Genomic DNA, 54,651 nt, shown 5'->3' with positions numbered 1-54,651 from the left:
GCGGCATGGCGGCGCACGGGGTGGAGTTCCTGACCACGCCGGACGCCTACTACGACGCCCTCGCCGAGCGGGTCGGCCCGACCCGGGTGCCGATCGAGGAGCTGCGGGAGCTGAGCGTGCTGGCCGACCGCGACGAGGACGGCTACCTGCTGCAGATCTTCACCAAGCCGGTGGTCGACCGCCCGACCGTGTTCTTCGAGATCATCGAGCGGCGCGGCTCCAAGGGCTTCGGCAAGGGCAACTTCAAGGCCCTGTTCGAGGCGATCGAGCGCGAGCAGGCCCGCCGGGGCAACCTCTGAGCCTGCCCCCGATCCGCCCATGACCCGCCCACCGCGACCGGAAGAGCAGAGCAAGATGATGGTGTGGTTCATCACCGGGGCGTCCCGCGGCCTCGGCCTGGAGATCGCGCGGGCCGCCCTGGCGGCCGGAGACCGGGTCGTCGCCACGGCCAGGGACGTCGAGGCGGCGCGGCGCGCCCTGCCCCAGGACGGGGACGGCCTGCTGGTACTGCCGCTGGAGGTGACCGACCAGGCCCAGGCCCGGGCGGCCGCGGCCCGTGCCGTCGAGGAGTTCGGCCGGATCGACGTCCTGGTCAACAACGCCGGCTACGGCGTGGCCGGGGCCGTCGAGGAGACCTCGGACGAGGAGGCCAGGGCCCTGTTCGACACCAATGTGTTCGGACTGCTCAACGTCACCCGGGCGGTGCTGCCGACCCTGCGGGCGCAGCGCGCCGGACACATCGTCAACATCGGTTCGGTGGGCGGGTTCAGCCAGGGCGCCGGCTCCGGGATCTACGGCGCCAGCAAGTTCGCGGTGGAGGGCATCACCGAGGCCCTGCACGCCGAGCTGTCCGGCCTGGGCATCGCGGTCACGGTGGTCGAACCGGGCCAGTTCCGGACCGACTTCCTCGACCCGGCCAGCCTGCGCCAGGCCGGCCGGACCATCGCCGACTACGCCGACTCCGCCGGCGCCCGCCGCAGCCAGTTCGCCGAGGTCAACGGCCGCCAGCTCGGTGATCCGGCGAAGGCCGGGCAGGCGGTCGTCGCCCTGGTGCACGCCGAACGCCCGCCGCTGCGGCTGCCGCTGGGCCAGGACAGCCTGGACCGGATCGAGGCCAAACTCGCCCATGTCGCAGGGGAGATCGAGGTCTGGCGCGAGCTGGCCGAGTCGACCGGCCACCAGCCGGCGGCAGCGTCCGCACCGGCGGCGGGCGGCCGGTCATGAGCCTCACCGACCGGCTCAAGGCGGCGATCGCCGAGCCCGCCACCGGCGACGCCTTCGACGTCCATGCCGAACTGGACGGTGTCCTGGGGGACATCGGCATGACCGCCGCCGACACCGGCGGCACCGTCACCTTCCACGGCGCCGACCCGGTGGTGCCCAGCACGCTCCGGCTGGGCGCCGCCGCCGGGATCGCGCTGGTCGCCAAGTCGGCGGCGGTGGCCGGGCTCCGCCGGGTGCGCGGGGGTTCGGGCCAGGACATCGCGGTGGACCTGCGGGTCGCGCCGCACCGGCTCTGCCCGTTCTACGACCGCAAGTGGGAGCTGGTCAACGGCGCCCCGCTGAGCGAGTCCTCCAACCCCAGCAACGCGCTCGGCTGGTCCTTCTACCGCAGCCGCGACGGCCGGTGGATGATGCCGCAGAACATGTACCCCAAGATCAAGGTGGCCGCCCAGAAGCTGCTGGGCACCCCCGACGACTCGGACGCGGTCGCCGCCGCGATCGCCCGCTGGGACGGCCGCGAACTGGAGGAGGCCGGCAACCGGGCCGGGGTCGTGATGGCGATGCTCCGCGACACCGAGGAGTTCCTGGCCGAGCCGCAGTACCGCGACGTGCTGGCGCGGCTGCCGCTGGTCGAGATCGAGAAGATCGGCGACAGCGAGCCCGAGCCCCTGCCGCCGACGCCCGCCGGCCTGGAGAACCCGCTGGACGGCATCCGGGCGCTCGGCATGGGCCACGTCATCGCCGGTGCCGGGGTGGGCCGGGCGCTCGCCCTGCACGGCGCCGACGTCCTCAACCTCTGGCGCCCGGACGAACTGGAGCACGAGCGCAGCTACATCAGCGCCAACGTCGGGGTCCGCTCGACCTTCCTGGACCCGTACCAGGCCGAGGGCCGGACGCTGGTCCGCCGGCTGCTGCGGGACGCCGACGTGTTCTACGCCAACCGGCGCCCCGGCTACCTGGCGAAGATCGGCCTCTCCGCCGAGGAGGCCGCCGCCGTCCGCCCCGGCATCGTGTACGCGACCAACTCGCTGGCCGGCGAGCAGGGGCCGTGGGCCGGGCGGATCGGCTTCGACCAGACCGCGGGCAGCCTGGTCGGCATCATGAACCTCGAAGGGGAGAACGGCGTCCCCGCCCTCCCGCCGGTCATGGTGGTCAACGACTACATCACCTCCTGGCTGACCACGGCCGGGATCGTGGAGGCACTGTCCCGGCGGGCCCGCGAGGGCGGCAGTTACCGGGTGCACGTCTCCCTGGTCCGGGCCGCCCTGTGGATCCTCAGCATGGGCGTCTTCGACCAGGGCTACGCCCGGTCGATCGCCGGGACCGGGGTCGAGCACGCCTACCTCGACCCCGAGACCTTCACGGCCGACACCCCGCTCGGGCACTACCAGGGCGTCACCGACCAGGTCCGGATGTCGGCCACCCCCGGCCGCTACCGCCACATCCTCGTCCCGCGCGGCTCCTCGGCCCCCGTCTGGCTGCCCCCCGTCGGCTGACCCGAGGACACCGGCGGGACCACGACCCCAAGGACATCGCGATGACCGACATGAACCGACGCTCCCTGCTGACCGGCACCGTGGCGCTGGCGGCGGGCGGATCCATACCGGCGCCCGCGGCCGACCAGGCCGCCCCCGAGCAGCCCGGCGCGCCCGAGGCCCCGGCCGGCAGACGCAGCCCGCGTCCGGCCGGCGGTGATGCCGTCACCGTGCTCCCCGGCGACCCCCGCTACGAGGCCCTGGTGGTGGGCAACAACGCGCGCTGGGTGGGCCGTCCCGAGTCCGTCCGGCTGGTGGCCAGCACCGAGCAGGTGGTCCGGGCCGTGCAGGAGGCGGTGGACGGCGGCAAGCGGATCTCGGTGCGCAGCGGCGGCCACTGCTACGCCGACTTCGTCTTCAACTCCGAAGTCCAGCTGGTCATCGACACCACGCCGATGCACGCCGTCCACTTCGACGAGCAGCGGCGAGCCTTCGTCGTCGAGGCCGGGGCGACCCTGCTCCAGGCGTACGAGGAGCTGTACAAGACCTGGGGCGTGACCATCCCGGGCGGCCGCTGCTACTCGGTGGGCGCCGGCGGACACGTCACCGGCGGCGGGTACGGCTTCCTCTCCCGCAAGCACGGCCTCACCTCCGACCACCTGTACGCGCTGGAGGTGGTGGTGGTCGGTGCCGACGGACGGGCGCGCAGCGTGGTGGCCACCCGCGAGCCCGACGACCCGCACCGCGACCTGTGGTGGGCGCACACCGGGGCCGGCGGCGGCAACTTCGGTGTGGTGACCCGGTTCTGGTTCCGCACCCCGGGCGCCGAGGGCGAGGACCCGGCCGAGTTGCTGGTGCGCCCGCCGAAGGAGGTGCTGATCAACGCGGCGGCGCTGCCGTGGGCCTCCCTGGACTCCGCCAACTTCGCCGCCCTGGTGCGCAACTACGGCCGCTGGCACGAGCGCAACAGCTCGCCCGACTCGCCGTACGCCACCCTGTGCAGCTTTCTGACGCTCTGTCACCAGTCCAACGGCACCGTGAGCCTGCTGACCCAGATCGACGGCACCCTGCCCGACGCCGAACGGCTGCTCGCCGACTACCTCGCGGAGCTCACCGGCGGCAGCCGGATCACCCTCCAGCCGCTCACCCGGCCGGCCGGCGAGGACCGTGCGATGCCGCAGCTCTTCACCCCGCGCAGGCTCCCGTGGCTCACCGCCACCAAGTACCTCGGCTCCAACAACGCCGCACTCGCCAACCCCACGCTGCGCGGCGCCCACAAGTCCGTCTACCTGCGGCAGGGCTTCACCGACGAGCAGATCGCGGCGCTCTACCGGAACCTGACCCGCACGGACCACCACAACCCCACCTCGACGGTCTCCCTGCTCTCCTACGGCGGCCGGATCAACTCGGTCCGGCCCGACGAGACCGCGTCGGTCCAGCGCGACTCCACGTTCAAGGCGCTCTTCCAGAGCCTGTGGCCCGACCAGGCCGACGACGACGCCAACATCGCCTGGACCCGCGAGATCTACCGCGACGTCTTCGCCGCCACCGGCGGCTACCCCGTCCCCGGCGACCAGACCGACGGCTGCTACATCAACTACGCCGACACCGACATCACCGACCCGGCCCACAACCGCTCGGGAATCCCCTGGTACACCCTCTACTACGGCGCCAACTACCCACGCCTGCAACGCATCAAGGCCGCCTACGACCCGCGCGGCATCTTCCGCCACCCCCAGTCGATCACCCCGGCCTGATCCGCCCCGGCCGGTGGAGCACCCTGGGCGCTCCACCGGCCTTGGATCAGTTCATGCCGTTGCGCCGGTACGGCACGTACGGGTGCCCGGCCGCCGCCTCCGAGCCCGCGTCACCGGAGTAGTACGGATACGGGATCACGTGCGAGACCGTGCCCTGGGACCCGTTGTCCTCCAGTGCGATGTACTTGGTGTGGGCCGCGTCGGCCCAGCCGCCGAACAGGACCGTGTGGTCGCCGGCTATCAGGGCGTCGCCGGGCTGCAGATCGTCCTTGGTGATCCGGTGCGCCACGCCCGACCCCATCAGGCCCCAGGTGTTGAGCCCCGGGGTCTCCAGCCCCCAGGCGGCCGAGACGAAGCCGGAGCAGTCGTCCCGGTAGCCGTTGGTGAAGGCCGACTGGCTGTAGCCGATGTTGTGGCGGACCCGGTCGAGGGCGCGCTCCAGGGCGTCCTTGCGGTCCTGCGAGAGGCCGTCCGTCTTGGGCTCGGTCTCGACACCGGCGCCTGTGGTGGTGTGGTGCTTGCCCGGGGACCAGGCGTCCCAGTTACCCGTGGTCTTCCAGTCGCCGGTGCCGTGCCCGGAGGGGTAGCTGCCGTTGCCGCCACCACCGCCGCCGCCTTCACCACCGCCACCACCACCGCCGTGACCGTGACCGCCACCGCCGCCACCACCGCCGCCGCCGTGGCTGCCACCGCCGCCGCCACCGCTGCCACCACCGTGGCTGCCACCGCCCCCACCGCCGCCGCTCGGCTTCGGCGCGGGAGGTGCCGGGTCGGACGGGTGCTTGATCTTGCCCAGCCCTTCCTTGATCTTCTGCTCGGCCTGTTCGTACTCCTTGATCACCAGCTGGATGTTCTTCGCGTCGGCGGCCAGCTCCTTGGTGAGCTGCTCCTTGAGCTGCCCCAGCGCCTTGGCCCGCTGCGAGATCTCCTTGGCGTCCTTCACCACGTCGTAGGCGATACCGAACCCGGCGATACCGGCCAGCGGGCTGGCCGCCAGGTCGATCGCCGCAGCCCGCTCGATCTCCGACTGAATGCTCGACAGCTTCGCGTTCAACTCCGCCAGCTTCTGGCTGAGCTGCTGCCAGTCCCGCTGGATCTTCGCCAGGTCCTGTAGCTGCACCCCGAACTGGTCGCTACCCATGTGTTCGACTTCCCTCCGCGCCCGACACCCCGGGATCAGTACACGTTGTTGAGATTCGTGACGGCCTTGCTCAGACCGTCCAGCTGATCGGCGACGTTCGCGAGCTCCCGGACCCGGCCGTGCGCGTGGTCGACGAAGGCGTCGGACGCCGGGCCGTGCCAGGTGAGCTGGCCCAGCGCGGTGTTGATGTCCTTGCCGAGCGTGTCGACCTGCTTGCCGAGATCCGCCAGCTCGGCCGCGATCTTCTCCAGATCGCCCCCGCCGAACATCTCGCCCAGCGCCCAGTGCGCGATCTCGGCGGGCGCCATGATGATGTCCTTGCCCACCTTGGCGACGTCGCCGACCAGGTCCTTGGTGTCGTCCCACGCCTCACTGAAGAAGTTCATTCCCGCTCCCCCGTACACACGTGCGCACTCTGTTGAACCGTCACGAGGCTAGCCGACCGCCCACCCGCTGGGGAGGGCTCCCCCGTCGACTCCTCCCCACCCTCCACCACCCGCTCCGCCGAAGCCAGCAGCGCGGTCACCTCGAACCCGAGCAACCCACCCGGCCCGAGCCGCTCACCCGCCAACCGGTCGTACGCCGCCTTGACCCGGGCCACCGTGTCCGGCGACTGGCTGGTCAGCACACGCCCGACGTTGGCGACCCCGCCCGCCACGCCGGACCACCACTCCTCGGGTGCCGGCCGGTGCGTCCAGCGCACCTCCCGGCACCGCGCCCCCGGCCAGCCGGCCCGGACCAGCAGCCCGGCGAAGCCGTCCGGGTCCCGCTCGAACTCCACCGGGACTCTCGGCGGCTCGGGCCGCTCGGCCCCGCCCTCGGTGAGCGCCCGGTCGAACAGACTCATGCCCGGGTTGGGTCCAGCGGGCCAGATGGTCGCGGCGATCCGCCCTCCCGGCCGGGTGACCCGGCGCAGCTCGGCGAGCGCGGCGATCGGGTCCTCGACGTGGTTGACCACGAAGTTGGCCGTCACGGCGTCGAACTCGCCGTCCGCGAACGGGAGCCGGGGCAGGACGGCGACCCCGACCTCGGCCTCCGGCACGTTGGCTGCCGCCAGCTCGACCATCCCGGGCTCGGCGTCCACCGCGGTGACCCGCGCCCCGCGCTCCCGGGCCGCCGCCGCCACCGTGCCGGGGCCGGTGCCCACGTCCAGCAGCCGTACGCCTTCGGCCACGCCCGCCGCGTCCAGCAGCGCGGGCACCGCGTGCGCACACAGCCGGGCGAAACTGCCCTGGTACGCCACCGCACGCCCGGCCCACAGCTCCCGCTCGTGCGCGTCGAATTCCCCCGCCATGATCATCTCCCCCGGTCGGCGAACCATGATCATCTCCCTTGTCGCCGAAACCGTCGAGCCGACACGCCTTCCTGACGGCGGGCCCCGGCCCCGCATTTGCCCACCCGCCTGCCCGACGGACGGCGTGCCCGCTTGCCGCGCGGCCGTACCGGCGAGCGGTCTGTGACACTGGAGGGGCTCGAAAACCGAGGTGCGCCTGCCTGCGCCTCCTTGCGAACCTAGAGGGATGTCCGCAGTGAGTTCTCCCGTAGCCCAGCCCGCCGATGCGCCCACCATCGGGGGGCTGGCAGCCCGCCTGACCGAGCTCACGATCCGCGATCAGCAGCGGATCGGCCGACGGCTGGACGGTGCGCGGCGGGTCCGCAAGCCGGAGGCCCGGCAGAAGATCGCCGAGGAGCTCGCGGCGGAGGTCGAGAAGGCCGAGCTCCGGATCCGGCAGCGCCGCGAGGCGGTGCCCGCGATCAGCTATCCGGAAGAGCTGCCGGTCAGCCAGAAGAAGGACGAGATCCTCGCCGCGATCCGGGACCACCAGGTGGTGATCGTCGCGGGCGAGACCGGCTCCGGCAAGACCACCCAGATCCCGAAGATCTGTCTGGAGCTGGGCCGCGGCGTCAAGGGCCTGGTCGGCCACACCCAGCCGCGCCGGATCGCCGCCCGCACGGTGGCCGAGCGGGTCGCCGAGGAGCTGAACACCCCGCTGGGCGAGGCGGTCGGCTGGAAGGTCAGGTTCACCGACCAGGTCGGCCAGGACACCCTGGTCAAGCTGATGACGGACGGCATCCTGCTCGCGGAGATCCAGACCGACCGCGAGCTGCGCCAGTACGACACCCTGATCATCGACGAGGCGCACGAGCGCAGCCTCAACATCGACTTCATCCTCGGCTACGTCAAGCAGCTGCTGCCGCGCCGCCCCGACCTCAAGGTCGTGATCACCTCCGCGACCATCGACCCCGAGCGCTTCGCCGCGCACTTCGGCGACGCCCCGATCGTCGAGGTCTCCGGCCGTACCTACCCGGTCGAGGTCCGCTACCGCCCGATCCTGGAGGAGGGCGAGAGCGAGGAGGACATCGACCGGGACCGCGACCAGGTCCAGGCGATCTGCGAGGCGGCCCAGGAGCTCCAGGCCGAGGGGCCGGGCGACATCCTGGTCTTCCTCTCCGGCGAGCGGGAGATCCGCGACACCGCCGACGCGCTGAACAAGCTCAACCTGAAGTTCACCGAGGTCCTGCCGCTCTACGCCCGGCTGAGCTCGGCCGAGCAGCACCGGGTCTTCCAGCGCTCCGGCAGCCGCCGGATCGTGCTGGCGACCAACGTCGCGGAGACCTCGCTCACCGTCCCCGGCATCAAGTACGTGATCGACCCGGGCACCGCCCGGATCTCCCGCTACAGCCACCGCACCAAGGTCCAGCGGCTGCCGATCGAGGCGGTCAGCCAGGCCAGCGCCAACCAGCGCAAGGGCCGCTGCGGCCGGACCTCGGACGGCATCTGCATCCGGCTGTACTCGGAGGAGGACTTCCTCTCCCGCCCGGAGTTCACCGACGCCGAGATCCTGCGCACCAACCTGGCCTCGGTCATCCTCCAGATGACGGCCGCCGGGCTCGGCGACATCTCCGCCTTCCCGTTCCTGGACCCGCCGGACTCCCGCAACATCAAGGACGGCGTCAACCTCCTGCACGAACTCGGCGCCCTCGACCCGGCCGAGAAGGACCCCCGCAAGCGGCTCACCGGCCTCGGCCGCAAGCTGGCCCAGCTCCCGGTGGACCCCAGGATGGCCCGGATGGTGCTGGAGGCCGACCGGCTCGGCTGCGTCCGGGACGTGATGGTGATCGCCGCCGCGCTCTCCATCCAGGACCCGCGCGAACGGCCCGCCGAGAAGCGCCAGGCCGCCGACGAGCGGCACCGCCGCTTCAGCTCCGAGACCTCCGACTTCCTCTCCTTCCTGGCGATGTGGCGGTACGTGAAGGAGCAGCAGCGCGAGCTCTCCTCCTCGGCCTTCCGCCGGATGTGCAAGTCGGAGTTCCTGAACTACCTGCGGATACGCGAGTGGCAGGACATCTGCACCCAACTCCGTACGGTGGCGAAGCAGTTGGGCGTCACCATCGAGGAGGGCCCGCACACCGGCGAGGAGCCGGAGCCGGACGCCGACCGGATCCACCAGGCGCTGCTCTCCGGACTGCTCTCGCACATCGGCCTGTTCGACGTGGAGAAGCGCGAGTACGGCGGTGCGCGCGGTGCCCGGTTCGCCGTCTTCCCGGGGTCGGGGCTGTTCAAGAAGCCGCCGCGCTGGGTGATGTCGGCCGAACTCGTCGAGACCTCCCGGCTCTGGGCCCGGATCAACGCGAAGATCGAGCCGGAGTGGGTCGAGCCGCTGGCCGGCCACCTGGTCAAGCAGACCTACAGCGAGCCGCACTGGGAGAAGAAGTCCGGCGCGGTGCTGGCGTACGAGAAGGTCACCCTCTACGGCGTCCCGATCGTCGCCCAGCGCAAGATCAACTACGGCCGGATCGACCCCGAGCTCTGCCGTGAACTCTTCATCCGCAACGCGCTGGTGGAGGGCGACTGGGAGACCCACCACAAGTTCTTCGGCGAGAACCGCAAGCTGCTCTCCGAGGTGGAGGAGCTGGAGAACCGGGCCCGCCGCCGGGACATCATGGTGGACGACCAGACCCTGTTCGACTTCTACGACTCCCGGCTGCCCGAGGAGATCGTCTCCACCCGGCACTTCGACTCCTGGTGGAAGAAGACCCGGCACGAGCAGCCCGACCTGCTCAACTTCGAGAAGTCGATGCTGATCAACGACGCGGCGGGCGGCGTCACCGAGGATGACTACCCGGACTACTGGCAGCAGGGCAAGCTGCGCTTCAAGCTGACGTACCAGTTCGAGCCTGGCAGCGACGCGGACGGCGTGACCGTCCACGTCCCGCTGCCCGTCCTCAACCAGGTCACCTCGGAGGGCTTCGACTGGCAGATCCCGGGTCTGCGGGCCGAACTGGTCACCGCGTACATCCGCTCGCTGCCCAAGGCGATCCGGCGCAACTTCGTCCCCGCCCCGGACTTCGCGGCGGCGGCGCTGCGGCAGGTGAAGGACCGCCAGGAGCCGCTGCTGCCGACCCTGGAGCGGATCCTGCACCGGATGTCCGCGATCCCCATCCCGCCGGAGGCCTGGGACGACGAGCGGATCCCCGACCACCTGAAGGTGACCTTCCGGGTGGTGGACGGCAAGCGGAAGCTGGCCGAGTCCAAGGACCTGGAGGACCTGCGGCTGCGGCTGAAGCCCAAGCTGAAGGAGACGCTCTCCAGCGCCGCCTCCGGCCAGGGCATCGAGCGCGGCGGCCTGACCGCCTGGCCGGCCGACCTGCCGGTGCTTCAGCGCACCTTCGAGCAGCGCTCGCGCGGGCACGCGCTGCGCGCCTACCCGGCGCTGGTGGACGAGGGCGGGACGGTGGGCATCCGGCTCTTCGACACCCCCGAGGCGCAGGCCCAGGCGATGTGGGCGGGCACCAGGCGGCTGCTGATGCTCACCATCCCCTCGCCCGCCAAGTCGATCCAGGGCCGGCTGGGCAACCAGGCCAAGCTCGCCCTCTCGCACAACCCGCACGGGTCGATCACGGCCCTGTTCGAGGACATCGTGGCGGCGGCCACCGACCGGCTGATGGCCCTGGGCGGCGGTCCGGCCTGGGACGAGGCGGCCTTCACCAAGCTGTACGACAAGGTGCGGACCGACCTCTACGACCTGTCGGCGGACACCACGCTGAAGACGGCCACCGCGCTGATCGCCTTCCACAAGGCGTCCACCCGCCTGAAGTCGGTCTCCAGCCCGGTCCTGCTCTCGGCCGTCAACGACATCCGGCTGCACCTCGCCTCGCTGATCCACCCGCCGGCCAAGGACAGCCCGGGCTTCGTCACCGCCACCGGCTGGCAGCGGCTGCCCGACCTGAAGCGCTATCTGCTCGCGGTGGACCGCCGCCTGGAGGCGCTGCCCAACCACCCCCAGCGCGACCTGCTCCACCTGCACAAGGTCCAGCAGGTGCAGGACGCCTACGGCGAGCTGCTCGCCAAGGTCCCGGCCGGACGGGAGCCCTCGCCGGAGGTACGGGCGATCCGCTGGATGATCGAGGAGCTGCGGGTGAGCTTCTTCGCCCAGGGCCTGGGCACCCCGACCCCGGTCTCGGAGAAGCGCATCCTCAAGGCGATGGAGGCGGCCACCGGGACGCTCTAGAGCCGGTTCGACCTGGGGGCCAGACATGCAGTACGATCTGTCTTGTTCGGAAGCGCCAAGCGGAAGAACACGAGAGATCAGAACACTCTGGTCCCGTGGAGCAGTTGGTTAGCTCGCCACCCTGTCAAGGTGGAGGTCGCGGGTTCAAGTCCCGTCGGGATCGCAGTAGACGAGAGGCCCGGAGCCGAAAGGTTCCGGGCCTCTCGCTTTGTGCTGACCGGGTGTCAGTTTCCTCCACCCCGGCGTAGGTCTAGACCACAAGGTAACGACCCTGTGATGGTCGTCACTTATATTTCCTTGAGACCGGACACTCCAGACACCTCTCGCACACCTCGTAATTTAATATATAAAATTGTACATGTATTTCCCATGAATTCCCTCACCACAACAGCACCAATAGGAATATCAGATTCCGGACACACGGAAGGGGCCGTACCCCAGACCCGGCGGAGTCAGGGATACGGCCCCTTCTGAAATGTGTCAGCGGGCCTCTCAGGCCTCTGTACGCTGCGCCGGAATACCGGCCAGCAGTGCGCGCACCTCCGCCTCGCGGTAACGGCGGTGACCGCCGAGAGTGCGGATGGACGTGAGCTTGCCGGCCTTGGCCCAGCGAGTGACCGTCTTAGGGTCCACGCGGAACATGGTGGCGACCTCTGCCGGTGTCAGCAGGGGCTCAGCGTCAGGGGTACGAGCGGTCATGAGCGGCCTCCTCGGGAGAACCGAACCAGGGCGGTTCTATCCTTCAAATTCTGCACCTTGGCCCGCGATGCCCGAAATGGCACAGACGGGCCGAGTCGGTTATAGGACGAACGGCTTGTCCTGGTGTCTACAACTACACCATTCGTCCAGCCCCATCGGCCAAACCGCCAAAATTGACCCCTCACGGGTTCAAGCACGACGGATGGCCATGGACCACCTCATAGCGGACAGTCACCGTACGGTAACCATCGGTCAGGGGCGGACCAGACCCTTAGTTTCCCCGCAAAGCACGCACCACCGTCAGATCCACCCAAAAGTGGACACACCTGAGTGAACTTGGGCTGGTTGTCCCATTTTTGCATATAGGTGTAAGTTCGCGTCAACGGTGAGTAGTGTCACGTTCGCGGGGTATTGACCCGAACCGGGACCTTGGGCCCCGGGCATCAGGCCCGATGGACCCAACCATCCTTACCCGGACCACTGACACTTCCCCCCTGGCGGCCCGCTGAGGGCCCGTCAGCGGCCTGCCGGCCGCCGGTCGACCTCAACCCCGGTCAGCTGGCGTACCGCAGGGCCTGCACCTGCCGCCAACGCGCCGTCACCGACTCGTATGCCCGCACCGCGCCCGCGCCGTCACCGGAGCGCAGCGCCAGCAGCCCGGACTCGATCTCGGCCACCGAATCCTCCACCGCCAGCCGCTCGGGCCCGAGCAGGTGCACCAGGCCCCCGTAGTCCAGCTCCACCAGCGACCTCGGGTGGAACTCCTCCAGCCAGCGCCCGACCTGCTCCACCCCCTGCACCAGCGGCCCACCCCGGCCCGCGCTCCCGCCCTGCCCGCGCCCCTGCCCCTGCCCCTGCCCCTGCTGCTCGCGCAGCGCCCGGTAGGCACGCGCCACCCGGCGGCGCGCCTGCGCCATCGGCGTCAGATAGAACAGGGCCGCCGGGACCGGCCCCGCCAGCCCGGCGTCGCTGCCGGGGACGAAACAGCGGTCCTCCGCCCCGAACGGCAGGAACCAGCGCACCGGCACCTCCCAACGGCTGGTCAGAATCCACGGCCGGGCGTCCGGGTGGCCCGCCTGCCACCGCTCCTGGTCGGCCAGCGCCGCGGCCCGCGCGGTCGGCGGCAGCACGGTGTCCAGCAGCGCCGCCGGCAGCGCGCCGCGCAGCTCCTCCAGCGCCTGCCAGCAGCGCAGCCGGGTCGCCCACGGGCAGACGTACGCCACCCCGTCCAGCTGCCGCACGAAGGCCCGCTCGCTCTCCCGGTCCGGAAGGTCGCGCGGGGTGCGGCCGACCACCTCGGCGAGCGCCCGGCGCTGCTCGGCGAGCGCGGCCGGTGCCACGGAGTGCTCGGCCGAGGTCGCGTCCGGACCGTGCGCGGCGAGGTACGCCTGCCAGCGGGCCCGCTCGGGCTCCGGGTAGGCGGCGAGCGGCTCGTAGACCCGCAGATGGGCTGCGTACGGCGGGAGAACCGAGGTGCGCACGGTGGTCACGCCTGGCATCGTCGCACGCTGCCCCCACCGGCCGGGAGGGTGTTCCGGGCCTGTTTGCGACGGTGTCCGCGCGTTGCCCGCGGGGCACCTGCCTCGTTGGCGATGCCACCGCCCTTTCCTTGTGCACAAGGGCAGATCCGCCGCTCACCCCAGGGCTACGCTTCCCTCAGTCGCCCACACCACAGCAGTGGGCCACAGATACTGGAGTCACCACAGTGACCGACGTACAGACCTCCGCGACGCACCCCGCACCCGGCGTGCTGAGCAGGATCTTCCGTACCGAGCAGGACGGCGTCCCCGGCGACGGGCACGAGCAGGTCGTCCTCTGCCACGACCGCAGCAGCGGCCTGAAGGCGATCATCGCCATTCACTCCACCGCGCTGGGCCCGGCCCTCGGCGGCACCCGCTTCCACCAGTACGGCTCCGAGGAGGAGGCCCTGGAGGACGCGCTGCGCCTGTCCCGTGGCATGAGCTACAAGAACGCGCTCGCCGGCCTCGACCTCGGCGGTGGCAAGGCCGTCATCATCGGCGACCCCGACAAGGCGAAGAACGAGGCGATGCTCCGCGCCTACGGCCGCTTCGTGCAGTCCCTGCGCGGCCGCTACATCACCGCCTGCGACGTGGGCACCTACGTCCAGGACATGGACGTGATCGCCCGCGAGACCGAGTTCGTGACCGGCCGCTCGCCCGAGCACGGCGGTGCCGGCGACTCCTCCATCCTGACCGCGTTCGGCGTCTTCCAGGGCATGCGCGCCTCCGCCCAGGCCCGCTGGGGCCAGCCCACCCTGCGCGGCCGCCGGGTCGGCGTCGCGGGCGTCGGCAAGGTCGGCCACTACCTGGTCGGCCACCTGGTCGCCGACGGCGCCACGGTCGTCATCACGGACGTCTCCGAGACCGCCCTGAACCGGGTCCGCGCCGCGCACCCCGAGGTCGAGGTGGTGGCCGACACCAAGGCCCTGCTCCAGGCCGACCTGGACGTCTACGCCCCCTGCGCCCTGGGCGGCGCGCTCGACGACCTGACGGTGGGCGCGCTCGGCGCGGCCGGCACCTCGGTGGTCTGCGGCGCGGCCAACAACCAGCTGGCCCACCCGGGCGTCGAGAAGGACCTGGCCGACCGCGGCATCCTCTACGCGCCCGACTACCTGGTGAACTCCGGCGGCGTCATCCAGGTCGCCGACGAGATCGACGGCTTCAACTTCGAGCGGGCCAAGAACAAGGCCACCAAGATCTTCGACACCACCCTGGAGATCTTCACCCGGGCCGCCGGCGACGGCATCCCGCCGGCCGTGGCCGCCGACCGCCTGGCCGAGAAGCGGATGCGGGAGATCAGCGCTCTGCGCACGATCCTGCTGCCGGGCGCCCGCAAGGGCTGACCGGCCCCGGGTGGGGGCTCCGGAGCCCGCAGCCCCCACCCCGCCCGCATCACAATGTGGAACCGGATTCTCACTTCGTAGCCCGAACGGGCGATCCTGGGCCCTGGGCGAGGGATAATCAGTCCCGGAACGACGGAACCAGGGCAGGCTCCGAACAGCCTGCGACAGCCCAGAAATCCCCACGTGACCAGGAAAGAACCGGTTTCGGGGGCAGACTGTGCGCGCCACGTCACACCGGCGACGTACCGTTCGGCGGCGGAAACAGGTACCGTTAATGCTCCAAGGGACGGTTCTCCCACTTCGGGCGCACCGGTCCTGATCATGAACACGTGTCAGACTCGGGGCCGTGAGCCCCATCGTTGAGGGGGTCGACCCATGGGGCGCGGCCGGGCCAAGGCCAAGCAGACGAAGGTCGCCCGCGAGCTGAAGTACAACAGCGGCGGCTTCGACGCTAACCGTCTGTCCAGCGAGCTGGGCGTATCGCCCTCTACCGCTTCGATCAAGCCAGAGCCGATCGAGGAAGAGGACGACGATCCCTACGCGGCGTATGCAGATCTCTACGCCGACGAGGATGACGACGCGGAGGCGGACGCGGGCAGCAGCCAGTCCCGCCGTCGCGCGTAAGAGCCTGACCGGACCGGCCCGACGCTCCCGAGCGCCGGGCCGGTCTTCGGCGTTCCCGCGCAGGGGCAGGAGTGGACGGCCGGAGGCGCGGCCGCCCGCGCTCCGGTAGGAGACCGCCCCGGAACGCGGAGAAGGGGCCCACCAGGGGCCCCTCCGTCCGTTGTCCGGCTGCGGCAGCTGTCAGAGCTGGAAGCCCTCGTAGGCGTTGTAGAGCGCCGCACCGCCGTCGTGCTCGTCCACACGGTCGACGACGTCACCGAGCAGCCAGGCCTCGACGCCGCGGTCCTCCAGCACGGCGAGCACCACGTCGACCGAGGACGGCGGCACGACGGCGACCATGCCGACGCCCATGTTCAGGGTCTTCTCGATCTCCAGGGTGGCCATCTTCCCGACCTGGGCGACGGTCTGGAAGACCGGCAGCGGGGACCAGGTGCCGCGGTCCAGGCGGGCGTGCAGGCCGTCCGGGATGACCCGGGCCAGGTTGGCCGCCAGGCCGCCGCCGGTGACGTGCGAGAAGGCGTGGATCTCGGTGGCCCGGGTCAGCGCCAGGCAGTCCAGCGAGTAGATCCGGGTGGGCTCCAGCAGCTCCTCGCCCAGAGTGCGGCCGAACTCCTCGACCTGGCGGTCCAGCGACCAGCCGGCCTGGTTGAGCAGGACGTGGCGCACCAGCGAGTAGCCGTTGGAGTGCAGCCCCGACGCGGACATCGCGATCACCACGTCACCCGCGCGGACCCGGTCGGCGCCCAGCAGCGCGTCGGCCTCCACCACGCCCGTACCGGCGCCCGCGACGTCGTACTCGTCCGGGCCCAGCAGACCGGGGTGCTCGGCGGTCTCGCCGCCGACCAGCGCACAGCCGGCCAGCGTGCAGCCCTCGGCGATGCCCTTGACGATCGCGGCGACCCGCTCGGGCACGACCTTGCCGACGCAGATGTAGTCGGTCATGAACAGCGGCTCGGCGCCGCAGACCACCAGGTCGTCGACGACCATGCCGACCAGGTCGTGGCCGATGGTGTCGTGCTTGTCCATGGCCTGGGCGATGGCGACCTTCGTCCCCACACCGTCGGTGGCCGAGGCCAGCAGCGGACGCTCGTAGCGCTTGAACGCGGAGGCGTCGAAGAGCCCGGCGAAGCCGCCGAGGCCGCCCACCACCTCGGGGCGGTCGGTCTTCTTCACCCACTGCTTCATGAGCTCGACGGCACGGTCGCCGGCCTCGATGTCGACACCTGCGGCGGCGTAGGTGGCACCGCTCTCGTTGCTGGTCACTGCTGTGCGGCCCTCTCGGGTCGAAGGGGGTTCGGAACGCGGGGAAATCGTCTGGGGCAAACGGGTGAGCCGACAGGGGCGCGGGGAACCGCGCGAACCGGAAGACGCCAGTCCGCACTGTCCTCCGGGACGGCAAGGTGCACCGCCCCACCGTGCGCTTCGGGTGCAACTGGCCCAACGCGGCCACTGACCGCGGTCGCCTTCCGCCGCGCGCAGTTCCCCACGCCCCTGAGGGCTGCCCGCTTGCCCCTGGAGGACTCGCTCAGGGCCGCCGCAGCGCGTCGCCCGCGCCTGCGCCACCGAGCAGCGACTGGACTCCGTCCAGGTCGCCGGTCGGCTTGCCGCGGACCGGCGGCTGCTGCTTGCCACCGGCGATCTCGGCCTCCAGCAGGAGCTTGCCGAGCAGCGCCGGGTCGGGCAGCTCCATCGGGTACTCCCCGTCGAAGCAGGCCCGGCAGAGCCGGTCCTTGGGCTGCTTGGTGGCCTCGATCATGCCGTCGATCGAGATGTAGGCGAGGGAGTCGGCACCGAGGGTGCGGCCGATCTCCTCCACGGTCATCCCGTTGGCGATCAGCTCCGCGCGGGTGGCGAAGTCGATGCCGAAGAAGCAGGGCCACTTGACCGGCGGGGAGGAGATCCGGATGTGCACCTCGGCGGCACCCGCCTCGCGGAGCATCCGGACCAGCGCGCGCTGGGTGTTGCCGCGGACGATGGAGTCGTCCACGACCACCAGGCGCTTGCCCGCGATGACCTCGCGCAGCGGGTTGAGCTTGAGCCGGATGCCGAGCTGGCGGATGGTCTGGCTGGGCTGGATGAAGGTGCGCCCGACGTAGGCGTTCTTCACCAGTCCCGAGCCGTACGGGATACCGCTGGCCTCGGCGTAGCCGATCGCGGCGGGGGTGCCGGACTCGGGGGTCGCTATCACCAGGTCGGCCTCGACCGGGGCCTCCTTGGCCAGGCGGCGGCCCATCTCCACGCGGGAGAGGTGGACGTTACGACCGGCGATGGAGGTGTCGGGGCGGGCCAGGTAGACGTACTCGAAGACGCAGCCCTTGGGCTTGGCCTCGGCGAAGCGGCTGCTGCGCATGCCGTTCTCGTCGATGGCGATCAGCTCGCCGGGCTCGACCTCGCGGATGAAGGAGGCTCCGCAGATGTCGAGGGCCGCCGTCTCGGAGGCGACCACCCAGCCGCGCTCCAGCCGGCCGAGGACCAGCGGGCGGATGCCCTGCGGGTCGCGGGCGGCGTAGAGGGTGTGCTCGTCCATGAAGACGAGCGAGAAGGCGCCCTTGACCCTGGGCAGGATCTGCCGGGCGGTCTCCTCGATGGAGAGGTCCGGGTGGCCGGCCAGCAGCGCGGTCACCAGGTCGGTGTCGTTGGTGGCGGCCGTGCGCCCCGAGCGGGAGACGTGCTCCTCGCCGGGCAGCTCGGCGACCATGGCCGCCAGTTCGGCGGTGTTCACCAGGTTTCCGTTGTGGCCCAGGGCCAGCGAACCGTTGACGGTCGCCCGGAAGGTCGGCTGGGCGTTCTCCCAGACCGACGAACCTGTTGTCGAGTAGCGGGCATGTCCGACCGCGATATGCCCGTGCAAGGACCCCAGAGCGGCCTCGTCGAAGACCTGGGAGACGAGTCCCATGTCCTTGAAGACGAGAATCTGGGAGCCGTTGCTCACTGCGATGCCCGCGGATTCCTGTCCGCGGTGCTGCAGGGCATAGAGGCCGAAGTACGTGAGCTTTGCGACCTCCTCGCCGGGAGCCCAGACACCGAAGACGCCACAAGCGTCCTGGGGGCCTTTCTCGCCGGGAAGAAGATCGTGGTTGAGTCTTCCGTCACCACGTGGCACGTCTTCGAGTCTAGGGCAGTTCCGTACGCCTTCCCGAACGCGGGAGCCCCCGGTTATTGGCCGATCGAATAGCAACGCGCGTAGACAAAACCCCTTACCGCGAGCGCAATTCCGGCACGGCAATTCGCCGGGGCCGGGAGTTTCCTTGTGCCGCGCGCCTTCGGGGGGATATCGGGCGGCTGCCGGCCCGTCGAGGGCGGGGTGTCGACGTGACGCTGCTCACCCGGCGGGCAGCAGCAGCTCCCACGCCCCGGCGTGCACCGTCCAGGTACGGGCGCCGACCGGCCCGATCGGGTGCCCGTCCGCCTCGCACCCGAAGCCGCGGCCGGACACGGTGAGGCTGCCCGCCCGGAGCCGCCGCGGTTCGCCGCCGGTGCGCAGCAGCAGTTCCAGCACGCCCTCGTCGGCCGGGACGGTGATGTCGAGCCGGCACGGCGGCTGGTGGACGTCGGCGAGCAGGCAGCCGTCCGCCTCGATCCGCAGCCGGGGGTGCCCGGCGGGTGCCGTCGCCTGCTCGGCCGCAGCGAGTTTCGCCCATAGCGAACGCCAGCCACCCGTGCGGCCCTGCCGGTAGGGGTGGATCCGCAGGCCGCCGAGCACCACCCCGCCGCCGTCGTCGATCAGCAGGTCCAGCTTCCGCGAGCTGCCGCGGATCACCGCGCGGGCCGCCGCGACGGGCTCGGGCGGGACACCCAGCGCCCGTATCGCGGCCACCGACCGGGGGTGCCCCACCGGCACCACGCCGAGCACGTCGGCACCCAACTCGCGGTGCCGGTGCAGGGCCTGAAGGGCTCGCTGCACGGCCAGGTCCGAACCGATCACGACCGGTCGCCGACGACCACGGCGTGCCAGGGCCCGATCGAGTTCGGACGGGCTTTCGGGCAGCACCACCTTGACGTCCGCACCGCCGCACAGGACATCCCGGGCAATCCGCACCGACTCCCCGTCGCTCTGCCGGGCCGCCGGGTCGAGGAGAACCAGGAGCGGGTCGGGACCGGCCTGGTCCACGGGTCGGGATTCGGGCGCGGACAGGGACGACACGACCGGTCCTTCCTCAGGTAATCTCTCGGTGCAAGAGCCCCTTGCGCTATTGCGCCAGGGGCTTCGTCTATCTCGGGGCAGACTGCGGCCTACGCAGGATGCCCCAACCGGAAGGGGTGTACGCCTGTGCCGGCACTCGTGCTCGTTGGCGCTCAGTGGGGAGACGAGGGCAAGGGGAAGGCCACCGACCTCCTCGGCGGCTCCGTCGACTACGTCGTCCGCTACCAGGGCGGCAACAACGCCGGTCACACGGTGGTCATCGGCGACCAGAAGTACGCCCTGCACCTGCTGCCTTCCGGCATCCTCAGCCCGAATGTGACGCCGGTGATCGGCAACGGCGTCGTCATCGACCCGGGCGTGCTGCTCTCCGAGCTCAGCGGGCTGAACGAGCGCGGCATCGACACCTCCAAGCTGCTGATCTCGGGCAACGCCCACCTGATCACGCCGTACCACCGCACCCTGGACAAGGTCACCGAGCGCTTCCTCGGCAAGCGCCGGATCGGCACCACCGGGCGCGGCATCGGCCCGACCTACGCGGACAAGATCAACCGCGTCGGCATCCGGGTCCAGGACCTCTTCGACGAATCGATCCTGCAGCAGAAGATCGAAGCGGCCCTGCACGACAAGAACCAGATCCTGGTCAAGCTCTACAACCGCCGGGCCATCCCGGCCGACCTGGTGCTGCAGGAGTACCTGGGCTACGCCGACAAGATCAAGCCCTTCCTGGCCGACACCACCCTCGTCCTGGACGAGGCGCTGAAGGCCGACAAGGTCGTCCTGCTGGAGGGCGGCCAGGGCACCCTGCTGGACGTCGACCACGGCACATACCCCTTCGTGACCTCGTCCAACCCGACCTCCGGCGGTGCCTGCACCGGCGCGGGCATCGGCCCCACCAAGATCGACCGGGTCATCGGCATCCTGAAGGCGTACACCACCCGCGTCGGCTCGGGCCCGTTCCCGACCGAGCTGCTGGACGCCGACGGCGAGGCGCTGCGCCGGATCGGCGGCGAGCGCGGTGTCACCACCGGCCGTGACCGCCGCTGCGGCTGGTTCGACGCGGTGATCGCCCGCTACGCCACCCGCGTCAACGGCCTGACCGACTTCTTCCTCACCAAGCTGGACGTGCTGACCGGCTGGGAGCAGATCCCGGTCTGCGTGGCGTACGAGATCGACGGCAAGCGCGTCGAGGAACTCCCGTACAACCAGTCCGACTTCCACCACGCCAAGCCGATCTACGAGACGCTGCCCGGCTGGACCGAAGACATCAGCAAGGCGCAGACCTTCGCCGACCTGCCGAAGAACGCGCAGGCGTACGTGAAGGCGCTGGAGGAGATGTCGGGCGCCCCGATCTCCGCGATCGGCGTCGGCCCCGGCCGGACCGAGACCATCCAGATCAACTCCTTCATCTGATCCACCCGAGCCCGGTCCGGCTGACGCCGGCCGGCTCCGAAAGGGCCCCGCACCGAACGGTGCGGGGCCCTTTCGCATGAGTGGATGCGTGGGAAGTTTTGAACTAGTGCGTAATTGCATTGCACCTAGTTCAACTTGGGGCTAGCGTGGCGCCCATGACCGCGAAGCCGCCCGCCCCCGTCACCCTCACCGGCACCCACGTCCGCCTGGAGCCCTTCGACCCGGCCCACCTGGCCGACCTCTTCGAGGCCGCCGGCCGGGACGAGGAGGTCTGGCGGTGGGTCCCGGTGGCCGTGCCGCAGAGCGAGCAGCAGCTCGCCGACCTCGTCCGCTCCTGGCAGGCCAAGGGGTTCCTGCCCTTCGCCGTGATCGGCCGGCAGACCGGCCGCGTCATCGGACTGACCTGCTACCTGGACGTCAGCGTCCAGGACGAGCGGCTGGAGATCGGCGGCACCTTCTACGCCCGCTCGGTCTGGCGCACCGCGGTCAACACGGAGTCCAAGCTGCTGCTGCTCACCCATGCCTTCGAGGAGCTCGGCATGGGCCGGGTCTGCTGGAAGACCGACCGCCTCAACGAGCGCTCGCAGAACGCCATCCGCCGTCTCGGCGCCCAGTACGAGGGCACCCACCGGCGGGAGAAGCGCCGGGCGGACGGGACGTTCCGGGACACCGTGTACTTCTCGATGCTGCGCGAGGAGTGGCCGGCGGCGAAGCTCCGGCTGACCGAGCGCCTGGCAGCGGGCCAGCCGCCGACCGGCTGACCGGGCAACCGGCCAGGCGTGCCGCACCGCCGCCGGCCGGGCCGGCCGTACCTCGCGGACGATCCGGGTGCGCTTGCACTGCCCCTGCTCGTACGTCCGGAAGGCCGTCACCGTCGCTCCGCTCGCGAACGGTGCCCCGTCAGTCGATCTCCTCCGAGGGGCGGCCGGAGGGGCTCCGAAGACGGTCCGCGCCCGGGGCATCTCCCCGGGAGGATCCCTCGGGGCCGCCGTCACAGTCGCCGAGTAGCATCCCGGCTATGACGCAGTCCGATGCCGCACCCTCCGGCAGACGCCGCTCAGGCTTTGTCGCCCTGGGCATGGTCGGCACGCTCGCGCTGGCACTGACCAGCTGCTCGTCCGGCAGCAACCCACCGCGGCGCTGCGTGGACCCGGGCACCCTCAAGGTCCTGGACAACCACTCCTGCACCGACAGCAAGTCCACCGGCCGCTGGTACTACTGCGGCTCGGGCTCGCTGACCGCCGCCGGCGGCACGTTCGACAAGGCCGCCACCAAGCGCGGCGGCTTCGGGTGCCCCAAGGGCTCCACCACCGGCACGGGCGGGGGCTGACCGGCCGTGCGCCGCCGCACCATCGAACCGCGGCCCGGCTGGCAGCAGACCGTGGAGAGCCAGGGCCTGCTCTACGCCGTCTGCGACGACCCCCGTACCCCCGGCGCGGAGTACGCCTACTGGGACGAGAGCGCGTACTACGAGTTCTCGCTGCCCGAGGTCGAGCAGCTGGAGGAGGTGGTCGAGGAGCTGCACGAGCTCTGCCTGGCGGCCGCCGACCACGTGGTGCGCGAGCGCCGGTTCGCCGAGTACGGCATCACCGACCCCCGGCTGGCCGAGGTCGTCGCCGAGTCCTGGCGGCGGCGCGCGGAACAGCCGTCCGTGTACGGGCGGTTCGACCTCGCGTACGACGGGAGCGGCCCGGCCAAGCTCTTCGAGTACAACGCCGACACCCCGACCTCGCTGATCGAGGCGGCCGGCCCGCAGTGGTTCTGGATGGAGGAGCGCTTCCCCGGCGCCGACCAGTGGAACTCGCTGCACGAGCGGCTGGTCGACGCCTGGTCCCGGCAGAAGCACCTGCTGCCGCCCGGCCCGGTGCACTTCGCGCACTCGCGCGGGGACACCGAGGGCGAGGACTGGATGACCACCCTCTACCTCCAGGAGACCGCCGAGCAGGCCGGGCTGGCGACGGTCGGCATCGCGGTGGAGGACATCGGCTGGGACGGGCTCTCCGGCCGCTTCGTGGACCTGGAGCAGCGCTACATCCGGTCCGTCTTCAAGCTCTACCCGTGGGAGTGGCTGACCGAGGACGAGTTCGGCGAGCAGCTGCTCAGCGGGATGGACCAGGGCGGCGGCACCGGGAACACGCTGTGGATCGAACCCGCCTGGAAGATGCTGCTCTCCAACAAGGCCCTGCTCTCGGTGCTGTGGGAGCTCTTCCCCGGCCACCCCAACCTGCTGCCCGCCTACCTCGACGGCCCGCGCGAGCTGGCCGAGCCCGGCGGCCCCGGCTACGCGGCGAAGCCGCTGCTCGGCCGCGAGGGCGCGGGCGTGCGGATCGTCGCCCCGGACGGCTCGCAGAGCCGCCTGGCGGACTGGGCCGGCGACCCGGACCGCTACGGTGCCGAGGGGCACTGCTACCAACAGCTCTGCCCACTAACGGAGTTCGACGGCAACCGCCCCGTACTCGGCGCCTGGGTGGTCGACGGCGAGGCCGCCGGCCTGGGCATCCGCGAAACCGAGGACAGCCTGATCACCCACCAGGGCGCCCGCTTCCTGCCCCACATCATCGTCTGACCTCCGCCACCCGGCCGGGCTTCTCGTGCTCGCGAGCGCGCCCTTGGACCCGCCGGCAAGGGCGGACGGCCGAGCACCAGCGCAGGGAACCGACCCTCGCCGACCTCCGGGACAAGATCACTGTCCTGGACTTCTGGATGTTCTGACACTGAACTTGGCTACCTGCAAGGCGAGTTGTGCAGGGTCTGACCCAGCGCAGCTGATGCTGGAGCGAGCTGTTCAGGGCCGGGAAATGATCAGCGCCGCGATGCGCGGCCTGCCAGGATCTCCGCATGGAACGTATCGACGCCGAACTCTTCGACGCGGGTGGCAATGACGCCATCGTCCGGCTCCCGGGACGCCGATTTCCGGGAGTTCTGATCCAGGGCGACTCGCTGATGATCCTCCGTGAGAGCTTGGCGGAGGTCCAGGAACTCTGCGTGAACGGGGAGACAGCCGACGCCTTGGAGGCGCTCGCCTACACCTTGGAAGAGCTCGATGGGCGTCTTGAGCGGTACAGAGTTGCCTGTGCGGCACATGGAATGAACGTCCCATGGTGATCAACCAACCCGGTCGTCGGTGAGGTCGTGTGTTCGCAGAGGGAGCAGACACCATGTTCGAGAACGTCGCCGGGCTCCAGCCCGAGGTCGCTGCGCGGTGGACCGCGCTGGTCGAAGAGTGCCGACCCGTACTCATGAGAGACGGCATGGAGGTGGTGCAAGCCCTGCTGGTCGAGCGAGGGATGAGCATCGTTCCGGCAGTCGCCATCACCAAGGCCCTGCTCGGATGGGCGGACACCCCGCTACTGGCCGCCCGGGAGATCGTGGAGACCAGCGCCGCCCGCATGCCGGTCCACCGAACCGAGACGCCCGCCCGGAATGCGGACACCCGTGGTGCGGTTGGATGTGGGCATGGCTTCTCGTGCACGCGTACGCGCCCCTGAACTCGTCGGCAAGGGCGGATGGCTCAACACCGGCGGCAGGGAACTGACCCTCGCCGACCTCCGGGGCAAGATCACCGTCCTGGACTTCTGGACGTTCTGCTGCATCAACTGCCTCCACGTCCTCGACGAGCTGAGGGAGTTGGAGGAGCAGCACCGCGACACCGTGGTGATCGTCGGTGTGCACTCGCCCAAGTTCGTGCACGAGGCCGACCACCAGGCCGTCCTCGACGCCGTCGCGCGTTACGAGGTGCACCACCCGGTGCTGGACGACCCGGAGCTGGCGACCTGGAAGCAGTACGCCGTCCGGGCCTGGCCGACGCTGGTGGTGATCGACCCCGAGGGGTACGTGGTCGCACAGCACGCGGGCGAGGGGCATGCGCACGCGATCGCCAAGCTGGTCGCGGAGCTGGAGGCCGAGCACGAGGCCAAGGGCACGCTGCGGCGCGGCGACGGCCCGTACGTGGCGCCCGAGCCGGAGGCGGGCGACCTGCGCTTCCCCGGAAAGGCCGTCCGGCTGCCCGGCGGCACCTTCCTGGTCGCCGACTCCGGCCACCACTCGCTGGTCGAGCTCGCCGAGGACGGCGAGAGCGTGCTCCGGCGGATCGGCGACGGCGAGCGCGGCCTGGTGGACGGCACCGCGCCCAGGTTCAGCGAGCCGCAGGGTCTGGCGCTCGTCCCGGCCGACCTGGGCCTGGACTACGACGTGATCGTCGCCGACACGGTGAACCACGCGCTGCGCGGCGTACGGCTGGCCGACGGCGGTGTCACCACGCTGGCGGGCACCGGACGGCAGTGGTGGCAGGGCTCGCCGACCGAGGGCCCGGCTCGCGAGGTGGACCTCTCCTCGCCGTGGGACGTCGCGTACTTCGACGGCCGGTTCTGGCTCGCGATGGCCGGGGTGCACCAGCTGTGGGCGTACGACCCGGTGGCGGACACCGTCGGGGTCGCCGCCGGGACCACCAACGAGGGCCTGGTGGACGGCCCGGTGGCCGAGGCGTGGTTCGCCCAGCCGTCCGGGCTCGCGGTCTCGGCCGACGGCGAGCGGCTCTGGGTGGCCGACTCGGAGACGTCGGCGGTGCGCTGGGTTTCACGTGAAACCGAAACCGGGCCCGCGACCGTGCACACCGCCGTCGGTACCGGCCTGTTCGACTTCGGGCACCGCGACGGTGCCGCCGACCAGGCACTGCTGCAGCATCCGCTCGGGGTGACCGTGCTGCCCGACGGCTCGGTGGCGATCGCCGACACCTATAACCACGCGCTGCGCCGGTACGAGCCGGTGAGCGGCGAGGTCAGCACGCTCGCCACCGACCTGCGCGAGCCCTCGGGCGCGGTGCTGGTGGACGACGACATCGTGGTGGTCGAGTCGGCCCGGCACCGGCTGACCCGGCTGCGGCTGCCCGAGGAAGCCGTCCAGGTCGAGTCGGTCGCGCACCGCACCCAGCGGGCGGCCACCGAGGTCGCCCCGGGCAAGCTCCGGCTGGACGTGGTCTTCTCCGCGCCCACCGGCCAGAAGCTGGACGAGCGCTACGGCCCGTCCACCCGGCTGCTGGTCAGCTCGACCCCGCCCGAGCTGCTGGTCTCCGGTGCCGGTGCGGACAGCGCGCTCTCCCGTGAGCTCGTGCTCTCCGCCGAGGTGGCCGAGGGCGTGCTGCACGTCTCGGCGATGGCCGCCTCCTGCGACGACGACCCGGAGATCGAGTTCCCCGCCTGCCACGTCCACCAGCAGGACTGGGGCGTCCCGGTGAAGCTCACCGCCGACGGGGCCACCCGCCTCCCGCTCGTCCTGGCGGGCCTGGAGTAACCCGCCGCAGGCCCCGGCAGCAGTCGGGCATGCCGTTAGGGGCACGGGGAACTGCGCGCAGCGGAAGGCATCGACATGCTGCCGGGCCCGGTCGGCCGGTTGCACCCCGAGGCCCTCGGTGGGGCGGTGCAACCTGGCCACCGGAGATCGGTGCGGCCCGGTGCCTTCCGTCTCGCGCAGTTCCCCGCGCCCCTGACCGGCTCACCCTTGCCCCTGGAAGGGCGCAGTCGGGAGGCGTCAGCCCTCCAGGAAGGCCTTGATGGCGCTCGCCAGCAGGAACGGGTCGTCCGCGCCGCACAGCTCGCGGGCCGAGTGCATGGAGAGCGCGGCGATCCCGCAGTCCACGGTGGTGATGCCGAGCCGGGCCGCGGTGATCGGGCCGATCGTCGTGCCGCAGGGCATGGCGTTGTTGGAGACGAAGGTCTGCCACGGCACACCGGCCTTCTCGCAGGCGGCGGCGAACACCGCCCGGCCGACCGCGTCGGTGGCGTACCGGTTGTTGACGTTGACCTTGAGGATCGGCCCGCCGTTGGGCATCGGGTGGTGCCCCGGCTCGTGCCGCTCGCTGTAGTTGGGGTGGACGGCGTGGCCCATGTCGGAGGAGAGGCAGACGGTGCCGGCCAGCGCCCGGGCGCGGTCCTCGGGGGTGCCGCCGCGCGCGTACACGCTGCGGTCCAGCACGTTGCCGAGCAGCGGGCTCTGCGCGCCGGTGTCGGACTCGCTGCCGGTCTCCTCGTGGTCGAAGGCGGCCAGCACCGGGATGTACGGCAGCTCGGCGCCCGCGACCGCGGCCAGCGCGGCCGTCGCGGCGTGCACCGACAGCAGGTTGTCCAGCCGGGGGCCGGCCAGCAGCTCGCGGTCCTTGCCCAGGTAGGACGGCGGCTGCACGTCGTGGGTCATCAAGTCCCAGCCGACGACGTCCGCCGCGGCCACCCCGGCCCGCTCCGCGACGAACTCGATCAGCGACCCCTCGGTGACCGCACCGAGCCCCCAGATCGGCGTGAGGTGGCGCTGCTTGTCCAGCTTGAGGCCCTCGTTGACCTGCCGGTCCAGGTGGATCGCCAACTGCGGTACCCGCAGCAGCGGTTCGTCGATCTGGACCAGGACGGCGCTGCCGTCCCGCAGCGCGAGCCGCCCGGACAGGCCGAGGTCGCGGTCCAGCCAGGTGTTCAGCGGAACCCCGCCGTAGATCTCCACGGCGACCTGCCGCCAGCCGGCCGAGCCGGTGTCCGGCAGCGGCTTGACCCGCAGGTTCGGCGAGTCGGTGTGCGTGCCGACCACGCGGAACGGCGTCTCGGGGCCGACACCCTCGGGCACGTACCAGGCGATCAGCGCGCCGCCCCTGATGAGGTACCGGCCGCCGGCCGCCGCGTCCCAGGCGTCGGTCTCCTGGACCCGGCGGAACCCGGCCTTCTCCAGCCGCTCCGCAGCGCTGGCCACGGCGTGGAACGGCGACGGCGAAGAGCTCAGGTAGGCGATCAGGTCGTCGGTGTGCGTTCGGTCGAAGGCGGCCTGACGGGCGGCGGTTGACATGCTGCTCCTGAGTCGAGGGAGGGCGGAAGCCGGATGGGGGACCGGCTTCGCCCTTGAGCATATGCCCGTACACGGACACGGCACGGAGAACCCGGGAAGAGTGACGGAATGGTGAAGGTCGACGGCCTCCGGTGCGGACCGGCCGCAGCGCGACGACAGCCCGGCAGCCGCTCGGCGGCGGGCCGCAGCACCGCCGGGGCGCGCGGACTACCGGGCTGACGTGGGAAGTTGCCGGACGGCGAAATGCTGCGGGGCCCGGCGCAGTACGACCGGGCCCCGCAGCGTGAGGGTGTGTCAGGCAGTCACCTGGGCCTTCCTCAGAAGGACTCCTCCGCGAGCTCCATGATCTCGTTGTCGACGCCCTCGGCGACCTGGCGCTGGGCGGCGACGGTCGGCAGGATGTTGCGGGCGAAGAAGCGGGCGGACGCGACCTTGCCCTGGTAGAAGGCCACGTCCTTGCCGGAGGCGCCGGCCTCCAGCTTGGCCTGTGCGACGACGGCCTGGCGGAGCAGCAGCCAGCCGATCACGACGTCGCCGGAGACCATCAGCAGGCGGGTGGCGTTGAGGCCCACCGTGTACATGTTCTTGACGTCCTGCTCGACCGAGGAGAGGTCGGCGAGCATCTTGCCGACGATCGCCTCCAGGTCGCCGGCGGCCTTGGCCAGGTGCTCGCGCTCGGTGGCCAGCGCGTCGCCGCCCTCGCCCGCGCCGAGGAACTTCTGGATCTGCTCGGAGACCGAGGTCAGCGCCTGGCCGCCGTCCTTGACGATCTTGCGGAAGAAGAAGTCCAGGCCCTGGATCGCCGTGGTGCCCTCGTAGAGGGTGTCGATCTTGGCGTCCCGGATGTACTGCTCGATCGGGTACTCCTGCAGGTAGCCGGAGCCACCGAAGGTCTGCAGGGACTGGGCGAGCTGCTCGTAGGACTTCTCGGAGCCGTAGCCCTTGACGATCGGCAGCAGCAGGTCGTTCAGGCGCTCGGCGGCCTCGTCGCCCTCGCCGCGCAGGCGGGCGGCGATCATGTCGTCCTGGACCGAGGCGGTGTAGAGGACCAGGGCGCGCATGCCCTCCGCGTACGCCTTCTGGGTCATCAGCGAGCGGCGCACGTCCGGGTGGTTGGTGATGGTGACGCGCGGGGCGGCCTTGTCCAGGAAGTTGGAGATGTCCGCACCCTGCACGCGCTCCTTGGCGTACTCCAGGGCGTTGAGGTAGCCGGTGGAGAGGGTGGCGATGGCCTTCGTACCGACCATCATCCGGGCGAACTCGATGATCTTGAACATCTGGCGGATGCCGTCGACGGTCTCGCCGAGCAGCCAGCCCTTGGCCGGGTGCTTGGCGCCGAAGGTCATCTCGCAGGTGTTGGAGGCCTTGAGGCCCATCTTGTGCTCGACGTTGGTGGCGTAGACGCCGTTGCGCTCGCCGAGCTCGCCGGTCTCCCAGTCGAAGTCGAACTTCGGCACGATGTAGAGCCCGAGGCCCTTGGTGCCCGGCTTGCCGCCCTCGGGGCGGGCCAGCACCAGGTGGATGATGTTGTCGGACATGTCGTGCTCGCCCGAGGTGATGAAGCGCTTCACACCCTCGATGTGCCAGGAGCCGTCCTCCTGCTTGACGGCCTTGGTGCGGCCGGCGCCGACGTCCGAGCCCGCGTCCGGCTCGGTCAGCACCATGGTGGCGCCCCAGAGGCCGTCGATCATGCGCTGGGCGACCTTCTTCTGCTCCTCGGTGCCCTCGTCGAAGACGACGCCGGCGAAGGCCGGACCGGAGGAGTACATCCAGATCGCCGGGTTGGAGCCGAGGATCTGCTCGGCGTAGGCCCAGATGAGGGAGGACGGGGTGACCTGGCCGCCGATCTCCTCCGGGATGCCCAGGCGCCACCACTCGGCGTCCATGTACGCCTGGTAGCTCTTCTTGAAGGAGGCCGGGATCGGCGCGGTGTTGGTCTCGGGGTCGAAGACCGGCGGGTTGCGGTCGGTGTCGACGAACGACGCGGCGAGGTCGTTCTCGGCGAGGCGCGAGATCTCGCTCAGGATGTTCTTCGCGGTGTCGACGTCCATGTCGGCGAACGGACCGGTGCCGTACACCTGGTCGCGGCCGAACACCTCGAAGAGGTTGAACTCCACGTCCCGCAGGTTGGACTTGTAGTGACCCATGGCCGTTTTCTCCGGTTCGTCGCTTCCGGGGTCCGCCGCTACGAGCGCCCCACTTACCCGCCAGTAGAGCTCATGATGCTACCGGTTGGTAACTTGTTCAAGCCCCCCGCGGCCTCTTCCGCTGCGAAAGTCCTATGAACGTGGTCACGTCCCACCGCCGCACCCCACAACCCGATGCCATCACGAGTTGTCCGGATCGGCCGCCCCACGAGGACCCTTGATCCCGATAGCCTGTCCCCGTGTACGGCTACGACCAGAGCACCTACCAGGGCGACCCCTACCAGCAGGCGCAGCAGCAGGCGGGGATGAACGGCATGCCCGGCCCCGGCCCGTACGGGGAGCAGCAGCAGGCCACGCCCCAGCAGTCGCTCTACCCCGAGCCCTCGCCACCCTCGCTCGCGGACGCCGTCCGGGCCTTCACCACCGGATCGATGACCGTCGAGGACTTCCAGGCCATCTTCATCACCTCCAAGGTGCACTGCCCGCGCGGTGAGCGCCCCGGGTTCCTGGCGCTGCACAACACGCCCACCCCGGTGATCCCGATGTTCAGCTCGCTCAAGGAGCTGCGCCGCTACGCGGGCAAGGAGTCCAAGCACTTCAGCGTGACCGGCGCCGAGGTCCTCGACCTGCTGCCGACCGGGTACGGCTTCGCCCTCGACATGGAGGGCGAGCACCGGATGGTCTTCGACGCCAAGGCGGTCGAGCAGATGGTCGACTTCACCATGCGCCGGATGTACGGCTAGCCGCCGCCCCGCCCCGACCGGCCACCGCCGCCGCGCGGACGGCCGTCCGCCCGTTCCCCCCTTGCGGGGCGTGGCCACAACCCAATGGTTCAATTTTCAACTTGCTTCTAGTTGAGAATTGAACTAATCTCCTGGACGTAGGCCACAGAACCCCGAAGGAGGCCGACATGCCCGCCGTGACCGTCGAGAACCCGCTGACCCTCCCGCGCGTCGCCACCCCCGACCCCGCCGCGAACCCCGCTCGTCCGGTCCTCACGGTGGTCACCGCCCCCGAGGGCTACGAGGGCGAGGGCTTCCCCGTCCGCCGCGCCTTCGCCAAGATCAACACCAAGTACCTCGACCCGTTCATCATGATGGACCAGATGGGTGAGGTGGACTACGCGGCGGGCGAGCCCAAGGGCACCCCGTGGCACCCGCACCGCGGCTTCGAGACGGTGACCTACCTGATCGACGGCGAGTTCATCCACAAGGACTCGCACGGCGGCGGCGGCCACCTCGGCGGCGGCGACACCCAGTGGATGACGGCCGGCTCGGGCATCCTGCACATCGAGACCCCGCCGGAGTCCCTGGTGGCCACCGGTGGCCTGTTCCACGGCATCCAGCTCTGGGTCAACCTCCCGGCCGCCGACAAGATGACCTCCCCGCGCTACCAGGACATCCACGGCGGGCACGTCAAGCTGCTCACCACCCCGGACGGCGGCGCGGTGCTGCGCCTGATCGCGGGCGAGCTGGACGGCCACCGGGGGCCGGGCGTCACGCACACCCCGATCACCCTGCTGCACGCCACCGTCACCCCGGGCGCCCGGCTCACCATCCCCTGGCGCAAGGACTTCAACGCGCTGGCGTACGTCCTGAACGGCGACGGCACGGTGGGCGCCGAGGGCCGCCCGATCCGCTCCGGCCAGGCGGCGGTCTTCGGCGAGGGCGACACCCTCACCATCGGCGCCGACACCCGGCAGGAGTCCAGGCACCCCAACCTGGACGTGATCATCCTGGGCGGGCAGCCGATCCGCGAACCGGTCGCCTGGTACGGGCCGTTCGTGATGAACAGCCACCGCGAGCTGGAGCAGGCCATGCGGGACTTCCAGTCCGGCTCCTTCGGGCAGCCGACCGACTGACCCCGCACTCCGGGGGCCGGGACCGCGGTCCCGGCCCCCGGCCGCGTCACTGCGCCGGGTCGGTGATGCTGTCCGAACCGTTCTCCAGGTGCCCGGCCAGGCGGCGCAGGAAGCCGTCCGAGCTGTCGGCGGTGACGGTCAGGTCGTACCAGCCCTGCACGGTGGCGAAGGAGGCGCTGACGCTGCCGCCGGCCGGCACCGGGTAGGTCCACGGTCCGCCGGTGCCGTAGGCGTGAGGATGAACGCGGTCTGCGACCAGACCTGCCGGTTCGCCGCCAGCACCGACAGCAGCCGGGCGCTCAGGTCCTCCCCGGCGGCCGGCTTGTAGTTGGCGTGCTCGGAGAGCGCGGCCGGGGCGATGATCCAGGAGACCTGCGGCAGGGTGCCGTTGTCGATGTCCGCCTTGAACGCCGAGACCAGGTCGGGAACGGTGGCCATGCCCTTGTCGTGGAGCGCTGAACCGGGCTTCGCCTGCTTGAACTTGGCGAACCAGGCCAGGGCGTTGTCGTCGAAGTTGTCGCTCTGCTGGTAGACCTTCCAGCTGACCCCGGCGGCCTCCAGTCGCTCGGCGTACGTGGTCCAGCCGAACCCGGCGCTCGGCTCGGTGTTGTCGAGGACCGCGGACTGCCCGACCGACAGGCCGTTGGAACCGGTGAACAGGTGCAGCCGGTTGGGGTTGGTCTGGGTCAGCGTGGAGCAGAAGTAGTGGTCGCAGATGGTGAAGTTCTCGGCCAGCGCGTAGTAGAACGGCAGGTCGGCGCGGGTGAAGTAGCCCATGCCGAGCCCCGGGGTGCGGGCGGTGTTCCAGGCGTTGTACTTGCCGTTGTTCCAGATCGCGGTGTCCACCGGGTAGCTCATCGCGGGCGCGTCGGCGCAGATCGCGCTGGTGGTCGCGGTGTCCATGTGGAACGGCAGGATGTAGCCGTCGGAGTTCGAATACGGCTGGTAGAGCGCCGACTTGCCGCTCGCGAGCTTGATCGCGTTGCGGTCGCCGAAGCCCCGGACGCCCTTCATCGTGCCGTAGTAGTGGTCGAAGGCCCGGTTCTCCTGCATGAAGATCACGACGTGCTGGACGTCGTTGATCGTGCCGGAGACGGCCGGGGCGGCGAGCGCCTGCTGCAAGGACTCGGGGAGGACGGAGAGCGCGGTGCCGACGGCTGCGGCAGCACCGGCCATACCGATGAACGTGCGCCGTGAAACGGGGGTCACATGGGCCTCTCTTGGCCAGACAACTTTCCACGAGTTGGCTGGACAAGTCTGCTGAGCCACAGCAGCACTGAACCACCGTCGGGCAGTGAACGGCTCGGGGCCGATCGGTGACGGGCGCATGGCAGATCGCGCGCCCGCGGCTGCGGTCAGATCCGCGCGTACAGGGCCGAGGCGTCGTCGTGGGCCTTGCCCCGGGGCCAGCGCTCACAGCCGGCGTCGGCCCGCTCCACCGCGCGGACCCGGGCGATCAGCTCGGCGGGGCCCGACTCCGCGAGCAGCCGCAGCGCGTCCGACCAACTCCCGAGCCCGAAGCGATCGGTGAAGCGCGAGGCGCCGTCGGTCACGGCGGCCACCGCGTGCAGCGCGGACAGCCGGACGAACCCGGTCTCCGCCTGCGCGGCGGCCTTCGGGGTGGCGGCGGCGATCCACGGGCCGCGGCCGGTGTTCCTGGCGGCGCGGACCGCCAGCGCGTACCGCAGGTGCAGGGCCTTGCGCTCGACCGAGCCCGGGACGGTCGCCCAGACCTGGCGCCGCAGCTCCTCGCCGCCCGGGAAGCGCTGGTTGTCGCCGATCACCCGGGGCGGGCCGTCCTTGAGGTGCAGGATCAGCAGCGAGTCGCCGAGGACCAGGTACTCCAGCGAACTGCCGTGCAGGCGGGCGGCAACCACCATCGCAGCCGGGGTGTTCGGGTGGCCCAGGTCGCAGCGGCCGCCGTGCAGGGCCGCCGTCTCCACGATCGCGTCGGCGAGGCACTCGGCGATCGACCGGTCGGAGCGGTCGGTGAGCCGGGCGAGCAGGTGCACCCCGAGGCGGCGCACGTACCAGGAGGTTCCGTGCCGGCACCCCGACTCCATCCCGGCCGGCGAGCTGGAGCCGTCCAGCAGTACCAGCGCTTCGGGCGAGGCGGCGGCGAAGTCCTCGTTCTCCTGGCCCGGCCTCTGCGGTTCCCCCGCGAGCTCTACCTGCATGCCGCCAGTGTGGCGGGCGGGCGGGGCCCGGGACAGAGGACGGTCCATGATCCCTCGAAGGGGGCACGGGTGAGGCGGTGAATGACAAACCGGCAAATATGGACATACCGTCAATGCTGTCCACTGCCGCCGCCGACCATCGACCATGCCTGGAGCCCGCCGTGATGGTTCTTCAGTTCGTCATCCTCGTGATCGCCGCCATCGGCTTCCCGACCGCCGCGCTGCTCTTCCTGATCGGCGGGCCCAACTTCCGCCGGCCTCGCCGCTGACCTGCCCCGGCACGGATAATCAGGCCGTCGGAGCCCGTCCGGCATGGGATGGTGTGGCTTGCAGATCAGTTCTCGTCCAGGAGGTCACGCATGAGCAGCGACGCAGCCGAACCCGTCGAACCGCAGGCGCCGGAGGTCGCACCCGATGCCCCGGCCGACCCTGACGACGTGAAGGCCAAGTTCCTCGCCGCCCTCCAGCACAAGCACGGCGGCCGGGGCGGAGTCAGCGGCCCGGGTGCCGAGGGCTCGAAGATCCACGGCACCCACTCGGCGGCCGGCGGCAAGCGCAACTTCCGCCGCAAGAGCGGCGGCTGAGCACACCGCGGCAGCATCCTCAGGGGCGCGGGGCTCTGCCCCGCGCCCCTGAGGATGCCCGCGTCCCTGCGAATGCCCGCCCCCTACCGATGCCCGTGCTGCGCCGGAGTGCCGCGCAGCGCCGTCTCGACCTCCGCCGCCCAGACCAGCAGCCGCTCGTCCGCACTCTCCGCGCCGACCAGTTGCAGCCCCAGCGGCAGCCCGCCGGGTGCGTACCCGGCCGGGAGCGTGATCGCGGGCAGCCCCGCGTGACTCCACGGCAGCGACATGACCGCGTCCCCCGTGCTGCCCAGCCCGAGCGGCGCCGGACCGGTGGCCGCCGGGGTCACCCACAGGTCGACGGCCTGGACCGCCATGGTGTCGGCGATCCGCCGCCGCCAGGAACTCCGGGCCTGGAGCGCCGCCGCGTACGCCACCCCGTCGATCTCGTGCCCGCGCCGGATCGCCGCGGCCGTCTCGGGCCGGTAGAGCGCCGAGAAGCGGGGGAACAGCTCGGCGTGCACCCGGGCCAGTTCGTAGCCGTTGACGGTCCGGAAGATCCGCACCACGTCGTCGAAGTCGGGCAGCAGCGCCACCTCCCGGACCACCAGACCGCGCTCGCGCAGCGCGTCCAGCTGCCCGGCGAAGGCGGCCCGTGCGAGCGGCCCGGCCTGGTCGAGGTACGGGCCCACCGGGACGCCGAGGACGGGCGGCCCGGCCCCCTCCGCCGTCCCCGGCAACGCCCCCTCGGCCTCGGCCGGCCAGCCGTCGCACAGGACGGCCGCCGCCAGCGCCGCGCCCGCCACGTCGGTGGTGAAGGTGCCGATGGTGTCCAGGGTCGGCGCGTTGGCGAGCACCCCGCCGGTCGGGATCCGGCCGTAGGTCGGGCGGAAACCCACCACCCCGCAGTAGGCCGCCGGACGGATCACCGAACCGATCGTCTGGGTGCCGACGGCCAGTGGCACCAGGCCCGCCGCGACCGCCGCCGCCGAACCGCTGCTGGAGCCCCCGGGCGTGTGGCCCTGGTCGTGCGGATTCCTGGTCGGCCCCGGCGCGTCGATCGCGAACTCGGCGGTGACGGTCTTGCCCGCCACCAGCGCGCCCGCCGCCCGCAGCCGGTCCACCACCTCGGCCTGCGGCCCGGCGAGCACCCCCGGCGGCAGCACGGACCCGGCATGGGTGGCCAGCCCGTCCACCTGGATCACGTCCTTGACCCCGACCGGAACGCCGTACAGCGGAGGCCGCTCACGGGACCGGTAGCGGGACTCGACCGCGCGGGCCTCCGCGGCCAGCCGCCGGCGCCTGCCGGGCTCGGGTGTGAAGGCCCGGACGACGGGGTCGGTCCGGTCGATGCGGTCGCACAGCCGCTCGGCCTCGACGGCCGGGGCCGAGCCGCCGGCGCGCAGAGCGGCTGCCGCGGGCACCAGCGGGATCGGTGGCTCCATGGCTCCACGCTACGGGGCCCGGGGCTACTCCGGCTGCTCGCGCACCTCGTGCTCGGCTGGCAGGTACGGGGACTCGCGGAGGTGGAGCGCACCGCAGGTGTGGCAGGAGAGCGAGGGGTTGTCACTCCAGTGGGTGCTGTCCTTGCTCTCCGCCCCTGGGTCCAGCTCGCGCCCGCACATCGCCGTGGCCTCGCCCTCGGCCACGATGTGCCAGGTCTTCACGCCGTCCGGCCGACCGCCGGGACCGTACTCGGCTCGCATCAGATGCATCATGATCACCATGGTGCGAAGCCCTGCGGAACCGGGCAATGCGGGCTACGCCTTCGGAGGCACCAGGCTGCCGTGGACCCGCGGCCGGGCGATGCCGCCGTCCGGGTACTGCCGCAGGCGCAGGTGCGTCCAGCGTGAACGGTCCGCCACCGCAAAGCCGTTTGCGGCGTGGCCGCGCACCGGCGAACGCGGCACCAACGGGCGCCAGTCGGCCTCGGCGAGCTCCTCGGGGCCCGGGGTGCCGGGAAGTTCGGCGGCGTCGATGCTGACGTGCGGCGGGTAGTTGCCCCGGAAGTGCGCGGTGTCCACGATCACACCGTGCACAACTCCCGGCGCTCCCAGCCGGATCAGCGCCCGGTCGTGCTCGTCGCGGCCCGGGTGCGGGCGGGCGGCGCCGGTGCCGCGCCGACGCCGGGTCTCCCAACCGTCCATCAGCTGGCCCTTGTTGCCGAAGGTGTGCGGACGGAACTCGGGCCGCTCGGGCAGCAGCAGGTTCTCCCGCTCGGCGAACAGCTCGTCGCCGGCGGCCACCACCGAACCGCCGAGCCGGCGGTCAGCCAGGTCGACCAGATCGGTGAAGGCGGACTCGGCGCCGCGGTAGCATCGGTTCACCCAACTGGCGTGCGAGCGAGGCAAGTTGCCGGGACACCGCCGAGGGGGTCAACCGGAGCCGCTCGGCCGCCGCGGTCACGGTGCCGCACTCGTCCAACGCCTGCAGCACCCGGAGCCTGCGGAGATCCCAGTCGGTCATCCGGCCAGGGTACGGACCCGGCGCGGACGCGGCACGTCCTGCGGACGGCCGAGCGGCTCCGGCAGCTCCAGGACCCGGCCGGCCTCCCGACCACCCGCGCTCGACGCCTCGTTCGCAGCGCGGCGCAGGGAACCCGGCGGCAAGCTCCGCCCGGTGACGTACGCGCCCCGCGCGCCGGCCGGCCCGGCGGCGGCGTCGGCGCGGACCCATGCGGGATCGGCATGGATCTGGTGGCAGCCGAGGACGACGTCCCTGGTGTGGAAGTCGACCAAGCCGCCGATCCGGTCCAGCGGTTGCCGGTTGAAGGTCCGGCTGCTCCGGCCGAGGCCGCGGGCCCGAGCGGCGGCGGCGGCGCGGTCGAGCACCTCACGGTGGCTGAGCGGCACCGTCCCGGACCCGTCGGCACCGCCCGGGGCGGACAGCAGGACGGCGGGGTCGTCCGGGTCGGACCGGTGCCAGTCCTGGTCGGGAACGTTGGCGAGCAACCGCCGGGTGTCGCCGAGCCAGGCGTGACGCCAGCGCGGGTCGGCGGCGGCCTCGGGGGCGATCTCCTGGCAGCCGCCGGTGATCACGCGCGGAGCGCCGTGGGCCTGCCAGAGGCGGTGCAGCAGCTCGGCCGCTGCCGCGCCTCCCGCATCTGCCGCACCGCCGCCACCGGACGCACCACCACCGGACGCACCGCCACCGGACGCACCACCACCGGACGCACCACCGCCGGACGCACCGCCACCGGACGCACCGCCACCGGACGCGTCGATCGGCACTGCGACGCAGCCGCCGAGGAGGCAGGCCCAGTACGCGGCGAGGAGCTCGGGCTCCCGGGCGATCTGGAGGATGATCCGTTCCCCGGGCCGGACCCCTGCCGCCCGCAGACCGGCGAGCACCCGGGACGCCTCCATCAGCAACTGGAGGTAGGTCTGCCGCAGTTCGGTGCCGTCCGGGCGGATGAAGGTGAGGCCCTCCGGGTTCCCGATCCGCGATGCGCGGACCAGCGCCTCACCCAGGGTGCCGAGATCCGGTCTTACGAGCTCCGCGGTGGCGGTGTCGGTCATGGGCGCTCGCCTCTGGGTGTGGTGGTCGCGTCGGCCGACGGGGGAACCGTCCTGACTCCTTCGCCAAGAGATAAACATACCCGCCGAGCTGTTTACTCTTCGGATCGGAAGCTTCGATGCCCTCCGGCGGTCGGCTACGGACGGGTCCCCGCAGCGGCCGCCACCTGCTCTTGCGCGGCATCGGCCGTCCGGAGTATCTGCGCGGCGTACGGCAGCAGGCAGCGGCCCGCCGGAGTGAGGACGATCTGGCGACAGCTCCGGTCGAAGAGCTGAGCCCCCAGCGCCTCCTCCAGTCGCTGGATCTGGGCGGTGACGCTCGACTGCGCGTAGTGGAGGTTCCGCGCCGCCCTGGTGAAACTCAGCTGGGCCGCTACCTCGCAGAACGCGCGCAACTGCTGGAGCTGCACGGCGTGGCTCCTTCCTGCAACCACGGTGGGCCGATCGCGCAGATAATACCAGTCAGGCGGTTTGTTTTTAGGATTCGTACGAGCCTTTGCAGAAATCCCGGCCACCGGCCCTCGCTCCCGCCGCAGGCGGGAGCGCGAGCACTCAGGAGACCGCCCGCAGCAGCGACCCGTCGCGCCGTTTGAGGATCTTGTCGAAGCTGACGATCGCTCCGCGCAGCGGGTGGTTCCGCAGCTGGACGTGGTCCGTGAGCGCATGGATCAGAAACAGTCCGCGCCCGCTCTCCGCGTCGAGCGCGGGCAGTTCGGGCCCGGGCTGGTCGAGCGCGGACTGATCGAGCGGGGACTGGTCAGACCCGGACTGCTCGGGTGCGCCGGCCTCCGACAGCGCTGCCGCCGCCCCGGCCAGGTCCGCGGGCCCGGACGCCCTGGGAGGGCCTGCGGCGTCCTGGAGTCCGAACAGCCCGTCCGTCGGCCCGCCGGACGGGCGGAGCGGCGGACAGGGCAGGACGTGCGTGTCGTACGGCGCGGGCCGGTCGGTGCGCCGGGGACGGTGCGCGGTCAGCACCGGCACCGAGAGGGCGGCCCGCCCCCGGCGGCCGCGCCGGTGTCCGACGGCCGGCCGGACGGCCCTGGCGGGCGACGCACCGGCCCGGCGCAGCACGGGCACGGCTCTCGGCAGCGCGGGCCGGGACGGCGCCGCTCCCGCCCCCAGGGCCGGCCCGGCAGCCGGGGCGGCCGGCAGCGCGGGCAGCACCGGAGCAGCGGGCAGCGCGGGCGGCAGGGCCGACCCAGGCAGTCCGGGACCGGAGTCCACCACCTCGACCCGCAGCCGGTCCCCGGTGATCGAGGCGGTCACCTGGAACCCGTCGTCGGGCCGTCCGCCCACCGCGTGCTCGACGGCGTTGGCGCAGGCCTCGGTGAGGGCGACCCCGAGGTCGTGCGCGACCTGGGGATCGACGTCGGCCGTGTCCATCGCGCTGAGCAGGATGCGCCGGGCGAGCGGGACGCTGGCCGGGTCGCGCTTGAGGTGCAGAGTCCACCAGATGTCCACGGGAGGTCCCTCCTGGCTGCGGCTCCACATAGAACTAGGTATCTCCGGACGATCCCACGACGAACCGTGGGCTGCGTCCGGGACCGCCCGTTCGGCGGATGGACGGGGGCAGCAGCCTGTGCCGGGCGGCGCACTGCGCGGGTCGCGCGCCGGGGCCGAACGGGCCAATCTGACGCATTGGCGGCCCCTCTCTGGGCCGTCGTTGTAGGCGGTGAGATGATGTCCCGGCCATGACCGACCACCACGCCGCCCCGCGCGCAGGCGCCGCCGCCCCGGATGTCCGGGAACCGGCCGCGGCCTGGGACCTGCGGGTGGCACGGGCGGTTCCGTTCGCCCTGGTCTGCACGCTGATCGCGGCGGCCGGGCACGCCATGGTCGGCGGCGGGGACGTCGCCCTGCCCGCGCTCGCGCTCGGCTTCGCCGCGGTCTGCCTGCCGGCGGCCCTGCTCGGTGGACGCGAGCGCTCGCTGCCCGCCATCGCCGCCGCGCTCGGCGCCGGACAGCTCGGACTGCACCTCCTCTTCCACAGCGTCGGTTCGCCTGCCGCGATGGCCGCTATGCACACCGGTGCCGGTGCCGGCGGCCCGCTGACGCTGCCGCAGGTGGCCGGGCGGCTGATCTGCGACGACTCCGGGCGCGCCGGGCTCACCGTCGTCCCGTTGGACTACTCCCCCGAACAGCTGGTCAGCGCCGCGGGGCTCGACCCGCAGGCGTACCCGGCCGCGCCGCACGAGGCACTGCTCGGGCTGACGCCCTCGATGCTGCTGGGCCACCTCGCCGCCGCCGTGGTGGCGGGCTGGTGGCTGCGGCGCGGCGAGGCCGCGCTGTGGCAGCTGCTCCGGGTGACGGCCACGGCGGCGCAGGAGTGCGCCGCACCGCTGCGGACGGCGTTCGCGCTGCTCACGGCGGTGCTGCTGGGTGCCGCCGCCGAGCGGCGGCCGGTCCGGGGCGCCCGTGGCCGGGCCGAGGACTGGCGGCTGCCGGTCACCACCGCGCTGCGGCACAGCGTGATCCGGCGGGGTCCGCCGGTGGCGGCCTTCGCGCACTGAGTCCTCCCTCCTCCTGCCGCCGCGGCTGCGGCTGCGGTCTTGGGACCGGCGGGGAGCTCCGGGCGCGCCCGCGCGCCGCCACGTCCCGTGCAACGCCACGAGTCCCGACCGGTACGAGCCGTACGAACCCGTACGAGCCCGCCGTCCGAGTCCCGGACCGTACGCACTCGGTACGTCACCAGCGGCGCGGCCGTACGCCACCAGGGCGTCACGGCGTCGTCACCACAGCCCCCGCGCCCGTGCGCCGCCGCTGCGGCCCGCGCACGCGCCCCTCTCCGTTGGAGATCATCCCGATGCGTATCACTCCTGCTCGCCGGATCGCCGGTGTCACCGCTGCCGCCGCCACCGCCGTGATCGCCTTCGCCGTCCCGGCCTTCGCGCACGTCACCGTGCAGCCGGGCACCGCCCAGCAGGGCGACTACACCGCCGTCGCCTTCCGGGTGCCGGACGAGAGTGACACCGCCTCCACCGTGAAGCTGGAGGTCAACCTGCCGATGGACCACCCGATGGCCTCGGTGCGCGTCCTGCCGCTGCCGGGCTGGACCGCCGTCCTGGAGAAGTCGAAGCTCGACAAGCCGCTGAAGTCGCACGGCCAGGACATCACCGAGGCCGTCTCCAAGATCACCTGGACCGCCGACGGCAGTGCCAAGATCGCCCCTGGCCAGTTCCAGGAGTTCAAGGTCTCGCTCGGCGCCCTGCCGGCCGACACCGACAAGCTGACCTTCAAGGCGCTCCAGACGTACGACAACGGCGACATCGTCCGCTGGATCGACGAGGCCAAGGAGGGCCAGGCCGAGCCGGCCCACCCGGCCCCGACGCTGACCCTCACCAAGGCCCCCGCCGCCGCCGGGGACCACCACGGCGGCGCCGTCGGTGCTGCCTCCGCAGGCGCCTCGCAGGACGACAAGGCCGACAACCAGGCCGCCAAGTCCTCGGACTCCACCGCCCGTACGCTCGGTGTGGTGGGCATCGTGGTCGGCGTGATCGGCGCCGCCCTCGGTGTTGCGGGCCTGCGCCGCAAGAGCAGCGGCACCGCCTCCTGAGACCGGCCGGGCGAGGGGCCGCGCACACCGCGGCGCGGCCCCTCGCCCGGCAGCACCACGCAGATGATCGGACCCACCGCCATGCCACGTCCCACCACCGGAACCACCACCGCCGCGACCAGCTCCCGGGGCACCACCCGCCGGGCGTTCGGCGCCGCCGCCCTCGGGCTAGCCGCCACCCTCGCCCTGACCGCCTGCGGCTCCGGCGGCGGCAGCACCGACGGCGCCGCCAAGGTCGTCAAGGAGACCAGCAACTCCCCGTACCAGGGCACCGTGCTGGCCAAGCAGTTCGAGAAGCCCGAGCTGGTGCTCGACGACACCTCGGGCCAGCCCTTCGACCTGCGCAAGCAGACCGCCGGGCACTCCACGCTGCTCTTCTTCGGCTACACCAGCTGCCCCGACGTCTGCCCGACCACCATGGGCGACATCGGCGTCGCGATGGCCGCGCTGTCCCCCGAGGAGCAGAAGAAGATCGACGTGGTCTTCGTCTCCACCGACCCCGAGCGCGACACCCCCAAGGTGCTGCGGACCTGGCTGGACTCGATGGGCAAGAACTTCATCGGGCTGACCGGCGACCTGAACAAGGTCAAGGCCGCCGCCAAGACGCTCGGCGTGATGGTCGAGGACCCGATCGTCAACAAGGACGGCAGCGTCACCTCCAGCCACGGCGCCCAGGTGCTCGCCTTCATGCCCTCCGACGACAAGGCCCATGTGCTCTACCTGAGCAACAGCTCGGTCGACACCTACAAGCACGACCTGCCGCTGCTCGCCAAGGGGGTGCCCGCATGACCGGGCGCAGCAGGGCGGCCGAGTGCGGTGGGGTGACCGGCTGCGGTGGGCCGACCGGGCGATCCGGGGCGGCCCGATGAGCAGCCAGTTCCGCCGCAGCGCGCTGATCGGCGCCGGGGTGGCCACCGTGCTCACCGCCGGGACCATACTCGTCGCCTGCGGCAGCGGCGGCGCAGGCGTCCAGAAGTCCGTGCTGACCGTCGCCGACTCCTACATCCCGCTCCCGGCCACCCCCGGCGGGATGGCCGCCGGGTACCTGACCGTCAAGAACACCGGCGGAGCCGCCGACCAACTGGTCAAGGTGTCCAGCCCGGCCGCCACCTCGGTGACCATGCACCGCTCCACCGACAGCACCATGCAGGAGGTCGACTCCCTCGACGTGCCCGCGCACGGCACGCTCGCGCTGGACCGGGGCGGCAACCACCTCATGATCATGGGCTGGGAGAAGGCCCCGGCCCTCGGCGACCGCCTGGAACTCGACCTGACCTTCGCCAAGGGGAACACCATCTCCGTCCAGGTGCCGGTCAAACCCCTCACCTACCGACCGGGAAGCTGACCGCGACATGTTGAAGAGACTCGGTGCGCTGGTGACGGCCCTCGGTGCCGCGCTCGTGCTGCTGCTGGGCACGGCCGGGCCGGCCGCCGCCCACGCGGCGCTGGTCACCACCGACCCCGCCCAGAACTCGGTGCTCCCGCAGGCGCCCGCCGCGGTGACGCTGACCTTCAGCGAGGGAGTCTCGCTCTCCTCCGACTCGGTCCGGGTGCTCAGCCCGGCCGGGAAGCAGGTCGACGCCGGTGACCCGGGCCACCTGGACGGCAGGACCGACACCGCCCGGGTCTCGCTCAACAGCGGCCTCCCCAACGGGACCTACACCGTCGCCTGGCGCGCGGTCTCGGAGGACTCGCACCCGGTCGGCGGTGCCTTCACCTTCTCGATCGGCGCCCCCTCCGCCACCTCGGTCTCCACCGGGGCACTGCAGAACGCCCGGGCCGACAGCCTGGTCGCCGCCGTCTACGGGCTCGGCCGGGTGGTCGCGTACGCCTCGTTCGCGCTGCTCGCCGGTGTGGCCGCCTTCGTCCTGATCTGCTGGCCCAAGGGCGCGGCGGTGCGGTCGGTGCAGCGGCTGCTGATGACCGGCTGGATCGGACTGCTCGCCGCCACCGTGGCGGTCCTGCTGCTGCGCGGCCCCTACGAGCGCGGCAGCGGCATCAGCGTGGCCTTCGACCTCTCCCTGGTGCGCAGCACCCTGGAGGAGCGGATCGGCACCGCGCTCTCCTCGCGGCTGCTGCTGCTCGCGGCGGGCGGGGTGTTCCTCTCGCTGCTGGTCGGGCAGCTGGGGCAGTCCGACGCATCGGCGCCGGACGACGCCGAAGGCACCGAGGCCACCGAAGGTGCCGCTGCTCGCACCGGGGCGGCCGGACCGACCGGGGACGCGGAGGAGGACGAGCTGCGCCGGCTGGAGCGGCTGGCCGCCGACCGGCCGCAGCGGGACGCCCGGCTCGGCCTCGGCATCGCGGGCCTGGTCCTCGCCACGGCACTGGCCGCCACCTGGGCCGCCGCCGACCACGCCGCGGTCGGCATCCAGGTCTGGCTGGCCCTGCCCCTCGGGATCCTGCACCTGCTGGCCATGGCGTTCTGGCTGGGCGGGCTGGCCACCCTGGTCGTCGGACTGCGCAACGGCCTGCCGGTCGCCGCCGTCGAACGCTTCTCCAAGCTCGCCCTCGGCGCCGTCTCGGCCCTCGCCGCCACCGGTCTCTACCAGTCCTGGCGCGGCGTCGGCTCCTGGGGCGCGCTGGTCGACACCGAGTACGGGCGGCTGCTGCTGGTGAAGATCGGCTGTGTGGTCGCGATGGTCGGCGTCGCCTGGATCTCCCGCGCCTGGGTCGCCCGCCTGCGCACGGGGGCAGCCGCCGAGGGCGCCACCGAGGACTTCGCCGAGGCCGAGGGCACCGCCGAGGTCACGGCCCCCGTCGGCGTGGGTGCGAGCGCCGGGGCCGACGGCGCCGACGGTTCCCCCGTGGACCCGGGTACGGCCGACGAGGCCGACGACCCCGTACGGCAGGCGCAGTTGGCCCGTCAGCAGGCGGCTCGCAGGACGGCCAGCGTCCAGCGGGCTCAGGACGGGCCGCCGGCCCGAGCGGGGCTGCGCCGTTCGGTGCTGGTCGAGAGCGCCGTCGCGGTGGTCGTCCTGGTGGTCACCACCCTGCTGACCAACTCCCCGCCCGGCCGGGTCGCCCAGGCCGCCACCGGCGGCAGCGCGACGGCGCCCCCGAACAGCGGCGCCACGGGAGCGTCCACCGCCCCCGGGAAGACGGTCGAGCTCAAGATCTCGTACGACACCGGCGGCAGGACCCCGAACGCCAGGGGGACCGCGACGGTGACCCTCAGCCCGGCCTCGGCCGGTCCCAACACCGTGAAGCTCAGCCTGGACGACTCCTCGGGTAAGCCCGCGGAGGTGCCCGAGCTGCAACTGGCCTTCACCCTGCCCGACCGGGACCTCGGCCCGCTGCCCGCGTCGCTCAACGCCGAAGGTCCGGGCCGCTGGTCCGGGACCGCCCAACTGCCGCTCACGGGCGACTGGGTGGTGTCGGTGACGGTCCGCTCCTCGGACATCGACCAGTCGACCGAGGTCAAGTCGCTCAAGATCGGGTGAACCGGATGACCGAACAGATCTCACCTCCCGCAGGGACGGACGAGCCCGTGGCCGTCCCGGCGGACGCACCCGCCGCCGCGGGCTTCTCCCGCCGTGCCCTGCTGGGCGGTGCGGGTGCCGGGCTCGCGGTCGGCGCCGGAGCGGGCGCACTCGGCGGCCGGGCGCTTGCCGCACCGCGCGGCGCGGGCGACGCGGCGAGCGCCCGGCAGCTCGGCCGGGCGGCTGTCCCGTTCCACGGAGCGCACCAGGCCGGGATCGTTCAGCCCGGCCAGGCGCGCGCCCAGCTGGCCGGGTTCGACCTGGCGCCCGGCGCGGGGCGGGACGGGCTGCGCCGCCTGCTGAAGAGCTGGTCCGAGACCGCCGCGCTGCTGGCGCGCGGGGAGCAGGCTGGGGCGCACGAGAACCAGATAGCGCTGGACGCGGGCCCCTGCGCGCTGACCGTCACCTTCGGCTTCGGATCCTCGCTCTTCGACAAGGCCGGCCTGACCGCCCGGCGCCCGCCCCAGCTCGACCCGCTGCCGGACTTCCCCGAGGACGCCATCGACCGCTCCCGCAGCGACGGCGACCTGTGGGTGCAGATCGGCGCGGACGACGCACTGGTCGCCTTCCACGCCCTGCGGGTCCTCCAGCAGCAGGCCGCCGGTCTGGCCACGCTCCGCTGGCAGATGTCCGGCTTCAGCCGGACGCCGGGCGCCACCGACCGCCCGATGACCGCCCGCAACCTGATGGGGCAGGTGGACGGCACCAACAACCCGAAGCCCGCCGAGCCCGACTTCGCCGCCAAGGTCTTCGCCGCCGGCCCCGACTGGCTGGCCGGCGGCACGTACGTGGTCTTCCGGCGGATCCGGATGCTCCTGGACAACTGGGAGAACCTGCCGACGGACCGTCAGGAACGGGTGATCGGCCGCCGGAAGGCGGACGGCGCGCCGCTCTCGGGCGGGACCGAGGCCACCCCCGTCGACCTGGCGAAGCAGAACGACGACGGGCTGCTCGCGATACCCGTGGACGCCCACATCAGGGTCGCCGCGCCCGCCTCCAACGGCGGGGCCGCCATGCTGCGCCGGGGGTTCTCCTACCAGGACGGGCTGCTGCCGGACGGTTCGCTCGACGCCGGACTGCTGTTCATCGCCTTCCAGGCCGACCCGGCGCACGGCTTCATACCCGTGCAGCGGCGGCTCTCCCGGGGGGACAGCCTCTCCCGCTTCCTGCGGCACGAGGCGAGCGGCCTGTACGCCGTGCTGCCGGGCGCCCCGGAAGGCGGCTACGTGGGGCAGGCCCTCCTGGAGGGCTGATCCCCCCGGGATGCCCGCTCCCCGCGGGGTTGTTCACGGACCGGAATCCGGCGCGGCTTTCCGGCCGGACTGGCTAAGGTGGCACGTCGAGCACGATCACGCACCACCCCTTTCGTACGGAGGCGGCAATGTCGGCCACCCGCTACACCTATCTCGGGCCCGCGGGCACCTTCACGGAGGCCGCCCTGCGCACGCTGCCCGAGGCGGGCACCCGGGAGCTGGTGCCGGTCGCCTCGGTGCCGGCCGCGCTGGACGCCGTCCGGGCCGGGGAGGCTGCCGGGGCCTTCGTCCCGGTGGAGAACTCGGTCGAGGGCGCGGTGACCGCGACCAGTGACGAGCTGGCCTCCGGTAAGCCGCTGATGATCTACCGCGAGGTGCTGCTGCCGATCGCGTTCGCGCTGCTGGTCCGCCCCGGCACCACGCTGGCGGACGTCAAGACCGTCACCAGCCACCCGGTGGCGCAGCCCCAGGTCCGCCGCTGGCTCGCGGCCAACCTGCCGGACGCGCGCTGGGAGTCGGCGGCGTCCAACGCCGACGGCGCCCGGCTGGTCCAGGAGGGCCGCCACGACGGCGCCTTCGCAGGCGAGTTCGCCGCCCCGATCTACGGCCTGGACGTCCTGGTCAACGACATCCACGACGCCGAGAACGCGACCACCCGCTTCGTGCTGGTCGGCCGCCCCGGGCGGGTCTCCTCACCGACCGGTGCGGACAAGACCTCGATGGTGGTCTGGCTGCCGGACGACCACCCGGGTGCGCTGCTGGAGCTGCTGCAGGAGTTCGCGGTGCGCGGGGTGAACCTGATGCGGATCGAGTCCCGGCCGACCGGCGAGGGGCTGGGCAACTACTGCTTCCTGATCGACTGCGAGGGCCACCTGAGCGAGCGGCGGGTGAGCGAGGCCCTGATGGGCCTGCGGCGGATCTGCCCGCAGGTACGGTTCCTCGGTTCGTACCCCAGGGCCGACCACGGTGCCGCGACGCTGCAGCGGCCCGGCACCCGGGACGAGGACTTCAGCGAGGCCGCCGACTGGCTCTCGCGCTGCCTCGACGGCCGGGGCGAGCTCTGACCCACCCGCTGGACCCACCCATGGGCCGGCTCGCACAGTCTGCCGACCCGGCCTGGCTGACGAAGATCCATTCGGCGTGATCCACTCGGCGGCGTCCGCTCCGCGAGCACCGCAACCACTGGCCAGTTGCGATCGTTTTCACGAAAAATTCGGACATATCCGATGTGGTTCAGTCCAATTCGGTCATTTTTCGACCTGCCGGACACTTCACCCGCGCGGGCGCACGCGGGCGCACACAGTCGGTCGAGCGCTGCTGCGGCCGGGAGCCGGACCGGTCGGCATCATCCACAGGCTTGACCGTTCATCCACAGACCGAAGGGCCGCCGAGTTATCCACAGTTATCCACAGAGCTGGGGATGAATCGACAAACCGGCATATCCATCTCCAGAGCCGGTCAGATCATCGGCTAGGTGACCAGGAGTGACTAATCGGCCCAGAGTCACCCTTCTTCCATCAAATCACCTGTCCGAGTGAGCGAATTCCCTCACCCGAGAAGGCGAACCGAGGTTTGAAACCTCAATTCCCCGGTCGATTGCACCGAGAACCTTCACCAGCCAACCATCCACAGGCCCAGTGGCGAGCCTGTGGACAGAGCGTCCGAAGCCGGGTTCGAGCCCGCCGTCCACAGTAGTTATCCACAGGTCGGCGTACGTTATCCCCAGGCCGATCCACCGGCTCCGGCGATGCCGGGCCGCGCTCCGGAACCGCCCGCCGCCTGGCCGGAGGCAGGATCCCAGACAACCGGACGGACGGCGACCCGGCCGACAGCGCGCGGCGGCCCGGCAGCCGACGGTCACGACGCGCCAAAACCGGTTCCTGAGAGCGCTCCCCTCCCCGGTAGGCTGGCCCCGTGATTGACCTTCGCCTGCTTCGTGAGGACCCTGACCGAGTACGCGCCTCGCAGCGCGTCCGTGGCGAGGACGTCGACCTGGTCGACGCCCTCCTCTCCGCCGACGAACGGCGCCGGTCCTCGGGCAGTCGCTTCGACGAACTGCGCAACGAGCAGAAGACGCTCGGCAAGCAGATCCCCAAGGCCCAGGGCGACGAGAAGGCCGCGCTGCTGGCACGCGCCGGTGAGCTGGCCGCTGCGGTCAAGGCCGCCGACGCCGAGCAGAGCGAGGCCAAGGAAGAGGCCGACCGCCTGGTCCGCTCGCTCGCCAACCTGATCGACCCCGCCGCCCCGGTGGGCGGCGAGGAGGACTTCGTCACCCTCGAGGAGATCGGCACCCCGCGCGACTTCGCGGCCGAGGGCTTCGAGCCCAAGGACCACGTCGAGCTGGGCCAGATCCTCGGCGCGATCGACACCGAGCGCGGCGCCAAGGTCGCCGGCGCCCGCTCCTACTACCTGACCGGTGTCGGCGCGCTGCTGGAGCTCGCCCTGGTCAACATGGCGATGGCGCAGGCCACCGAGGCCGGCTTCATCCCGATGATCACCCCGGCCCTGGTCCGCCCGGCCGCCATGGACGGCACCGGCTTCCTCGGCCAGGCCGCGGAGAACGTCTACCACCTCCCCGAGGAGGACCGGTACCTGGTCGGCACCAGCGAGGTCCCGCTGGCCGCGTACCACATGGACGAGATCCTCGACGCCGAGAAGCTCCCGCTGCGCTACGCCGGGTTCTCCTCCTGCTTCCGCCGCGAGGCGGGCACCTATGGCAAGGACACCCGCGGCATCATCCGCGTCCACCAGTTCGAGAAGGTGGAGATGTTCGTCTACACCACGCCGGAGGACGCGGAGGCCGAGCACCGCCGCCTGCTCCAGTGGGAGAAGGACTTCCTCGACGCCCTCGAACTCCCGTACCGGGTGATCGACGTCGCCTCCGGCGACCTCGGCACCTCGGCGGCGCGCAAGTTCGACATCGAGGCCTGGATCCCGACCCAGGGCAAGTACCGCGAGGTCACCTCCACCTCGAACACCACCGAGTACCAGGCCCGCCGCCTCTCCATCCGGCTGCGCGAGGAGGGCAACAAGGTCCGCCCGCTGGCCACGCTGAACGGCACCCTGGTCGCCGTCCCGCGCACCATCGTGGCGATCCTGGAGAACCACCAGCAGGCCGACGGCTCGGTCGTCGTCCCCGCGGCGCTCCGCCCCTTCCTCGGCGGACGCACCGTGCTGGAGCCCATCAAGTAGGCACCACCGTCCGGCAGTTGGAACGTACCGGCCGGACGTACGCAAGTAACTCCCGGGAGACGTACGGCAGATGAGCACTGCAAGCCACCGACCCGACGTCTCCCCCGGTGGCGACCTGCCCTACCGGCTGGTCGCCACCGACCTCGACGGCACCCTGCTGACCTCGGCCGAGACCGTCTCCGAGCGGACCCGCGCCGCGCTGGCGGCCACCGTCGCCGCCGGGGCGCTGCACATCATCGTCACCGGCCGCTCGGCCACCTGGGCCCGCCCGGTCTTCGACGCGATCGGCTACACCGGGATAGCCGTCTGCGGGCAGGGCGCCCAGGTCTACCACGCGGGCGAGCACCGGCTGCTCACCTCGCTCACCCTGGACCGGAAGCTCGCCGCTCTGGCGCTCGGCAAGATCGAGGCCGAGGTCGGCCCGCTCGCGGTGGCCGCCAACCAGGACGGCCTGGACGGCGCCGTACTGGCCGGTCCCGGGTACCGGCTGCAGATCGGCAGCGACCTGCCGATCGTCCGGGTGGACGCCGCCGAGCTGCTCAGTACGCCGATCAGCAAGCTCTACATCCAGCACCCGGACTTCGACGACGACGCGCTGGCGCAGATCGCCCAGCAGGTGGCGGGCGACCTGGTCGGCGTCACCATGGCCGGGGCGGGCGTGGTGGAGCTGCTGCCGGTCGGCCTCAGCAAGGCCACCGGCCTGGCGGTCGCCGCCAACCGGCTCGGGGTGAAGTCCCGGCAGACCATCGCGTTCGGCGACATGCCCAACGACGTGCCGATGTTCGCCTGGGCCGCCCACGGGGTGGCCATGGCCAACGCCCACGAGCAGCTGCTGGCGGTCGCCGACGAGGTCACCGTCAGCAATGACGAGGACGGCGTCGCCCTCGTCCTGGAGCGGCTCTTCCCGGCCGCCGGCTGACCGGAACTCGGCTGACCGGTACTCGGCCGGCTTTCGGGCTTTCGGCTTCCTGAACGGAGACGGACGGTGCCCCTCCTCAGAGCCGCAGGGCTCTGAGGAGGGGCACCGTCCGTGTGTTCAGCTGCCGCGTGTTCAGCTGCCGTACGAGACGTTGCTGCACGGGTCGTCGTCGGCCGAGCGGGCGTCGCCGCTGACGCTGGTCGGCAGCGGGCCCGGGGGCACGCTCGCCCCGCCGGAGGCGGCACCCGCGCCCGAACCGCCGTTGCCCGCCGCGTAGTCCTTGCCGAGGACCAGGCTGATACCCGCCTTGGCGACCGGCTCCAGCGTGGCACCGGGGAAGAGCGAGGCGACCGTCTGGGCCTTGGCCTTGTCGCCGGGGCCGTACTGGACCGAGGTGGTGGCGTGGTTCTGCGTGGAGGCGTTCGTCGTCACGGTGACGGTGAACTTGGAGTCCTTCAGCTTGGTCACCGCCGTGGTGGCCAGCCCCGGCGTGGTGGTGCCGTTGTAGACGCCGACCCGGATGCCGGCGCCGTCGACCGATGCGGGCGCGGCCTTGTCCTGGCTGTCGGCGGCCGGGGGCGTGGAGGCGTCGGCCGACGGGCTCGCGCTTGCGCTCGCACCGGCGCTCGCGTCCTCGCCGTCCAGCGTGCGGTCCGCCTTCAGCGCGGCGAAGAGCTGGTCGACGTCCGGGTGGACCAGGCCGACCCGGGCCCCCTCGAACTTCCAGGGGGTGGTGATGAACTTGATGTTGTGCAGATCGATGTTCTTCAACGACAGCGCGAAGGAGAGCAGCTTGTCCGCCGACCCGAGCCCCTCGTCGACGGTCAGCGACTTGGTCGCGGCGTCCGCCAGCGGGAGCAGGTTGGTCGGGCTCATGCCCTTGCCCTTGACATCCTTGATCAGCGCGGAGAGGAACGCCTGCTGGCGCTTCATCCGGCCGATGTCCGAGCCGTCGCCGACACCGTGCCGGAGCCGGACGTAGTCCAGCGCCTGCTGGCCCTGGACCGTCTGCTCGCCCTTGGGGAAGATCTGCTTGCCCTTGTGGCCGAGGTTGGGGTCGAGGTCGCCCTCGTAGACGGCGTTCGGCAGACAGACCGTGACACCGCCGATGGCGCTGGTCATCGCGGCGAAGCCCTCGAAGTTGACCACCATGGTGTGGTCGACCCGCAGGTTGGTCAGCTTCTCGACGGTGTTCTGGGTGCAGGCCGGGTTGCCCTGCTCGCTGTCGCCCACGGCGAAGGCGGAGTTGAACATGACCCCGTTCTCCTCCTTGGTCCACTTGCCGTTCGGCAGCTTGCAGGCGGGCCGGGTGACCAGGGCGTCGCGCGGGAACGATATGCCCACCGCGTGCTTGTGGTCGGCGTATATGTGCAACAGGATCGTGGTGTCCGAGCGCGCGCCGGAGTCCCCGCCGCCGCCCAGGTCCTTGTTGCCGCCGCTGCGCGAGTCGGAGCCGATCAGCAGCACGTTGACCGGCCGGTTGCCGTTGGCGTCCGCGGCGCCCTGATCGGGGCGGTCCTTGCTGACGCCGTCCTGGCCGAAGGTGCTGATGTTGCCGTTGAGCTTCAGGTAGATCGCGCCGCCACCGGCGACCACCAGAGCCAGCGAGGTGGCCGCCACCCAGGCGATCACCTTCTTCTTGCTGCGCTTCTGCTTGCCGCGCGGCGCACCGCGGCCGGTCCCCCGGCCACCGCGACCGCCGCCGTCGCCGTCACCATTGCCGTTGCCGTTGCCGCCGCCGTTGCCACGTCGGGCCGCCGCCCGGCCGCCCGGCCTCGGGGCGTCGGAGTCAGCGGACCGGCGGCGCGGCGAGGGCACACCGTACGAGGCGTCGGCACCCTGACCTGGGCCGGAACCCTGTTCGCCGTCGCGCCACCAATCGGCGTCGTGACCGGACGCTCCCGCCCTCTGGCCTGACATACCCACACCCTTCACCAGACGGCAGGAACACAGCACACGGCAGACCCGCCATGCGCAGGAGCAACGCCCGGCTTCTGCCGAACGTGCCGTACCACCGTCCCGGTGGTACGCAGCTCTCGCACAGATATCCGCAGAGAGCTTCTGCGGAGCATATAAAGGCCACATGACGAAGTCACTGCCCGGGCTCCGGATTGCACGATCACTCACATAACGGGCACCTCATGAGCGACTTCCGGTCAGTCCTCGAAGGCGTCCTCGAAGACGTCTTCGAAGACCTCCTCCACCACTTCGTCCACGAGCTCCTCCACCGCCATGCCGCCGACGAAGCCCCCCGCCGCACCGGCGGCACCGGCCGCCAGCGCCCCGCCGATGCCTCCGCCGTGGCCCGAGCCGTGGTGGCCGTGGTGGCCGTCGTGGCCGGAGCCGTGGTCGGAGGAGGACGTGCGGTTCGCGAGTGCCTGCCGGAGCCAGCCGTCCACCGCGCCGGTCAGGTCCTGGTCTGCTGCGGCGTGGTCGAGGGCGTGGCGCTCGATCTGGTCGCCGCCGTGCCGGTCCAGCTCCAGCACCACCTCGACGCCGGCGGCCGAGGCGATGAAGGTCAGCTCCACCGCGCCGAACCGATGGGCGTACTGCGGCGCCGCGAGGTACTCGATCTCCTGGTAGAACGGCAGGCTCTGTCCGGTGTCCCGGATGTGGCCCGCCTCGAGGTCGGCGCTGTGGAAGCGGAACCCGAGCGCGTCGAAGCCCTCCAGCACCCGCCGCTGCACCGGCAGCGGCTCGACGCCCAGCGGGTCCGCGTCGCCCTTGTCACGGGCGCCGGCGATCTCCACTTCGGTCCGCACCCCGACGGCCATCCCGCGCACCTGCTGCCCGGCCACCGAGGTCACCGGCGTCTCGTACGGCACCGGGAGGGCGAACGGTATCGATCGCCGCTCACCGGCGGCCAGCTTCAGCGGGCCGCCGATGGGGTGGCGGGCGAAGACCGACAGGCCGTCGTGCTCACCCTCCTCGCTCTCGATCTCCACCCGCGCGACCAGGCTCAGGGTGATCCCGGTGATCTCGGCCTCGCGACTGCCACCGGTCAGTTCGACCTGGCCGTGGACCGTCCCGCCGGGCACGACGGTCGGCGTGGACAGGACGGTGTCGACGGCCGGGCCACCGACGCCGAGGGCACCGAGCAGCTTCTTGAACACCATGCGGGCGCGCTCCAGAGAGGAAGAGAAGGTCCGGGAAGGCGAACGGATCAACGTGGACCGCAGCGGAGCGGTTCCCCGGCCGACCCGGACCGGCCGGAGAGAAAGGCGATCAGGAACAGGAGCGGAAACGGGAGTGGAAACGTCACACAGGCAGTTGTAGGACAACCGGGCAAGTACTTGTAGGATGACCGGGCAAGAGGTTGTAGGACGACTCGTCACCGACCCGGAGGGAGCCCGGCATGGCCACTGCGAACAACGACGGTCTTCAGGTTGCCGGGCGGCGCTCGCTCGTCGACGCCACGATCGAGCAGCTGCGCGAGCAGCTGAGCGCGGGCACCTGGCCGGTCGGCGGAAAGATCCCGACCGAGCACGAGCTGGCCGAGCGCCTGCAGGTCGGGCGGAACACCGTGCGCGAGGCGATCCGGGTGCTGGTGCACGCCGGGATGCTGGTGTCGCGCCAGGGCGAGGGGACGTTCGTCCGGTCCACCAGCGACCCGGCCGCCGTGCTGCGCGGCGTGCAGCGCTCCGGTGTGCGGGACGTCCTGGAGGTCCGTGCCGCACTGGAGACCGAGGCGGCACGGCTCGCCGCCCTGCGGCACACCCCCGAGGACATCGCGCGGATGCGGGCCGCGCTGGCCCGCGAGGCCGAGGTGATCGCCTCCCAGCCGGAGCGGGCCGACCGGCAGGCCACGGTCGAGCACGACCTCGAGTTCCACACCGCCGTGGTGGAGGCCGCGCACAACCCCGCGCTCACCGAGGTGTACCGCTACTTCGGAGCCTCGGTGCACGAGTCGATGCGGACGGCCTTCGGTGACCACGAGATGCCCGAGGTGGTCGTCGCGACCCACGAGGCCCTGGTGGACGCGATCGAGAGCGGTGACCCCGAGCGTGCCGAGAGCGCGTGTCGCGAGCTGCTCGCGGAGCCGACGGCCGCCGTGGAGCAGCTGCTCGCCACCATCGCCGCGCGGAAGTAGCACCGGCAGCAGCCGGGAGCGCCGGTAGCGGCGCCCGGAACCACCCGCCGGGAGCAGCGGAGGCCCTGCCCCGCGCCCACACCTGTCTTCGTCGCCACCTTTCACCCTGTCCTGTTTCACCCTGTCCTGCCCGTGTCCTGCCCGGAGAGAAAGTCCGTCATGTCGGTCACCAGCGCCCAGCAGCCGGTCGTCAGCCCAGTAGTCCGTACTCGCACGAAGCTCGCCCA

The 54,651-nt window shown here is 71.7% G+C and carries 49 protein-coding genes, 1 tRNA gene and 1 pseudogene; 29 read left to right on the top strand and 22 right to left on the bottom strand.

What is annotated here, in order from left to right:
- The 4 genes and pseudogenes from UK12_RS15550 to UK12_RS15535 form a co-directional block, all read left to right on the top strand.
- Positions 1–299, top strand: a pseudogene (locus tag UK12_RS15550) (4-hydroxyphenylpyruvate dioxygenase); the annotation flags it as partial.
- Positions 300–318: 19 nt separating this feature from the next.
- Positions 319–1,224: an oxidoreductase gene (locus tag UK12_RS15545; RefSeq protein WP_231591228.1), complete on the top strand. Its 906-nt coding sequence runs from the start codon at positions 319–321 to the stop codon at positions 1,222–1,224.
- Entirely contained in the window at positions 1,221–2,720 is a 1,500-nt protein-coding gene (locus UK12_RS15540) for a CoA transferase (protein WP_045303547.1), read from the top strand. The genes UK12_RS15545 and UK12_RS15540 overlap by 4 nt, the downstream gene beginning before the upstream one ends.
- A 41-nt stretch (positions 2,721–2,761) precedes the next feature.
- Positions 2,762–4,456: an FAD-binding oxidoreductase gene (locus UK12_RS15535; RefSeq protein ID WP_045303546.1), complete on the top strand. Its 1,695-nt coding sequence runs from the start codon at positions 2,762–2,764 to the stop codon at positions 4,454–4,456.
- Positions 4,457–4,502: 46 nt separating this feature from the next.
- Here the strand turns inward: UK12_RS15535 and UK12_RS36605 are convergent, their stop codons facing one another.
- Genes UK12_RS36605 through UK12_RS15515 form a run of 3 tightly spaced genes read right to left on the bottom strand, consistent with a single transcriptional unit; the run spans position 4,503 to position 6,891 of the window.
- Positions 4,503–5,597: a hypothetical protein gene (locus UK12_RS36605; RefSeq protein ID WP_052681905.1), complete on the bottom strand. Its 1,095-nt coding sequence runs from the start codon at positions 5,595–5,597 to the stop codon at positions 4,503–4,505.
- Between the two features lie 35 nt (positions 5,598–5,632).
- Positions 5,633–5,983 carry a WXG100 family type VII secretion target gene (locus UK12_RS15520; RefSeq protein ID WP_045303545.1) on the bottom strand — a complete coding sequence of 117 codons (351 nt, stop codon included), beginning with the start codon at positions 5,981–5,983 and terminating at the stop codon, positions 5,633–5,635.
- A complete protein-coding gene (locus tag UK12_RS15515; protein ID WP_082119647.1) occupies positions 5,980–6,891 on the bottom strand; it encodes a class I SAM-dependent methyltransferase in 912 nt (303 codons plus the stop codon). The genes UK12_RS15520 and UK12_RS15515 overlap by 4 nt, the downstream gene beginning before the upstream one ends.
- Before the next feature lie 226 nt (positions 6,892–7,117).
- On the opposite strand from UK12_RS15515, the gene hrpA reads away from it, so the two are divergent.
- Positions 7,118–11,110, top strand: coding sequence for an ATP-dependent RNA helicase HrpA (hrpA, locus tag UK12_RS15510; protein WP_045303544.1), 3,993 nt, complete (start codon positions 7,118–7,120; stop codon positions 11,108–11,110).
- Positions 11,111–11,199: 89 nt separating this feature from the next.
- Positions 11,200–11,273 (top strand) — tRNA-Asp (locus UK12_RS15505).
- A gap of 329 nt (positions 11,274–11,602) precedes the next feature.
- Here the strand turns inward: UK12_RS15505 and bldC are convergent.
- Together bldC and UK12_RS43300 are read right to left on the bottom strand one after the other, a co-directional pair.
- Positions 11,603–11,809, bottom strand: coding sequence for a developmental transcriptional regulator BldC (bldC, locus tag UK12_RS15500; RefSeq protein WP_014137253.1), 207 nt, complete (start codon positions 11,807–11,809; stop codon positions 11,603–11,605).
- 554 nt (positions 11,810–12,363) lie between these two features.
- Complete coding sequence (locus UK12_RS43300) at positions 12,364–13,299, bottom strand: hypothetical protein (RefSeq protein ID WP_231591226.1); 936 nt, start codon at positions 13,297–13,299, stop codon at positions 12,364–12,366.
- Positions 13,300–13,568: 269 nt separating this feature from the next.
- On the opposite strand from UK12_RS43300, the gene UK12_RS43295 reads away from it, so the two are divergent.
- Both UK12_RS43295 and UK12_RS15485 read left to right on the top strand, forming a co-directional pair.
- On the top strand, positions 13,569–14,672 hold the full coding sequence (locus UK12_RS43295) for a Glu/Leu/Phe/Val dehydrogenase dimerization domain-containing protein (protein WP_231591231.1): 1,104 nt from the start codon (positions 13,569–13,571) through the stop codon (positions 14,670–14,672).
- Between the two features lie 375 nt (positions 14,673–15,047).
- The gene (locus UK12_RS15485; protein ID WP_045303541.1) at positions 15,048–15,296 is read left to right on the top strand and encodes a DUF3073 domain-containing protein; all 249 of its coding nucleotides are present in this window, start codon (positions 15,048–15,050) and stop codon (positions 15,294–15,296) included.
- Between the two features lie 180 nt (positions 15,297–15,476).
- Here UK12_RS15485 and purM read toward each other — a convergent pair whose 3' ends face one another.
- The 3 genes from purM to UK12_RS15470 form a co-directional block, all read right to left on the bottom strand.
- Positions 15,477–16,559 carry a phosphoribosylformylglycinamidine cyclo-ligase gene (gene purM / locus UK12_RS15480; RefSeq protein ID WP_045303540.1) on the bottom strand — a complete coding sequence of 361 codons (1,083 nt, stop codon included), beginning with the start codon at positions 16,557–16,559 and terminating at the stop codon, positions 15,477–15,479.
- A 262-nt stretch (positions 16,560–16,821) separates the two neighbouring features.
- Positions 16,822–18,399 carry an amidophosphoribosyltransferase gene (gene purF / locus UK12_RS15475; protein WP_045303539.1) on the bottom strand — a complete coding sequence of 526 codons (1,578 nt, stop codon included), beginning with the start codon at positions 18,397–18,399 and terminating at the stop codon, positions 16,822–16,824.
- A gap of 219 nt (positions 18,400–18,618) precedes the next feature.
- Complete coding sequence (locus tag UK12_RS15470) at positions 18,619–19,440, bottom strand: hypothetical protein (protein ID WP_231591225.1); 822 nt, start codon at positions 19,438–19,440, stop codon at positions 18,619–18,621.
- Positions 19,441–19,566: 126 nt separating this feature from the next.
- Between UK12_RS15470 and UK12_RS15465 the strand changes: the two genes are divergently transcribed.
- The 7 genes from UK12_RS15465 to UK12_RS15435 all read left to right on the top strand — a co-directional run bounded on the left by UK12_RS15465 (position 19,567) and on the right by UK12_RS15435 (position 26,139).
- Entirely contained in the window at positions 19,567–20,850 is a 1,284-nt protein-coding gene (locus tag UK12_RS15465) for an adenylosuccinate synthase (RefSeq protein WP_045303538.1), read from the top strand.
- A gap of 155 nt (positions 20,851–21,005) precedes the next feature.
- Positions 21,006–21,611 carry a GNAT family N-acetyltransferase gene (locus UK12_RS15460; RefSeq protein ID WP_045303537.1) on the top strand — a complete coding sequence of 202 codons (606 nt, stop codon included), beginning with the start codon at positions 21,006–21,008 and terminating at the stop codon, positions 21,609–21,611.
- A 257-nt stretch (positions 21,612–21,868) separates the two neighbouring features.
- Positions 21,869–22,180 (top strand): hypothetical protein, encoded by a 312-nt coding sequence (locus tag UK12_RS15455; RefSeq protein WP_045303536.1) that lies wholly within the window; start codon positions 21,869–21,871, stop codon positions 22,178–22,180.
- A 6-nt stretch (positions 22,181–22,186) separates the two neighbouring features.
- On the top strand, positions 22,187–23,416 hold the full coding sequence (locus tag UK12_RS15450) for a glutathionylspermidine synthase family protein (RefSeq protein ID WP_045303535.1): 1,230 nt from the start codon (positions 22,187–22,189) through the stop codon (positions 23,414–23,416).
- Positions 23,417–23,688: 272 nt separating this feature from the next.
- Positions 23,689–23,955 (top strand): DUF6959 family protein, encoded by a 267-nt coding sequence (locus tag UK12_RS15445; protein WP_045303534.1) that lies wholly within the window; start codon positions 23,689–23,691, stop codon positions 23,953–23,955.
- 53 nt (positions 23,956–24,008) lie between these two features.
- Complete coding sequence (locus UK12_RS15440; RefSeq protein WP_063838271.1) at positions 24,009–24,338, top strand: hypothetical protein; 330 nt, start codon at positions 24,009–24,011, stop codon at positions 24,336–24,338.
- Positions 24,307–26,139, top strand: a complete 1,833-nt coding sequence (locus tag UK12_RS15435; protein WP_045303533.1) for an NHL domain-containing thioredoxin family protein — start codon at positions 24,307–24,309, stop codon at positions 26,137–26,139. Before UK12_RS15440 ends, UK12_RS15435 begins: the two co-directional genes overlap by 32 nt.
- A gap of 237 nt (positions 26,140–26,376) precedes the next feature.
- Here the strand turns inward: UK12_RS15435 and UK12_RS15430 are convergent, their stop codons facing one another.
- Positions 26,377–27,672: a M18 family aminopeptidase gene (locus UK12_RS15430; protein ID WP_045303532.1), complete on the bottom strand. Its 1,296-nt coding sequence runs from the start codon at positions 27,670–27,672 to the stop codon at positions 26,377–26,379.
- Positions 27,673–27,989: 317 nt separating this feature from the next.
- A complete protein-coding gene (locus UK12_RS15425; RefSeq protein ID WP_045303531.1) occupies positions 27,990–29,819 on the bottom strand; it encodes an acyl-CoA dehydrogenase in 1,830 nt (609 codons plus the stop codon).
- A 239-nt stretch (positions 29,820–30,058) separates the two neighbouring features.
- Between UK12_RS15425 and UK12_RS15420 the strand changes: the two genes are divergently transcribed.
- Together UK12_RS15420 and UK12_RS15415 are read left to right on the top strand one after the other, a co-directional pair.
- Positions 30,059–30,562, top strand: coding sequence for an SseB family protein (locus tag UK12_RS15420; protein ID WP_045303530.1), 504 nt, complete (start codon positions 30,059–30,061; stop codon positions 30,560–30,562).
- A 167-nt stretch (positions 30,563–30,729) separates the two neighbouring features.
- On the top strand, positions 30,730–31,680 hold the full coding sequence (locus tag UK12_RS15415) for a pirin family protein (protein WP_045303529.1): 951 nt from the start codon (positions 30,730–30,732) through the stop codon (positions 31,678–31,680).
- A 46-nt stretch (positions 31,681–31,726) separates the two neighbouring features.
- Here UK12_RS15415 and UK12_RS41290 read toward each other — a convergent pair whose 3' ends face one another.
- The 3 genes from UK12_RS41290 to UK12_RS15405 form a co-directional block, all read right to left on the bottom strand.
- Positions 31,727–31,879, bottom strand: coding sequence for a phospholipase domain-containing protein (locus UK12_RS41290; protein WP_082119644.1), 153 nt, complete (start codon positions 31,877–31,879; stop codon positions 31,727–31,729).
- A complete protein-coding gene (locus tag UK12_RS15410) occupies positions 31,819–32,856 on the bottom strand; it encodes an alkaline phosphatase family protein (protein ID WP_052681904.1) in 1,038 nt (345 codons plus the stop codon). The genes UK12_RS41290 and UK12_RS15410 overlap by 61 nt, the downstream gene beginning before the upstream one ends.
- Positions 32,857–33,035: 179 nt before the next feature.
- Positions 33,036–33,857 carry a protein phosphatase 2C domain-containing protein gene (locus UK12_RS15405; RefSeq protein ID WP_045303557.1) on the bottom strand — a complete coding sequence of 274 codons (822 nt, stop codon included), beginning with the start codon at positions 33,855–33,857 and terminating at the stop codon, positions 33,036–33,038.
- A gap of 113 nt (positions 33,858–33,970) precedes the next feature.
- Between UK12_RS15405 and UK12_RS41285 the strand changes: the two genes are divergently transcribed.
- Both UK12_RS41285 and UK12_RS15400 read left to right on the top strand, forming a co-directional pair.
- A complete protein-coding gene (locus UK12_RS41285; protein ID WP_197084883.1) occupies positions 33,971–34,126 on the top strand; it encodes a hypothetical protein in 156 nt (51 codons plus the stop codon).
- A 90-nt stretch (positions 34,127–34,216) separates the two neighbouring features.
- Positions 34,217–34,441 carry a DUF5302 domain-containing protein gene (locus UK12_RS15400; protein ID WP_045303528.1) on the top strand — a complete coding sequence of 75 codons (225 nt, stop codon included), beginning with the start codon at positions 34,217–34,219 and terminating at the stop codon, positions 34,439–34,441.
- Positions 34,442–34,524: 83 nt separating this feature from the next.
- Here UK12_RS15400 and UK12_RS15395 read toward each other — a convergent pair whose 3' ends face one another.
- From UK12_RS15395 to UK12_RS41280, 7 genes are all read right to left on the bottom strand, one after another.
- Complete coding sequence (locus UK12_RS15395; RefSeq protein WP_045303527.1) at positions 34,525–35,865, bottom strand: amidase; 1,341 nt, start codon at positions 35,863–35,865, stop codon at positions 34,525–34,527.
- A 24-nt stretch (positions 35,866–35,889) separates the two neighbouring features.
- Positions 35,890–36,138 carry a hypothetical protein gene (locus UK12_RS15390; RefSeq protein ID WP_045303556.1) on the bottom strand — a complete coding sequence of 83 codons (249 nt, stop codon included), beginning with the start codon at positions 36,136–36,138 and terminating at the stop codon, positions 35,890–35,892.
- Positions 36,139–36,180: 42 nt separating this feature from the next.
- Entirely contained in the window at positions 36,181–36,747 is a 567-nt protein-coding gene (locus UK12_RS15385) for a hypothetical protein (RefSeq protein WP_331386652.1), read from the bottom strand.
- A complete protein-coding gene (locus UK12_RS38040; protein ID WP_082119646.1) occupies positions 36,689–36,886 on the bottom strand; it encodes a helix-turn-helix domain-containing protein in 198 nt (65 codons plus the stop codon). Before UK12_RS38040 ends, UK12_RS15385 begins: the two co-directional genes overlap by 59 nt.
- Positions 36,883–37,938: an AMP-binding protein gene (locus UK12_RS39740; RefSeq protein ID WP_045303526.1), complete on the bottom strand. Its 1,056-nt coding sequence runs from the start codon at positions 37,936–37,938 to the stop codon at positions 36,883–36,885. The genes UK12_RS38040 and UK12_RS39740 overlap by 4 nt, the downstream gene beginning before the upstream one ends.
- 134 nt (positions 37,939–38,072) lie before the next feature.
- Positions 38,073–38,345: a LysR family transcriptional regulator gene (locus tag UK12_RS15375; RefSeq protein ID WP_045303525.1), complete on the bottom strand. Its 273-nt coding sequence runs from the start codon at positions 38,343–38,345 to the stop codon at positions 38,073–38,075.
- A 142-nt stretch (positions 38,346–38,487) separates the two neighbouring features.
- Positions 38,488–39,396, bottom strand: coding sequence for an ATP-binding protein (locus UK12_RS41280; protein ID WP_052681902.1), 909 nt, complete (start codon positions 39,394–39,396; stop codon positions 38,488–38,490).
- Between the two features lie 230 nt (positions 39,397–39,626).
- Here UK12_RS41280 and UK12_RS15365 point away from each other — a divergent pair, with 230 nt between their 5' ends.
- The 9 genes from UK12_RS15365 (at position 39,627) to UK12_RS15325 (ending at position 50,334) form a co-directional block, all read left to right on the top strand.
- Positions 39,627–40,445, top strand: a complete 819-nt coding sequence (locus tag UK12_RS15365) for a hypothetical protein (protein ID WP_052681901.1) — start codon at positions 39,627–39,629, stop codon at positions 40,443–40,445.
- Between the two features lie 293 nt (positions 40,446–40,738).
- Positions 40,739–41,488 carry a YcnI family copper-binding membrane protein gene (locus tag UK12_RS15360; RefSeq protein ID WP_045303524.1) on the top strand — a complete coding sequence of 250 codons (750 nt, stop codon included), beginning with the start codon at positions 40,739–40,741 and terminating at the stop codon, positions 41,486–41,488.
- 81 nt (positions 41,489–41,569) lie between these two features.
- Complete coding sequence (locus tag UK12_RS15355; protein ID WP_045303552.1) at positions 41,570–42,277, top strand: SCO family protein; 708 nt, start codon at positions 41,570–41,572, stop codon at positions 42,275–42,277.
- 76 nt (positions 42,278–42,353) lie between these two features.
- Complete coding sequence (locus UK12_RS15350) at positions 42,354–42,833, top strand: copper chaperone PCu(A)C (protein WP_045303551.1); 480 nt, start codon at positions 42,354–42,356, stop codon at positions 42,831–42,833.
- 7 nt (positions 42,834–42,840) lie between these two features.
- Positions 42,841–44,931 carry a copper resistance CopC/CopD family protein gene (locus tag UK12_RS15345; RefSeq protein ID WP_045303523.1) on the top strand — a complete coding sequence of 697 codons (2,091 nt, stop codon included), beginning with the start codon at positions 42,841–42,843 and terminating at the stop codon, positions 44,929–44,931.
- A 5-nt stretch (positions 44,932–44,936) separates the two neighbouring features.
- On the top strand, positions 44,937–46,223 hold the full coding sequence (efeB, locus tag UK12_RS15340) for an iron uptake transporter deferrochelatase/peroxidase subunit (RefSeq protein WP_082119645.1): 1,287 nt from the start codon (positions 44,937–44,939) through the stop codon (positions 46,221–46,223).
- Between the two features lie 128 nt (positions 46,224–46,351).
- Positions 46,352–47,287: a prephenate dehydratase gene (gene pheA, locus UK12_RS15335; protein WP_045303522.1), complete on the top strand. Its 936-nt coding sequence runs from the start codon at positions 46,352–46,354 to the stop codon at positions 47,285–47,287.
- Positions 47,288–48,137: 850 nt separating this feature from the next.
- A complete protein-coding gene (gene serS / locus UK12_RS15330; protein WP_045303521.1) occupies positions 48,138–49,415 on the top strand; it encodes a serine--tRNA ligase in 1,278 nt (425 codons plus the stop codon).
- 70 nt (positions 49,416–49,485) lie between these two features.
- Positions 49,486–50,334, top strand: a complete 849-nt coding sequence (locus UK12_RS15325; protein WP_045303520.1) for an HAD family hydrolase — start codon at positions 49,486–49,488, stop codon at positions 50,332–50,334.
- Between the two features lie 132 nt (positions 50,335–50,466).
- Here UK12_RS15325 and UK12_RS15320 read toward each other — a convergent pair whose 3' ends face one another.
- The gene (locus UK12_RS15320) at positions 50,467–52,254 is read right to left on the bottom strand and encodes an LCP family protein (RefSeq protein ID WP_045303519.1); all 1,788 of its coding nucleotides are present in this window, start codon (positions 52,252–52,254) and stop codon (positions 50,467–50,469) included.
- A gap of 236 nt (positions 52,255–52,490) precedes the next feature.
- Entirely contained in the window at positions 52,491–53,450 is a 960-nt protein-coding gene (locus UK12_RS15315) for a sporulation protein (protein ID WP_045303518.1), read from the bottom strand.
- 239 nt (positions 53,451–53,689) lie between these two features.
- On the opposite strand from UK12_RS15315, the gene UK12_RS15310 reads away from it, so the two are divergent.
- Complete coding sequence (locus UK12_RS15310) at positions 53,690–54,424, top strand: FadR/GntR family transcriptional regulator (protein ID WP_045303517.1); 735 nt, start codon at positions 53,690–53,692, stop codon at positions 54,422–54,424.
- Positions 54,425–54,651 lie beyond the last annotated feature (227 nt).

Source organism: Saccharothrix sp. ST-888 (assembly GCF_000955975.1).
Classification (GTDB): Bacteria; Actinomycetota; Actinomycetes; order Streptomycetales; family Streptomycetaceae; genus Kitasatospora.
Note: the sequence above shows the minus strand (reverse complement) of the source record. Positions and strands in the feature narration are given on the sequence as shown.

Excerpts from the sequence above, each read along its gene's own strand:
- UK12_RS15315 (WP_045303518.1), bottom strand. The coding sequence starts at position 53,450 with ATGGTGTTCAAGAAGCTGCTCGGTGCCCTCGGCGTCGGTGGCCCGGCC.
- UK12_RS15430 (WP_045303532.1), bottom strand. The coding sequence starts at position 27,672 with ATGTCAACCGCCGCCCGTCAGGCCGCCTTCGACCGAACGCACACCGAC.
- UK12_RS15320 (WP_045303519.1), bottom strand. The coding sequence starts at position 52,254 with ATGTCAGGCCAGAGGGCGGGAGCGTCCGGTCACGACGCCGATTGGTGG.
- UK12_RS15455 (WP_045303536.1), top strand. The coding sequence starts at position 21,869 with ATGACGCAGTCCGATGCCGCACCCTCCGGCAGACGCCGCTCAGGCTTT.
- UK12_RS15460 (WP_045303537.1), top strand. The coding sequence starts at position 21,006 with ATGACCGCGAAGCCGCCCGCCCCCGTCACCCTCACCGGCACCCACGTC.
- pheA (WP_045303522.1), top strand. The coding sequence starts at position 46,352 with ATGTCGGCCACCCGCTACACCTATCTCGGGCCCGCGGGCACCTTCACG.
- UK12_RS15310 (WP_045303517.1), top strand. The coding sequence starts at position 53,690 with ATGGCCACTGCGAACAACGACGGTCTTCAGGTTGCCGGGCGGCGCTCG.
- UK12_RS15365 (WP_052681901.1), top strand. The coding sequence starts at position 39,627 with ATGACCGACCACCACGCCGCCCCGCGCGCAGGCGCCGCCGCCCCGGAT.
- UK12_RS15410 (WP_052681904.1), bottom strand. The coding sequence starts at position 32,856 with ATGGCCGGTGCTGCCGCAGCCGTCGGCACCGCGCTCTCCGTCCTCCCC.
- UK12_RS15485 (WP_045303541.1), top strand. The coding sequence starts at position 15,048 with ATGGGGCGCGGCCGGGCCAAGGCCAAGCAGACGAAGGTCGCCCGCGAG.
- efeB (WP_082119645.1), top strand. The coding sequence starts at position 44,937 with ATGACCGAACAGATCTCACCTCCCGCAGGGACGGACGAGCCCGTGGCC.
- UK12_RS15345 (WP_045303523.1), top strand. The coding sequence starts at position 42,841 with ATGTTGAAGAGACTCGGTGCGCTGGTGACGGCCCTCGGTGCCGCGCTC.
- UK12_RS15540 (WP_045303547.1), top strand. The coding sequence starts at position 1,221 with ATGAGCCTCACCGACCGGCTCAAGGCGGCGATCGCCGAGCCCGCCACC.
- UK12_RS15400 (WP_045303528.1), top strand. The coding sequence starts at position 34,217 with ATGAGCAGCGACGCAGCCGAACCCGTCGAACCGCAGGCGCCGGAGGTC.
- UK12_RS15520 (WP_045303545.1), bottom strand. The coding sequence starts at position 5,983 with ATGAACTTCTTCAGTGAGGCGTGGGACGACACCAAGGACCTGGTCGGC.
- UK12_RS15360 (WP_045303524.1), top strand. The coding sequence starts at position 40,739 with ATGCGTATCACTCCTGCTCGCCGGATCGCCGGTGTCACCGCTGCCGCC.
- UK12_RS36605 (WP_052681905.1), bottom strand. The coding sequence starts at position 5,597 with ATGGGTAGCGACCAGTTCGGGGTGCAGCTACAGGACCTGGCGAAGATC.
- UK12_RS15355 (WP_045303552.1), top strand. The coding sequence starts at position 41,570 with ATGCCACGTCCCACCACCGGAACCACCACCGCCGCGACCAGCTCCCGG.
- bldC (WP_014137253.1), bottom strand. The coding sequence starts at position 11,809 with ATGACCGCTCGTACCCCTGACGCTGAGCCCCTGCTGACACCGGCAGAG.
- UK12_RS15545 (WP_231591228.1), top strand. The coding sequence starts at position 319 with ATGACCCGCCCACCGCGACCGGAAGAGCAGAGCAAGATGATGGTGTGG.
- UK12_RS38040 (WP_082119646.1), bottom strand. The coding sequence starts at position 36,886 with ATGACCGACTGGGATCTCCGCAGGCTCCGGGTGCTGCAGGCGTTGGAC.
- UK12_RS15435 (WP_045303533.1), top strand. The coding sequence starts at position 24,307 with ATGGCTTCTCGTGCACGCGTACGCGCCCCTGAACTCGTCGGCAAGGGC.
- UK12_RS15395 (WP_045303527.1), bottom strand. The coding sequence starts at position 35,865 with ATGGAGCCACCGATCCCGCTGGTGCCCGCGGCAGCCGCTCTGCGCGCC.
- UK12_RS15390 (WP_045303556.1), bottom strand. The coding sequence starts at position 36,138 with ATGATGCATCTGATGCGAGCCGAGTACGGTCCCGGCGGTCGGCCGGAC.
- UK12_RS15535 (WP_045303546.1), top strand. The coding sequence starts at position 2,762 with ATGACCGACATGAACCGACGCTCCCTGCTGACCGGCACCGTGGCGCTG.
- UK12_RS15415 (WP_045303529.1), top strand. The coding sequence starts at position 30,730 with ATGCCCGCCGTGACCGTCGAGAACCCGCTGACCCTCCCGCGCGTCGCC.
- hrpA (WP_045303544.1), top strand. The coding sequence starts at position 7,118 with ATGTCCGCAGTGAGTTCTCCCGTAGCCCAGCCCGCCGATGCGCCCACC.
- UK12_RS15405 (WP_045303557.1), bottom strand. The coding sequence starts at position 33,857 with ATGCAGGTAGAGCTCGCGGGGGAACCGCAGAGGCCGGGCCAGGAGAAC.
- UK12_RS41285 (WP_197084883.1), top strand. The coding sequence starts at position 33,971 with ATGCTGTCCACTGCCGCCGCCGACCATCGACCATGCCTGGAGCCCGCC.
- UK12_RS15440 (WP_063838271.1), top strand. The coding sequence starts at position 24,009 with ATGTTCGAGAACGTCGCCGGGCTCCAGCCCGAGGTCGCTGCGCGGTGG.
- UK12_RS15425 (WP_045303531.1), bottom strand. The coding sequence starts at position 29,819 with ATGGGTCACTACAAGTCCAACCTGCGGGACGTGGAGTTCAACCTCTTC.
- UK12_RS15445 (WP_045303534.1), top strand. The coding sequence starts at position 23,689 with ATGGAACGTATCGACGCCGAACTCTTCGACGCGGGTGGCAATGACGCC.
- UK12_RS15350 (WP_045303551.1), top strand. The coding sequence starts at position 42,354 with ATGAGCAGCCAGTTCCGCCGCAGCGCGCTGATCGGCGCCGGGGTGGCC.
- UK12_RS39740 (WP_045303526.1), bottom strand. The coding sequence starts at position 37,938 with ATGACCGACACCGCCACCGCGGAGCTCGTAAGACCGGATCTCGGCACC.
- UK12_RS15325 (WP_045303520.1), top strand. The coding sequence starts at position 49,486 with ATGAGCACTGCAAGCCACCGACCCGACGTCTCCCCCGGTGGCGACCTG.
- UK12_RS15515 (WP_082119647.1), bottom strand. The coding sequence starts at position 6,891 with ATGGCGGGGGAATTCGACGCGCACGAGCGGGAGCTGTGGGCCGGGCGT.